Genomic DNA, 56,492 nt, shown 5'->3' on the forward strand with positions numbered 1-56,492 from the left:
TTTCGAACCCCTTTTCTGGGATCTGTCCGCGACCCGTTTCGGGGTCTGCTCGGGGCTCTCTTCGGGGCCCTTTCCGGAGCTTTCCTAACACTGTTTCGGGGCCTGCTCGGTGTCCTTTCCGGAGCCTTCCCAGCGGCCTCCGCCCCGGTGTGATCTCGCGCTTGGATTTCTCGGCCTGCAGAGTTTTATGTGACACGGGGTCCGCGTTGCACCAGCCTTTACGGCCCTGTCCGGAACCCGCCCGGAACGTCAGTAGGCTGGAGACGTGGACTATCGAGCGGTTGAACAAGCGATCATGCAGCGTGGCGTCGAGTGGAACTTCGAGCCCAGCCTCGACAGGATCGCCGCGCTCGTGGATCTGCTCGGCTCTCCGCAGCACTCCTATCCCGTGGTGCACGTGGCCGGTACGAACGGCAAGTCGAGTACGACCCGGATGATCGAAGCGCTCCTGCGTGAGCGCAACCTGCGGGTCGGCCGCTTCACCAGCCCTCACCTCGTTTCCATGCGCGAGCGCATCAGCGTGGACGGCGCCCCGCTCAGCGAGGAGCGCTTCGTCGAGGTGTACGAGGACATCGCGCCCTACCTGGAGATGGTGGACGCCCAGGGGCGGCGGCTCTCCTTCTTCGAGACTCTCACCGCGATGGCGTTCGCCGCCTTCGCCGACGCTCCGGTGGACGTCGCGGTCATCGAGACGGGAATGGGGGGCATCACCGACGCCACCAACGTCGCCGACGGTGCCGTGGCGGTCATCACGCCCATCTCCCTCGACCACGTCGACTACCTCGGGCCCGACGTCGAGACGATCGCCGGGGAGAAGGCCGGCATCATCAAACCCGGTGCGACCGCGGTGCTCGCGCAGCAGGAGCTCCCAGCGGCCTCGGTGCTGATGAGGCAGGCGGCCGAGACCGGTGCCACCGTGGCACGTGAGGGACTGGAGTTCGGCGTGCTGAGCAGGGAGCTCGCCATCGGCGGGCAACTGCTCCGGCTCAAGGGGCTCAAGGGAACGTACGAGGACATCCTGCTTCCCCTGTACGGTGCCCACCAGGCGAGCAACGCCGCCTGCGCGCTGGCCGCGGTGGAGGCGCTGACCGGCGGGGACGAGCCTCTGGACGCGGAGCTGGTGCGGCAGGCGTTCCTGCAGGTGCGTTCGCCCGGCAGGCTCGAGGTGGTTCGCCGGGGGCCCACGGTGGTCGTCGACGCCGCGCACAACCCGGCGGGGATGCGGGCCAGCCTGGACGCCGTGCAGGAATCCTTCGACTTCGCGAAGCTCATCGGCGTGGTGGCGGTGTTCGAGGACAAGGACGTCCAGGGCATCCTGGAGCTGCTGGAACCGATGATGGACGAGATCGTGGTGACCAGGAACTCCTCGCCGAGGTCCATGGACGTGGACGATCTCGCCGCGCTGGCCGAGGAGATCTTCGGTCTTGACCGGGTGTACCAGGTCGAGCGGCTGGACAGCGCGATCGACCGGGCGATCGGCCTGGTCGACGCCATGGGCGAGTTCAGCGGGGCGGGGGTGCTGATCACCGGGTCGGTGGTGACCGCCGGTGACGCACGGCTCCTGCTCAAGGCGGACGAAGCGCAGTGAGCGGCCGGGGCAGGATGAGCGACGAGACGCGGTACCCGGGCAGAACGCGCCGAGTGGACACGACGCGGTGAAAGAACGAAACGCAGTGGGGCGGCACAGCAGGACGAGCCGGTCGGGTACGGCGGGTGGGACATGGCCGAGGCGACTCTGGAGGAGCGGAAAATGATCACGGTCACTCCGGGGATGAGGCGTCTCTGCGCCAGCGTGCTCGGTATGGAGGCGATAGTCGTTGGCCTGTTCACGCCGGTCGCCATCAACACGCAGGGGATCGAACCGGCCGTCGCGGCCACCGTCGGCCTTGGCCTGGCGCTCCTTTGCGTGGTGGTGATAGGCCTGCTCAAGCGGCCTTTCGCCTATGTCGCGGGAAGCGTGATCCAGGTGCTCGCCATCGCGTCCGGCCTCATGGTCCCGACCATGTTCTTCCTCGGAGCGATCTTCGCCGCGCTGTGGATCACAGCGATATTCGTCGCTCGCCGTGTCGAGGGCGTGACTTCTCGCTAAAGTCGGCCAACATGGCCGTCCCTCCCATCCAACCGACTCGGGCGGTGTCCAGCGGGCCCACGGGCCTGGTTCGGGCACTCCGTGTCTCCCTGGTGCTCGACGTCGTCCTCGGACTGCTCGTCGCGGTAGTGCTGCCGCTGGCGATCGTCGCCATTCCCAACACCATCTCGGTGGTCGCCGCCCTCCTGCCGCCGGACATCTCGCAGATAGCGATGATCAGGGCGCACGGGCTGGCGCTTCCCGCGATGGTCCTGACCGTGCCGGTGGCGGCGGTGGCCGTGCACCGGATGAGGGCGGCCCCGATGATGGTCGCGGGGCTGACCCTGCTCGCCTTCGCCGACGCGGCCGGCGGGTACGCCGGGTCCACGGCGCTGGTGGGGGTCCTGCGGGTCCTGCACGGGGTCGGTGCGGGCCTGCTGGTCCCGGCCACCTTGATGGCCGTGTGGGGGCGTTCGGTGCTCCTGAGGGCCGTGTGGGCGGCCGCGTTGACGGCGAGCCTCCTGGCCGCCCAGGCGCTCGCCCTGTGGCCCCTCGACCAGGTCGACTCCTGGCGGGTCACCCTCCAGCCGTACCCGATGCTCACCGGGGTCGCGCTCGTGCTCGCCGCGCTCTACCTGGTGCTGTGGCTGAAGGAGGGCGAGAGTGCCGGTCCCGTCCGGGTCGTCGCGGAACGCGGGCGCACGCTGTGGGTGGTGGTGCCCGCCGCGGGCGTCGCGGCCCTCGCCCTGGGCAGCACGTTCGACTGGTCGCCGAGCCTGGTGATCCGCGCGGCGCTGGTATCCGTCGTCGTCCTGCTGGCCCTGGCCTCCTCCGGCGCCTCGAAGGGCGCCGTCGGCCGGGCGCCGGCCTACGTGATGGTCGCGGTCGGCGTCGTCGCCCTGCCGACCGCCGCCCAGATCACCTACGTCGAACTCGGCGGGCTGGGAGGTCCGGGCCTGTCCGGTCTGTGGCCGGCTTTCGCGATCGCCGCGCTGGTGGGCCTCCTGTCCGCCGCGCTGGCGAACCGGTTGGGTCACCTGGCCATGCCCATGGTCACCGCGGGCGGGCTCGTGGTGATGGTCGCGGGCCTGTGCGCCGTGAGGCTGTTCCTTCCCGCGCCGGGCGGGCTCCCGCTGATCCTCCCGTTCGCGCTGCTCGCGGGTGGTGCCTCGGCGGCGCTCACCGGCGCGCTGCGCTCCTGCGGCGAGGGGGCCGCACTCCTGGCGCTGTCGTTGTTCTTCCCCGCGGTGCTCGTGGGCTTCCTGCTGGGCAGCGGTGTCCAGGTCACCCGCCTGGAGGAGGCCACGACCCCACAGGCGCTGGTCGACGGTTTCGTGGACGCCCTGCATCTGTGGGCGCTGATCGGGGGCGGCCTGGTGCTCGTGGTGATCGTGCTCGGCGCCGTCCTGGCCCGCCTCCTGCCCGGCACCCCGGTGAGCACCTGGGATACGAGGGACGGGAGGGACGGGAGAGATACGCGAGACACCCTGGCCGGTGCGGCCGGCGCCTCCTCCGGCGCGGGTTCCGCCTCCGGGCTGGTGCCCTCCCCGGCGGGGGAGGTCGATCTCGCCGGCGGCGCGTGGCCGGCCGCGACGGCGTCAGGACCTCCCAAGCAGGCTGGACCCGCCAAGCAGGCCGGGCAGACCGGCCAGTCCAAGCAGACCGGGCAGAGCAGGCAGCCGGAACGGGACGGGCAGGCCGGGCAGGTGAGACACGCGGTGGTGCGGCCGCGGTCCGAGGCCGCGGCCGGCCCGCAGCCGCAGGTCCGCCCGGATCCCGAGGCCGGGCCCATGGCGGCGACCGAATCCATGAGCGGGTCCATGGCCGTCAGCGGGGGCGGGCACGGGGCGGGCAAGGGCGGCAGGCCCAGGCCCCGGCACGAGCCCGACCGCGTCCCCGAGCGCGACCCCGAGCCGGAGACGGAGACCGAGCAGGAGAAGGTCGTCGCGCCGCCCGTGGTGGTGCCACCGCCCGCGCCCTCGCCCGAGGACGGCCCGGGGAACGGGCCCGTCCTCCAGTGACCTCGCCGACCACGGGGAATCGCGCGAAGGACGGTAAACTTCGCGCGATTACCGCAGTCCGCGACCCATACATGTTCAAAGGAGAACTTCAGTGTCCGAGCGCACCCTTGTCCTGATCAAGCCCGACGGTGTGGCACGTGGTCTCATCGGCGATGTGATCGCCCGCGTCGAGCGCAAGGGTCTGAAGGTCGTGGCGCTGGAGCTGCGCACCCTGGACGTCGACACCGCCAAGGCGCACTACGCCGAGCACTCCGAGCGGCCGTTCTTCGGCGAGCTGGTGGAGTTCATCACCTCCGGCCCGCTGGTCGCGCTGGTGCTCGAGGGGCCGCGCGCCATCGAGGCCTTCCGCGGTCTCGCCGGCCTCACCGACCCCGTCAAGTCCGCGCCCGGCACCATCCGCGGCGACCACGCCCTGGAGATCGGCGAGAACGTCGTCCACGGTTCCGACTCTCCCGAGTCCGCCGCAAGGGAGATCAAGATCTTCTTCCCGGATCGCTTCTAAACGCACGCTTTCGCCGCGTTTGCCGGGCCCCGCCGTCCTTGTGGACGGCGGGGCCCGGTGTATTCGGCCAACCCAAGATTTTGCTGCGGCAGGCCGCCTCATTGCGCTCAATGGTGGGTACGTCACGTTACGATTCGAGTGCGTTCCGTAGTTTTCGCCGACGACCTGACGGAAGGAGGCCGGCCTTCCTCATGGGCAGCAATCTTGCTTTTCTGGGCCGTGACATGGCGGTCGACCTCGGCACCGCGAACACCCTCGTGTACGTGCGAGGTCGCGGGATCGTGCTCAACGAGCCGTCCGTCGTAGCGATCAACACCGCGACGGGGAAGATCGTGGCTGTTGGTATCGAGGCCAAGCGGATGATAGGCCGCACTCCCGGCAACATCGTGGCCATCCGCCCGCTCAAGGACGGCGTCATCGCCGACTTCGACGTCACCGAGCGCATGCTGCGCTATTTCATCCAGCGGGTGCACAAGCGCCGCCACTTCGCCAAGCCGCGCATCATCATCGCCGTGCCGAGCGGGATCACCGGGGTAGAGCAGCGAGCGGTCAAGGAGGCCGGTTACCAGGCGGGCGCGCGCAGGGTCTACATCGTCGAGGAGCCCATGGCCGCCGCGATCGGCGCCGGGCTCCCGGTGCACGAGCCCACCGGCAACATGGTGATCGACATAGGCGGTGGCACCACCGAGGTGGCGATCATCTCGATGGGTGGCGTGGTCACCAGCCAGTCGATCAGGGTGGGCGGCGACGAGATGGACCAGGCGATCATCGCCTTCGCCAAGAAGGAGCACTCGCTCATGCTCGGCGAGCGCACCGCCGAGGAGATCAAGATGGCCATCGGCTCCGCGTGCATGCTCCCCGAGGAGAGTCACGCCGAGATCCGGGGCCGCGACCTGGTCAGCGGCCTGCCCAAGACGATCGTGGTGTCGGCCGCGGAGATCCGCAAGGCCATCGAGGAGCCGTTGAACGTGATCGTCGACGCGGTCAAGACGACGCTCGACAAGTGCCCGCCCGAGCTTTCCGGAGACCTGATGGACCGCGGGATCGCCCTCACCGGGGGCGGGGCGCTCCTCAAGGGCATGGACGAGCGGCTGAAGGCCGAGACCGGCATGCCGATCCACCTCGTCGACAACGCCCTCGACTCCGTCGCGCTCGGCTCGGGCAAGTGCGTCGAGGACTTCGACGCCTTGCAGCAGGTCCTGGTTCCCGAGCCGCGGCACTGATGAAGGACACCCGCCGGGCACGGGTCAACCTGGGGTTGCTGCTGGCCGCCGCACTCGTGCTCGTGACCATCGACCATCGTTCGGTCACGGAGTCGCCGTTCGGTCCGCTCAGGACGGCCGGCACGACGCTGTTCGGCGCCGCGGAGAGCGCGGGGGCGGGGCTCGTGCGGCCGGTCGGCGAGTTTTTCGAGACGATGGCCGGGGCTCCCTCGGCGCGCGCTCGTATCGAGCGGCTGCGCGCGGAGAACCAGCGGCTCAGGCACGACCTGGCGGCACAGAGTCTCGATCGGGGGCGATCCCGGGAGCTTCGCAGGCTGCTCGGTGTCGCGGGGACCGGCGGATACCGGATCCTGCCCACCCAGGTGATCGCCCGGCGCGGCGCCCCCGGGTTCGAGGATGCCGTCGAACTCGACGTGGGACGCGCCGACGGGGTGCGCCCGGAGATGACCGTGCTGAACGCCGACGGCCTGGTCGGCAGGGTGGTCCAGGTGGGCCCGTCCACCTCGACGGTGGTCCTGCTCAGCGACCCCGCCTCGGCGGCCGGGGCCCGGCTGGAGGGCAGCAACGAGATCGGGGTGGTGCACGGCGTGGGGGAGCACGGCCGCCTGGTCCGCTTCCGGTTGCTCGACTCGACCGCGCCGATCACCCCGGGCCACCGCATCGTGAGTTTCGGCTCCCAGCGTGGCGCGCCGTACGTGGCGGGGGTGCCGATCGGGGTGGTGGAGCGGGTGGAGGCCACGCCGGGTGAGCTGACCCGCATCGCGTACGCGCGGCCGTCCGCCGATCTCACCGCGCTGGACGTGGTCGGCGTGGTGGTACGGGCGCCGCACCGCGACCCGCGTGACGCGGTGCTCCCGCCCGGTCCGCGCGAGACGAAGGCCTCGACGCCGGAGCGGTCCACGCCACGCTCACCCGACTCCGGCCCGCGTGAGGCGGAGGCTCCTCGCGGCCGGCGAGAGGGGGCCTGACGGGATGGGCCGCAACGCGGCCTTCGTGCTGCTGCTCCTGGGGATCATGATCGTCCAGGTGACCGTCGTCAACAGGCTGCCGCTGCCCGGGCATGCCGCACCGGATCTGGTGCTGCTCGCCGTGGTGGGGTACGCGCTGGCGCGCGGGGCCGCCGCGGGGGCGGTCATGGGTTTCGCCGCCGGGCTCGTCAGCGACCTGCTGCCGCCGGCGGCGCACCTGCTCGGGCACAACGCGCTCGTGTTCTGCCTCATGGGTTTCATGGCGGGACGCGCGGTGGAGAGCCAGCCGGGCGCGGGGCCGCTCGCGGCGATGGCCTGCGCGGTCGCCGGTCCCGTGGTCGCCCTGGTGACCGGCGCGCTGGTGGGGGATCCGCGGACCGGGGTCTCCATGCTGACGACGGTGTTGCCGCAGGCGATGGCCTACAACCTGCTCGCCGCGCCACCCGTGGTGTGGATGGTGCGAAGGCTCGTCCGAGGGCCGGAGTCGCGCCCCATCCAGGTGTCCCGGCACGTCATGCGGAGTCGCCTATGAGGCCACGTACGCGGCCTCGTACGCCGTGGGGTCGCGGCGGGTCTCGCCGCGAGGGGAGCGGGAGGCCGGGCGGGTCGGGGGCCGGGGGTTTCGGCCGGATGCGCGGGGAGGATGGGGCATGGGCCTGATGCGGGGGCGGCTGGTCGTGGTGCAGGTGCTGGTGGTGTCGATGCTGGCGCTGCTCGCCGTAAGGCTCTGGCAGGTGCAGGTGGTGCGCGGTACGGAGTACGTGAAGGCCGCGACCGAGACGCGCACGCGTGACGTCGTCGTTCCCGCGGTGCGTGGGCAGATCCTCGACGCGACGGGCCGTCCGCTGGTGCGCAACCGGACCACGCTGGTGGTCTCGGTCGACCGTACGCGCCTGAACCGGATGGCGGGCAACGGTCAGGAGGTGCTCCAGAGGCTGGCCGGCGTGCTCGGACGCCGTCCCACCGAGCTGCGGGAGCGGATCAGGGCGTGCGGCCCCGGGATCGCCCGCCCCTGCTGGCCGGGGTCCCCGTACCAGCCGATTCCCATCGACGTCGACGTCACCACGCGCGAGGCCCTGCAGATCCTGGAGCGGCAGGAGGAGTTCCCCGGGGTCACGGCCGAGGTGCAGGCGGTGCGGGAGTACCCGCGCAAGGGCGCGGGCGCACAGGCGCTCGGCTACCTGCAGCCGATCACGCAGGAGGAGCTGGACAGGCGCGACGGGCTCAGGGCGGCGTTCTCCGGGGTCGACCTGGTGGGCAGGGACGGCCTGGAGTCGGTCTACGACGTGCCGCTGCGGGGAACGCCGGGGATGCGGCGGGTGCAGGTCGACCGGCTCGGCAAGGTCATCGGGGTGGAGCGGCACGTGTCGCCGATCCCGGGCGACACGCTCATCACCAGCATCGACGCCAAGGTGCAGACCCTGGCGGAGAAGGCGCTGGCCGAGGCGATGAAGGGCGCGCCCAAGGCCGACGGGGCGGCGGCGGTGGTGCTGGACGCGAGGACCAGCCGGGTGATCGCGCTGGCCAGCGCGCCGACGTACGATCCGGCGGTCTGGAGCGGGGGCATCTCCGAGACGGAGTACCAGCGCCTGCTGTCCGGCAAGACCGGCAAGCCGCTGGTGTCGAGGGCGATCAAGGGCGAGTTCGCGCCCGGTTCGACGTTCAAGGTGTCGTCGGTGTCGGCGATGCTCAGGGACGGCTACCCGCTGCACGGCAAGTACGACTGCCCGGGGTCCTTCATGGTCGGCGACCGGCCGTTCAACAACTTCCGCGGCATCGGGCTGGGCGTCCTCAACCTGCACATGGCGCTGGTGAAGTCGTGCGACACGATCTTCTACCGGGCGGCGTACGAGCAGTGGCTGCGCGACGGCGGACTCAATCCCAAGGGGAGGCCCAAGGAGCCGATGGCGAACATGGCGCGCGCCTACGGGTTCGGCCGTCCCACGGGCATCGACCTGCCGGGCGAGTCGCCGGGCAGGATCCCCGACCGGGCGTGGAAGAAGGCGCTCTGGGCGGTGACCAAGGAGGACAACTGCAGGCGGTCCAAGACCGGCTATCCGGAGGTGGCCAAGAGCAGTCCCAGCAGGGCCGCGTTCCTCAAGCGGCTGGCGTACGAGAACTGCCTGGAGGGATTCCAGTGGCGACCGGGTGACGCCGCCAACTTCTCCATCGGGCAGGGCGACGTGCTGGTGACGCCGCTGCAGCTGGCGGCGGCCTACGCGGCGCTGGTCGGGGACGGCAAGCTGCGCAGCCCCAGGGTGGGCTGGGCGCTGGTGCGTCCCGACGGAACCAAGGTCAAGGAGATCAAGGTGCCGGTGGTGGGCAAACTGCCGATCACGCGGGAGGAGCGGGCCTACATCAAGGGCGCGCTGAGCGAGGTCGCCTCCGACGGCACCGCGGCCGGGGCCTTCTCGGGGTTCCCCATGGACAAGGTCAAGATCGGTGGGAAGACCGGCACCGCCGAGGTCTACGGCAAGGCTGACACGTCCTGGTTCGCCTCGTTCGCCCCGACGGACAAGCCGCGGTTCGTGATCGTCGCCATGGTGTCCCAGGGCGGGATGGGCGGTCAGACCGCGGCTCCGGCGGTACGGAAGATCTACGAGGGCATCTACGGCTTCAAGCCTGACGGGAAGCCGTCCTCCTCGGTCCTGCCGGGCGGGCGCCCGGCGAGGGCGCTCCCGGTGATCGCCAAGGACGGGACGGTGGCGCGATGACGATCTCGATGACGCCGGCGCCTGTGCCTGTGCCTGTGTGGGAGGGAGCATTCGCGCGGGCGTCCACAAGCGTGCCCGCCATGGTCTCCGCCGCGATGTCCGCGGTGGGGCTCGCGGGGGCGCCGGTGGTGACGTCCGCCGGGGGGGCGGCGTGAACCGGTCGGCCGCGCCGCCGAGGGCGTCCCTGGCCGGCCGGACGGTGGCGGCCGCCTCCACGGTGGGCCGGATGGACGGGCTGATGCTGGTCGCCGTCGCCGCGCTGGCGGTGATCGGCACGATGCTGGTCTGGTCGTCGACCAGGACGTGGGCGGCCGGCTCCACGGGGCTGGTCAAGAAGCACATCCTCAACCTCGTCATCGGTGCCGTGCTGGCCGGTACGGCCGCGATGGTGGACCATCGGGCGCTGCGGGTCTTCGCGCCGCTGATCTACGGCGCGACGCTGGTCGGGCTGATCCTGGTGATCACGCCGCTCGGCAGCACCGTGAACGGCGCCCACTCGTGGATCATGCTGGGCGGCGGTTTCGCGTTCCAGCCGTCGGAGTTCGCCAAGCTCGGCCTGGTGCTGATGCTCGCCATGCTGCTGACCCAGCCCGTCAGGGGCACCGACCGACCACGCGGGTTCGACGTCGTGATCGCGCTGGTGGTGTCCATGTTCACCATGGGCCTGGTGATGCTCCAGCCCGACCTGGGCACCACGATGGTCATCGGGGTGATCACCGCCGGCACGATCGTCGTGGCGGGGGTCCGCAAACGCTGGATCGCCGGGCTCACCCTCAGCGTGGTCGGCGCGGGGGTGGCCGTGTGGTTCCTCGACGTCCTGGAGCCGTACCAGATCGCCCGGTTCACCGCGTTCCTCAACCCGGCCAGCGATCCTCGCGGCGTCGGCTACAACAGCACCCAGTCGCTGATCGCGATCGGGTCGGGGGAGGTGTTCGGCAAGGGGTTGTTCGGGGGTGGCCAGACCACCGGCCGTTTCGTGCCCGAGCAGCACACCGACTTCATCTTCACGGTGGCGGGGGAGGAGTTCGGTTTCCTCGGCTCGGTCACCGTGGTGGCGCTGCTCGGGGTGATCCTGGTGCGCGGGGTGCGGATCGCACGCGAGTGTGACGACCGGTTCGGCGCGCTGGTGGCCGGTTCGATCGTGTGCTGGCTGGCCTTCCAGTCGTTCGTCAACATCGGGATGACCATCGGGATCATGCCGATCACCGGCCTTCCCCTGCCGTTCGTCTCCTACGGCGGCACCGCCACCTTCGCCAATATGATCGCCTTCGGCCTGCTCCAGGCGATCCACATGCGCAGGCAGCCGCTCCGGTGACCGTTTCCGCACCCGTGCCGCGTGCCGCGTGCGGCGTTCGCACCGCCCGTGAGGAGCCGCGTCACCGGCCAGGCTCGCCGTGAGCGGGCGACGACCGCCTGTGGCACCCTCTCCAGGCGGATATTCTTGAAGGCATGTCTGTCGAGTCGCTGTTTCCCCGCCTGGAAGCGCTCCTGCCCAGGGTGCAGAAGCCGATCCAGTATGTCGGAGGTGAGCTCAACTCGACCGTCAAGGACTGGGACGAGGCCACGGTCCGCTGGGCGCTGATGTATCCGGACGCCTACGAGGTCGGGCTGCCCAACCAGGGCGTCCAGATTCTCTACGAGATCCTCAACGAGCTGCCGGAGACGCTTGCCGAGCGGACCTACGCGGTCTGGCCCGACCTCGAGGCGCTCATGCGCTCCGAGGGCGTGCCCCAGTTCACGGTCGACGCGCACCGGCCCGTACGGGCGTTCGACGTGCTCGGGCTCTCCTTCTCGACCGAGCTCGGCTACACCAACATGCTGACCGCGCTGGATCTGGCGGGCATCCCGCTGGAGGCGGCCGACCGGGGCGAGGACGACCCGATCGTGCTGGCCGGCGGTCACGCGGCGTTCAACCCCGAACCGATCGCCGACTTCCTCGACGCCGCCGTGCTGGGCGACGGGGAGCAGATCGCCATCGCGATCACCGAGGTCATCCGCGAGTGGAAGGCCGAGGGCAGGCCCGGCGGGCGCGACGGGCTGCTGATGCGGCTGGCCGAGTCCGGCGGGGTCTACGTGCCGAAGTTCTACGACGTCGACTACCACGCCGACGGCCGGATCCAGCGCGTCGCGCCCAACAGGTCGGGCGTGCCGTGGCGGATCCACAAGCACACCGTGATGGACCTGGACGAGTGGCCCTACCCCAAGAAGCCGCTGGTCCCGCTGGCCGAGACCGTGCACGAGCGGTTCAGCGTGGAGATCTTCCGCGGCTGCACCCGGGGGTGCCGGTTCTGCCAGGCAGGCATGATCACCCGTCCGGTGCGGGAGCGCTCGATCACCACGATCGGCGACATGGTCGAGGCGGGCGTCAAGGCGTCCGGCTTCAACGAGGTCGGCCTGCTGTCGCTCTCCTCGGCCGACCACTCCGAGATCGGCGAGGTCGCCAAGGGGCTGGCCGACCGCTACGAGGGCACCAACACCTCCCTGTCGCTGCCCTCGACCCGGGTCGACGCCTTCAACATCGACCTGGCCAACGAGTTCTCGCGCAACGGCCGCCGCTCGGGCCTGACGTTCGCTCCCGAGGGCGGTTCCGAGCGGATGCGCAAGGTGATCAACAAGATGGTCACCGAGGAGGACCTGATCAGGACGGTCACCACCGCGTACACCCAGGGCTGGCGGCAGGTGAAGCTCTACTTCATGTGCGGCCTGCCCACCGAGGAGGACGCCGACGTCCAGGGCATCGCCGACCTGGCCAAGAAGGTCATCAAGGCGGGCCGCGAGGCCACCGGGTCGCGCGACGTCCGCTGCACGGTCTCCATCGGCGGTTTCGTTCCCAAGCCGCACACCCCGTTCCAGTGGGCCGGCCAGGCCGACCACGAGACGGTCGACCGCAGGCTCAAGGCCTTGAAGGACGCCCTGCGCGGCGACCGGGACTACGGACGTGCCATCGGCCTTCGCTACCACGACGGCAAGCCCTCGATCGTGGAGGGCCTGCTCTCCCGGGGAGACCGCCGGGTCGGGAAGGTCATCCGCGAGGTGTGGGCGGGGGGCGGCCGGTTCGACGGCTGGAGCGAGCACTTCTCCTACCAGCGCTGGATGGACGCCGCCGCCGAGGTCGGCGTCGACGTCGACTGGTACACCACGCGCGAGCGCGAGGAGAACGAGGTCCTGCCCTGGGACCACCTCGACGCCGGTCTCGACCGCGAGTGGCTCTGGCAGGACTGGCAGGACGCGGTCAACGACGTCGAGGTCGAGGACTGCCGCTGGACCCCGTGTTACGACTGCGGCGTCTGCCCCACGATGGGGACCGAGATCCAGATCGGGCCCACCGGGAAGAAGCTGCTGCCACTGACGGTTGTCTGAGGTGGGCGGTGCGTGAGCACCGCCCCCGAAACGACGACCACGACTTGGGAAGGACGACACCACCCTGAAACCCGCTCCCGACGGGCCGCCGCCCGCGCCCGTGGTGCAGCGCCTGCGCGTGCGCTACGCCAAGCGCGGCCGCCTGCGCTTCACCAGTCACCGCGACATCACCAGGGCCCTCGAACGGGCGGTCCGGAGAGCCGACGTCCCGGTGGCGTTCAGCGCGGGCTTCTCGCCCCACCCGAAGATCTCCTACGTGGGAGCGGCCGCCCCCACCGGGGTCGCCAGCGAGGCCGAATACTTCGAGATCAGCGTGACGCGCGAGTGTGACCCCGAGCGGCTGCGAGCCGCTCTGGACGCCTCGCTGCCGCCCGGTCTCGACGTGCTCGACGTCGTCGAGGCGGGCTCCGCGAGCCTGGCCGACCAGATGGAGTGCTCGGCGTGGGAGCTGCGGCTGCCAGGAGCCGATCTCGCCCTCGCCGGGGCCGCGGCCGAGAAATTCGTCGCCACGGACCACATCGAGGTCGAACGCCTTACGAAGAAGGGGATGCGACGCTTCGACGCACGTGAAGCGGTGCTGAGCCTCGGGGTATTTGAGAGAACTGAGACAACAGCAGGTCAGGCGTCCAGTCAGCCATGTGTCATACTTCGCATGGTTGTACGGCACGAAACTCCTGCCGTTCGACCCGACGACGTTCTCACTGGACTGCGTCTTGTGGCTGACTTCGCGCCGCCGGTGCCCCCCGAGGTGACCAGGCTGGCGCAGGGCCCGCTGGACGTTCACACCGGTGAGCCCGCCGATCCGTTCGGCCTGGACCGCGACATCACGCGCGGCGGCGAAGCGGAACCGGTGGGCAGGCACGTCGGCGGCGACATATAGGACTTGGCGCCGGGCCCCAGGCCTGGCGGACAGTGAGAGACGAGAGCTCCCGCGCGGCGCGGAGACGCGCCCGGGAGCTGAACGGGAGAGCGCCCGCATGCTCGACAACGAGCCCATCGCCGGGGTGAACACCCCTGGCGGGGATACGACAACAGAAGACACCCGGCCACCGGCGACCCGCCGCAGGGCGGCGAGCCGGCCCGCCGGACCTCCGCCGGAGGAGCCGGAGCCGGCACCCGCGGTCACGGCCCCACCCGCGCCGGTCGCGCAGACCGCGCCTTCCGCGCCGCCCGCGGCCCCCGCACCCGCGGCGGAGCCACCGGCCGAGGCGCCGGAGCCCGCGGTGGCGGCCCCCAAGCGTGCCAGCAGGCGCAAGACGGCCGTGGCGGACGGTACGACCACCACCACACGGCGTAGCCGTGCGAAGAAGCCGCCGGCCGAGCCGGTCGCCGAGCCCGTCGAGCCCGCCGAGGCGGGGCCCGCGCCGGTCGCGGAGACGACGGCGCCCGCGGCGCCCGCGGTGACGCCGCCCGCCGTGCCGGACCCCTTCGCCGTCCCCCAGCCTTTCGCCGAGGCCGAGGCCGAGACCGGAGCCGAGCCCGCGCCCCAGGAGGCGCCCGCCGCTCCCGCCAAGCGCACCCGTACGCGCAAGAAGGCCGCCCCGCGCGAGGCGCCGCAGGCCGAGCGGAGCGTCCCCGACGTGTCCCCGGCCGACGCGGAGGAGGTCGAGGCGGAGCTGCTGCTCGACCTGCCCGCCGACGAGCCGCTCGACGACGAGCCCGCGGGCGAGGACATCGTCGAGGAGCGGTCCGTCCTGTTCGCCGACCCCTTCGGGCTGGCCGGCCAGGAACGTTCCGAGGTTCCCTCGGTGACCTTCCAGGCGCCCGCCGCGGTGTTCCAGCCGCTGTTCCAGGCCCCCGACCCGCAGCGGGCCGCTCAGCCCGCCACGCGGCCCGCGCCGGTCCAGCCCGCCGAGCCGGAGCCCGAGCCCGCCGAGACGAAGGCCGAGAAGGTCGACAGGGCCGAGAAGGCCGAGCTCGTCGAGGAGATCGAGGACGACGACTCCGACGGCGACGACGACGGCAGCGGCCGCCGGCGGCGGCGCCGCAGGGGCGGCCGGGGCCGCGGCAAGGCGCGCGACCTCGACGAGTCCGAGGAGACCGAGGCCGAGCAGGACGACGAGGAGCGGCCGGAGGCCGAGCAGGACGACGACTCGGAGAGCGGCAGCTCGCGCCGGCGTCGCCGCAGGAGGCGCAGGGGCACCGACGAGCCCGGCGACGTCCCGGACGACCCGCCGAACACGGTGGTGCGCATCCGCGCGCCCCGCGCCGGGCGCAGCACCTCGGTGGACGAGGTGCAGAGCGTGCGCGGCTCGACCCGCCTGGAGGCCAAGAAGCAGCGCCGCCGCGAGGGCCGCGAGCTCGGCCGCAGGCGTCCGCCGATCATCACCGAGTCGGAGTTCCTGGCCCGCAGGGAGTCCGTCGAGCGCATGATGGTGGTCCGCCGCACCGGCGGGCGCACCCAGATCGCGGTGCTGGAGGACGGTGTCCTCGTCGAGCACTACGTCAACCGCGAGGCGAGCCAGTCGTACGTGGGCAACGTCTACCTCGGCAAGGTGCAGAACGTCCTGCCGAGCATGGAGGCGGCGTTCGTCGACATCGGCAAGGGCCGCAACGCGGTCCTGTACGCCGGCGAGGTGAACTTCGACACCGCCGGGCTGGAAGGACAGCCCAAGCGGATCGAGGTGGCGCTGAAGTCGGGCCAGTCGGTGCTGGTGCAGGTCACCAAGGACCCGATGGGCCACAAGGGCGCCCGCCTGACGAGCCAGATCAGCCTGCCGGGACGTTACCTGGTATACGTGCCCGACGGCTCGATGACCGGCATCAGCCGCAAGCTCCCCGACAAGGAGCGCACCCGCCTCAAGAGCATCCTGAAGAAGGTCATGCCGGAGAACGCGGGGGTCATCGTCCGTACGGCCGCCGAGGGCGCGTCGGAGGACGAGCTGGCCCGCGACGTGGCCCGGCTGTCGGCGCAGTGGGAGAACATCCAGCGCAAGGCCAAGTCGGCGAGCGCGCCCGAGTTGCTCTCCTCCGAGCCCGACCTCACCGTCCGGGTGGTCCGCGACGTCTTCAACGAGGACTTCGCCTCGCTGGTCGTCGCGGGTGACGTGTGGGAGACGGTCGACGAGTACGTCCGCTACGTCGCCCCGCACCTGGCCGACCGCCTCAGCAGGTGGGAGGAGGGCGGCGACGTCTTCGCCGCGTACCGGATCGACGAGCAGATCGCCAAGGCGATGGAGCGCAAGGTCTGGCTGCCCAGTGGTGGCTCGCTGGTGATCGACAGGACCGAGGCCATGACCGTGGTCGACGTCAACACCGGCAAGTTCACCGGCCAGGGCGGCAACCTCGAGGAGACCGTCACCCGCAACAACCTGGAGGCGGCCGAGGAGATCGTCCGCCAGCTCAGGTTGCGCGACATCGGCGGCATCATCGTCATCGACTTCATCGACATGGTGCTGGAGAACAACCGGGACCTGGTGCTGCGGCGGCTGCTGGAGTGCCTGGCCCGCGACCGTACCAAGCACCAGGTGGCCGAGGTGACCTCCCTGGGCCTGGTCCAGATGACGCGCAAGCGGGTCGGCCAGGGCCTCCTGGAGGCCTTCTCGACCGTCTGTGAGTGCTGCAACGGCCGTGGCCTGCACGTCTCGTCCGAACCGGTCGAGGGCAAGCCCGAGCCGCGCGGCACCCAGGGCAAGATGGCCGTGGAGAAGGCCGTAGCGGAGAAGCTCGGCAAGGACGGTAACCACGCGGTGGCGGCCGGTGACCCCTCGGGCCGTGATACGGTGACCGATGCGCTTGACGGAGTCCAGCACGAGGACGGTCAGGCAGCACAGGCTTCTGGCCGGGGGCGGAGACGCTCCCGCAAGGCCAGGCCGGCCGATTAGACCCCGTCCCGCACAGGGACGGGGCCGAAGACCGGCACCCCCGACGTTCCGCCCGGTTCGACCAGGACACCGTCAATCCGGTACCCTGGTGAACCGGTGCGCTCATGGCGCGCCCTGTTCGCGCGCCTACCCGGTACGTCATCAATGACCACAGCCGGATGCGGGGCGCAGCATCCAGCGAGCAAGCAGTCAGAAGAAGGGTTCCGCGGTGTACGCGATCGTTCGTTGCGGCGGCAGGCAGCAGAAGGTCTCCGTCGGTGACGTCCTTGAAGTGGACAAGGTCGCCGGCGAGGTCGGTTCCACGGTTTCGCTGCCGACGGTCCTCGTCGTCAACGACGGCGACGTGACCACCGAGGCGGGCAAGTTCACGGTTGCCGCCGAGATTCTCGGTGAGACCAAGGGTCCGAAGATCCGGATTCTGAAGTACAAGAACAAGTCGGGGTACAAGAAGCGCCAGGGTCACCGCCAGCGGTACACCCAGGTGAAGATCACCGGCATCGACCAGGCCTGAGTTTCGGGAGTTTTGCGAGATGGCACACAAGAAGGGCGCGTCGTCCACTCGGAACGGCCGCGACTCCAACGCCCAGCGGCTCGGTGTGAAGCGCTTCGGCGGTCAGCTGGTCAACGCCGGCGAGATCATCGTTCGTCAGCGCGGCACCCACTTCCACCCCGGCGACAACGTCGGCCGTGGAAGTGACGACACGCTGTTCGCGCTGGCTGCGGGCCACGTTCTGTTCGGTGTCAAGCGCGGGCGCCGCGCGGTGAGCATCGTCCCGGTCGCGGAGTAGATTCGCGCCGACAGACGTTACGGCAGGGGTGGATCGCATTCATGCGGTCCACCCCTGTTCGTGTTTTCAGCAGAAGTTCCCGTAGATAGAGGTAGGAAAGTAGACATGCCGGACTTTGTGGACCAGGTGGTCCTGCACATCAAGGCCGGTGACGGGGGAAACGGCTGCGCCTCTGTCCATCGGGAGAAGTTCAAGCCGCTGGGGGGCCCCGACGGGGGAAACGGCGGCCGGGGCGGTGACGTGATCCTGGAGGTCGACGCCAACACGGCGACCCTCCTGGAGTATCACCGCCGCCCGCACCGCAAGGCCGACAACGGCAAGCAGGGGCAGGGCGCCAACCGCGACGGCGCCAACGGCGCCGACATCATCATCCCGGTGCCCGACGGCACCGTGGTCAAGAACGCCGACACCGGCGAGGTCCTGATCGACCTGATCGGCGCGGGCACCCGCTACGTGATCGCCGAGGGCGGGCACGGCGGGCTCGGCAACGCCGCCCTGGCCTCCGCCAAGCGCAAGGCCCCCGGTTTCGCGCTGCTCGGCGAGCCCGGCGACGAGGTCGACGTCATGCTGGAGATGAAGAGCGTCGCCGACGTGGCGCTCGTCGGCTTCCCCAGCGCGGGCAAGTCCTCCCTGATCGCCGCGCTCTCCGCCGCCCGCCCGAAGATCGCCGACTACCCGTTCACCACCCTGGTCCCCAACCTCGGGGTGGTCACCGCGGGCGAGACCATCTTCACCGTCGCCGACGTGCCCGGCCTGATCCCCGGCGCCTCGCAGGGCAAGGGTCTGGGGCACGAGTTCCTGCGTCACGTCGAGCGCTGCAACACGCTCGTGCACGTGATCGACTGCGCCACGATGGAGCCGGGCCGCGACCCGATCAGCGACTACGAGGCCATCGAGGCCGAGCTGGCGGCGTACGGAAAGCTGGAGGACCGGCCGCGCCTGGCGGTGCTCAACAAGTCCGACGTGCCCGACGCCCGCGAGCTGTCCGACATCGTGAGGCCGATGCTCGAGGAGCGGGGCCTGCGGGTCTTCACGATCTCCGCGGCCACCCACGACGGGCTCAAGGAGCTGACCTACGCCATGGGCGAGATGGTCGCCGCCGCCAGGGCCGCGGCTCCCGTCCTGGAGCCGACCCGCCTGGTCATCAGGCCGAAGCAGCACGGCGACGCGGGATTCGCCGTCCGCAGGGTCGACGAGCGCACCTTCCAGGTCACCGGCGTCAAGCCGGAGCGGTGGATCCGCCAGACCGACTTCACCAACGACGAGGCCGTGGGCTACCTGGCGGACCGGCTGGAGCGGCTCGGTGTCGAGGAGGAGCTCACCAAGGCCGGTGCGAAGGCCGGGGCCGAGGTGATCATCGGTTCCATGGAGAGCGGCTACATCTTCGACTGGCAGCCGACGCTCAACGCGGAGGCCGTGCGCCAGGGGCCGCGCGGCTCCGACAACCGGCTCGGTTAGCGGGATCGTCCCGGCGGTGCCGCTCCCGGCCCCGCCTGTCCGGGCGGTTCGGATAGCCTGATCTTCCAAGTGATCATCTTCGAGAGGTGCGTGTCGTGGACTCTGCGCGCGAACGGATCCGTACGGCTTCACGCCTCGTCGTGAAGGTGGGTTCGTCCTCGCTCACCACCCCGCAGGGAATGATCGACGTCGACCGGGTGGACGCCCTGGTCGACGTGCTGGGCGCCCGGCGGAAGGCGGGCACCCAGATCGTGCTGGTCTCCTCCGGGGCGATCGCGGCGGGGCTCGGCCCGCTGGGCCTGCCCGCCAGGCCGCGCGACCTCGCCACCCAGCAGGCCGCCGCCTCGGTCGGCCAGGGTGTGCTGGTGGCCCGCTACACCTCCTCCTTCGCCCGGTACGGCCTGCGGGTCGGCCAGGTGCTGCTCACCGCCGACGACATGATGCGCCGTTCGCACCACGTCAACGCCGAGCGCACGCTGGCCCGGCTGCTGGAGCTGGGCATCGTGCCGGTGGTCAACGAGAACGACACCGTGGCCACCGACGAGATCCGCTTCGGCGACAACGACCGGCTCGCCGCGCTGGTCGCCCACCTGACCCGGGCCGACGCGCTGGTGCTGCTGTCGGACGTGGACGCCCTCTACGACGGCGATCCCCGCCGTCCCGGTGCCCGCAGGCTCGCCGAGATACGCGGGCCGGAGGACCTCGTCGGGGTCGAACTCGGCAAGGGCGGCGCGGTCGGCACCGGAGGCATGATCACCAAGGTCCAGGCCGCCAAGATCGCCACAGGGGCTGGCGTGCCCGTGGTGCTGACCGCCGCCGCGCACGCCGCCCAGGCCCTCGCGGGAACCGACGTCGGCACCTACTTCCACCCCGGCGGGCGCCACCCGGGCACCCGCCTGCTCTGGCTGGCCCACGCCACCACCGGCCGCGGCCGTCTCCACCTGGACTCCGGCGCCGTCGAGGCGGTGGTGAGCCGCCGCAAGTCGCTGCTTCCGGCCGGGGTCACCTCCGTCGAGGGCGAGTTCGCGGCGGGCGATCCGGTGGACCTGTGCGGGCCGCTCGGCCGGGTGGTCGCGCGCGGCCTGGTCAACTTCGACGCGGGGGAGATCCCCGGGCTGCTCGGACGTTCCACCCGGGAGCTGGCCGCCAGCCTGGGGCCCGAGTACGAGCGAGAGCTGATCCACCGCGACGACATCGTCATACTGGAATCCCACAACTAGTTCTTTTGGAGCGCGAGATGTCCGAGGACTTCCTGAAGGTTGCCCTGGCGGCGAAAGAGGCCGCCGCCGAGCTGGCCCCGCTGCCGAGGGCGCCGAAGGACGCCGCACTCCGGGCGATGGCCGACGCGCTCGTGGCCGCCTCCGCCGAGATCGTCGCGGCCAACGCGCTCGACGTGGAGCGGGCCGGGGAGAGCGGGATCTCCGAGTACATGATCGACCGCCTCCGCCTCGACGAGGCGAGGATCGGGGCGATCGCCGAGGCGGTCCGTCAGGTCGCCGACCTTCCCGACCCCGTCGGTGAGGTGATCCGGGGCAACACGCTGCCCAACGGGCTGGAGCTGCGCCAGCTCCGGGTCCCGCTCGGCGTGATCGGCATCATCTACGAGGGCCGCCCCAACGTGACCGTGGACGCCGCGGCGCTCTGCCTCAAGAGCGGCAACGCCACCCTGCTGCGCGGCTCGTCCAGCGCGTACGAGTCCAACACCGTCCTCGTCAGGATCATGCAGGAGGCGCTGGCGGGCACCCAGGTGCCCGCGGGGGCCGTCCAGCTGGTCCCCGGGCAGAGCCGCGACTCGGTCAAGGAGCTCATGCGGGCCCGCGGCCTGGTCGACGTGCTGATCCCGCGCGGCGGCGCCTCGCTGATCAACTCGGTGGTGGAGGAGTCCACCGTCCCGGTGATCGAGACCGGCGTGGGCAACTGCCACGTCTACGTCGACGCCGACGCCGACCAGGACCTCGCGATCCAGATCCTGCTCAACTCCAAGGTCCAGCGGCCCTCGGTGTGCAACTCCGCCGAGACGCTCCTGGTGCACGCGGCCGTGGCCGACGCCTTCGTGCCGCGCGCGCTGGCGGCGCTGGCGGCGGAGGGCGTCACGGTGCACGGCGACGCGCGCGTCGCGGCGTACGGCGACGTGGTGCCCGCCGAGGAGGAGGACTTCCGGATGGAGTACCTCTCGCTGGACATCGCCGCCGCCGTGGTCGACTCGCTGGAGGACGCGGTGGCGCACATCAGGAAGTACGGGTCGGCCCACACCGACGCGATCGTCACGCGCTCGGTCAGCGCCTCCCGCAGGTTCGTCGCGCTGGTCGACTCCGCGGCCGTGGCGGTCAACGCCTCGACCCGGTTCACCGACGGCGGGGAGTTCGGCTTCGGCGCGGAGATCGGCATCTCCACCCAGAAGCTGCACGCGCGCGGTCCCATGGGCCTGCCGGAGCTGACCTCGACCAAGTGGGTCTACACCGGCGAGGGCCACCTGCGCACGGCCGAGGGTACGGTCCTCGCCTCGCCCGAGGCCGCCTCCCGATAAGTTCCTCGCGGTCTTGGCCTTCCGGGTGCCGCGGCACGGCGGCACCCGGGGTGCCCGTGTGCCCCGGGCACCGGTCTCGCCGGAGTTCCGGTGATGCCGGCCGCCGATGCCCCGGTTCGGCACGCGGGGATCCTGCCCGGGCCCTATGGTGTAGCCGGTACTCCAGAGGTTCGTCGGGGATCTCGTTCGCACCTCTTTCCGGTTGCCGAGAGTTATGGCGTGTCGCTCCGTGTAATCGCGGTAGCCAGTGGTTTGACTGGATTCTATGGAAATCGTCGTTGTGTTCCTTTTCATAGGTCTCGTCCTCTTTGGTGCTGACCGGCTGCTGTTGCTGCTGGAGAGCCGCGGGCACGTCAACTGGCGCCGTACCGGACGCCGGGACCTGTCGGCGGAACCCACCGCGAGACTCGACAGCCTGCTGGAAGACCCGGACCGCAGGCCGGTGCGCCGGCCCTGAGACGTCCGGCCCGTGGCGTGATCCGAGCCCGGCGGGCCCCGTGCCCGCGGAGCGTCCCGCTTTCCCGGATCTTTCCGGGAGTCCGGCGTGCCATCGGGAAAACGTCACACTCGCCCGCTATGGTGTGGTCTCCTATGGCTGGAGAGCAGGGAAGCGAGCGGGAGTGAGCGACCCGATAGGCGCAGCGGTCCCTGACCCATGTGGCCGACGCAGGAGGTCACGTGGGTCGTCTCGGGCGGGTCGGTCCCTACACGTTGCTGGAACGTCTCGGCCGTGGGGGAATGGGCGAGGTCTACCTCGCCTCCAGCCGCCGGGGTGACAACGTCGCGCTCAAGGTGCTCCACGACGTCCACGACGCCGGCTCCGAGGCCCGGGTGCGCCTGGAGCGAGAGGTCCGCGCCCTCCGCAGGGTGGAGAGCCCCTACGTCGCCCGCGTCGTCGACGCCGACCTCGACGGTGACCGGCCCTACCTGGTCATGGAGCACATCGAGGGGGACACCCTCCTGGAGCGGGTGCGCCGCGACGGCCCCCTGCGAGACGGTGCCCTGCTCAGCGTGGCGCAGGGGCTGGCCGTCGCCCTGTCGATCATCCACGCGGCCGGGGTCGTGCACCGCGATCTCAAACCGGCCAACGTGGTGGTCGACGGAGACGACGAGCCCGTCCTCATCGACTTCGGCATCGCCCACGTCCTGGACGCCACCCGGCTCACCCTGACCGGCACCTTCCTGGGCACCCCCGGCTACGCCGCCCCCGAGCTGTTCGCCGACGAGCACGTGGGCGAGCCCGCCGACGTGCACGCCTGGGCGGCCACCGTGGCCTTCGCCGCTACCGGCCGCCCCACCTTCGGCGGGGGCACCGTCGAGGCGCAGATGTACGCGATCCTCAACGGCCAGGCCGACCTCGAGGGCGTCCCGGCCGCCCTGCTGCCGCTGATCCGCGCCGCCCTCCACCGCGAGCCGGCCAAGCGCCCCACCGCGGCGCTCCTCACCGGGCGCCTGGGTCGCCTGGCCCGCGTGATCCCTTCAGAGGTGGGGGCGGTCCGGAAGTCGCCGGCTCCGGCGGGGGAGAGAACCGGCCCGGCCAGGAAGCAGGAGAGCCGCTCCAAGCCCGCCGCCAAGGGTGAGGATCCCGCCAGGGGTGGCAGGGCGGCCAGGGCGGAGACGGGCAGGGGACGGCCGCCCGCCCCGGCGGACGGCGCGGGGCGGGCGCCCCGGCCCCCGGCCGGTGCGGACGGCACGCCACGCGGCGGGCGGGCGGTGCCCGCCGGTGAGGCGGCCCGTGCGGCGCGGGCGCTCCCGGTGGCGGGTGAGACGTCCCGTGGCGGGCGTCCGGCCGCCGCGGTCGGTGAGGCGTCCCGTGGCGGACGTCCGGCCGCCGCGGTCGGTGAGACGTCCAGGACCGGCCGGGTCCCCGTGGCCGCCGAGGCGTCCCGTGGCGGGCGCCCGGCCGCCGCGTCCAGGACCGTCCGGCGCCAGGCGGGTAAGGGGAGGCGCGGTGCGGCCGGAGAGCTCCGGGGCGAGGGCAGGGCGGGGCCGTTGCCCGCGGGCAACGCGGCGCTGCTCCTGCTGGCCGTCCTGGCCGTCCCGTGCGTCGTGGCCACGGCCATCTGGCCGCCGGCCACCTTCGCCGTCACCGGGTTGTTCGCCACGCTGGCCCGTACGCTGTGGGTCGGTCACTGGCTGGTCAGGAAGCGCAAGTCGGTCAGGACCCGGGCGATCCTGCGGGTGCTGGGGTTCCCGCTGACCTTCGCCGCCTCGCTGCTGGCCGCCCTCGTGTGGCCGGGGCTGCCCGCGGCGGCCCTCGCCGGGTGCGCGCTCTGGCTGACCCTCGGCGGCTCGCTGCCGCCTGACTGGTGGGCCCACCCCGCCCCGGTCGCCGTCGCCGGCGTCGTGTTCGGCGTCGTCTGCGGGGGCATCCTCGGCAGGGAGATCGAGCGGATCGGCGCCGAGCTCGTCGAGCTCCGCAAGGAGGGTCTGCGCGCGCTGGCAGTGCTGGGCGGGTTCGTCGCCCTGTGCTCCGCGGCCGTACGCGCGATCGCCCTCCTCGTGTAGGGGGTCCGGTCCGGGGGCGGCGCGGGGAGGGACTTCCCCGCGGCGGGGCCGGCGGAGGCCGGGCGATCCCGGCCGATCCCGGCCGATGTGGCGATCCGGGTGCCTCGGGAGGGCGGGGCGCCGGTGCGGTCATCCGGCTTCGTCATTCTCGTGACGCGGTAACGGGACAATCCGGCTTATTGATGGCTCGCATGGAAAAGGGCCCGGGAACAGCTGCCCGGACCCTTTCGGTGGAACTCTCCGTTAATTTCCATCGCGGCGGGAGAAGCGATTGAAGATGCGCTCTCCGGCGTTGACGGCGCCTTCGGCCACGTCGCGCAGGACGCCGATGAACGGGTCCTGGGACTGCGACCAGGAGTCGCGGTAGGAGCGGGCGGCGGCCCTGATCTCCTCGGAGATCTTCGCGTTGGCGTCGTCGGTGCGGCGAGGGTACTCCCCGGCGATGATCGTGTCGTACTCGCCGCCGCGGCGCCACTTGTCGAGCTCGGCGACGCGGGAGACGGCGAACGGGTGGGTGGTGCCCAGCAGGTTGAGGACCTTGAGCAGGCCGTCACGGACGTCGCCCGCGGTGTCGTACTCCCGCGCCTGGTCGAGGAAGGCCTCGATGTTCATCTCGTGCAGGCGCGAGCCGCCGGCGAGCTTCATCAGGGCGCGCAGCGCCGCGTCGGAGTCCTGGCCGCAGAGCAGGCCGCCACGGTCGGCGGACAGCTCGGACTTGCGGTGCCACTCCTCCAGGCCGGCCACGATCGCGCGCAGGCCGATGTAGCCGAGCGGAATCCAGGCCACGCGGGTGGCCAGCCGGGTCAGGATGTCGAGCATGGTGCGGTAGACCGCGTGGCCCGACAGGATGTGGGCGGTCTCGTGGCCGATGACGAAGCGCTGCTCCTCCTCGTCCATCAGGTCGAGGAGGCCGGTCGTGACGACGATGAACGGGTCGTCGAAGCCGATCGCCTTCGCCTGCACCAGCGGGCTCTGCTGCACGTAGACCTCGGGAATGCGGTGGAGGTCGAGCGTGTAGGCCGCGTCGCGGCCCATGTCGTGCAGGGCTCGGAACTGGGTGTCGCTGGTCCGCACGGCCGAGGCGAGGTAGATCAGGCGCAGGCGGCGCTCGCTGACCAGGCCGGACATCTGCTTGAGCACCGTGTCGAACCCGCTGAGCGACCGGAGGGCGACCAGCGCGGACCGATCGGCGGGATGTTCGTAGGCGCGCGAGCTGATGCCGGGAAGCTGCACGCGGTGGCGATCCGGGGTGGTGGTCATGTCCGGCATGCTACGTCGGGTCCGCCTGCCACGCGCGGGGGGTGGTTAAAAGCTGTGTACGGCTTGCACGTATGGTCCGTTTCATGATGAACGCGCCTACCGGCAAGGGGAAGCGACGTCTGGGCGTCATGGGCGGGACCTTCGACCCGATCCACCACGGCCACCTGGTCGCGGCCAGTGAGGTCGCCCACCACTTCGATCTCGACGAGGTGGTCTTCGTGCCGACGGGACAGCCGTGGCAGAAGGCGGACAAGATCGTCTCAGCCGCCGAGGACCGCTATCTCATGACGGTCATCGCGACCGCCTCCAACCCCCGGTTCTCGGTGAGCCGCGTCGACATCGACCGCCCGGGGCCCACCTTCACCATCGACACGCTCCGGGAGATCTCCGCCGCCTGGGGACCCGACGTGGATCTCTACTTCATCACCGGCGCCGACGCCCTCGCCCAGATCCTGAGCTGGCGCGACGTCGACGAGCTGTTCACCATCGCGCACTTCGTGGGGGCCACCAGGCCCGGCCACGTCCTGCACGACCCCGGCCTGCCGGAGGGCAAGGTCAGCCTGGTGGAGATCCCGGCGCTGGCCATCTCGTCGTCGGAGTGCCGCCAGCGGGTGGCCTCGGGGGAGCCCATCTGGTATCTCGTCCCCGACGGCATCGTCCAGTACATCAACAAGCGGCATCTCTACGGCGGTACGTCCTCGTGACCTCGTGACCTCCAGGCCTCTGGCGAGCGGGCCTGAGCGGGCCCGCGCGGGCCTGATCGGTGTTCTCGCCGGGCGGGCCGGCAGGGCCGGAGGGGGCCGGGGCCGGCGCGGAGAGTGGCCGGAGTGGCGGATGGTGAAAAATCCGGTAAATCACGGTGATCTGGTGAAATGCCGCAGGTGAGAACGTGTTCCGATGAAATTCGCTATGATTCGGGAAGTTTGCGTGGGACGAGTATCCGCAGCTCACCCGGCATGACCGTCGAACGGCCCGGCCGGTGCCCGTCCCACCCGAGATCGACAAGCGCGGTCCCGACCGCGGAGGACGCCCCTGATCAGGCCGCCAATTCGTTTGCGGCGCGGAATCGGGTGGCACACGATAGGCGTTGTTCAAAAGGTGGCTCTTCAACGAGCGCCGAATCGGGCACCCTGATAGGTGACAGCGCCGACTAGCAGGAGGACTGACCCACACCGTGACAGCAACCGACAGATCCGTCCAGCTCGTCAGGCTCGCCGCCGAGGCGGCGGCCGACAAACTGGCCGACGACATCCTTGCCTACGACGTGAGCGACCAGCTCGTCATCACCGACGCGTTCGTGCTCTGCTCCGCCACCAACGACCGTCAGGTCCGCGCCATCGTCGACGAGATCGAGGACCGGCTGCGGATCGAGGCCGACGCCAAGCCCGTCCGCCGCGAGGGCGAGCGCGAGGGCCGCTGGGTCCTGCTGGACTACATCGACATCGTCGTGCACGTCCAGCACGAGGAGGACCGCACCTTCTACGCGCTGGAGCGCCTGTGGAAGGACTGCCCCTCCATCGCGCTGCCGGACAGCGTGACCCAGGTCGCCGCCCAGCGCGCCCGCGGGGCGGTAGCTGAGTGAGTCGTCGCGTCGTCTGCCTCAGGCATGGCCAGACGCTGTGGAACGTCGAGCACCGCTTCCAGGGTCACAGCGACATCCCCCTTGACGAGACCGGGGTCGCGCAGGCCGCCCGCGCGGCCTCGCTGCTCGCCGCGCTCCGCCCCACCATGATCGTCTCCTCCGATCTCCAGCGGGCCTTCGACACCGCCTCGGCGCTGGGCCGCGTCACCGGCCTGGACATCACCGTCGACAAGGACCTGCGCGAGCGGGGCGGAGGCCAGTGGGAGGGGCTCACCCGGGAGGAGATCTCCGAGAGGTGGCCCCGGGAGTTCACCAACTGGGAGGCGCCGGGCGGTGAGGCGGTCGGCGACGTCGCCGACCGGGTCTCCTCGGCCGTGCGCCGCTGGGCTGCGGAGGTCGACTCCGACGGCCTGCTGGTCGTCGTCTCGCACGGGGCGGCGATCCGGCTCGGCATCGCCAGGCTCATGAACCTGCCGCAGGAGCTCTGGCCCGCCCTGGGCGGCCTCGGAAACTGCTCGTGGTCGGTGCTGGAGGAGGCGCGCAAGGGCTGGCGCCTGCTGGAGCACAACGCCGGGACCCTGCCCGAGCCGGTCAGCAGCGACGACAACCCCGAGGTCACCCAGGAGTGACCTTCGAGCGGCGCGGCTTGCGCCCCGGTGGCGGGCGCGGGCCGTGTGGTCGTCGATTAGGTGAACACGCGGGTGTCCTTATATGCTTCCCGAGCGCCGCGACGAGAGCACTCGAAGCGGTGACCAGGGGCTATGGCGCAGCTGGTAGCGCGCCTCCATGGCATGGAGGAGGTCTGGGGTTCGAATCCCCATAGCTCCACGTCGGGCCGTTCTCCGGACGGGCCGCGAAGACGTCGCCGAGATCCCGCCCGATCACCTCGATCGGGCGGGATCTCGGCGTTTCCGGCCCCGGGAACGGCGGCCGTCTTCCGGGGCCTGGGAACGGCGCCGGTCGTTTTGAGGCCTGGGAACGGCCATGGTCACCCGGTCCCGGGCCGGCCGTAGATCCCGGCCACCGCCCGCGCGGTCTCCGCGACGAGGTCGCGCAGCTCCGCCGGGGCGACGACCTCCAGATCCGCGCCGAAGCGCAGGAACTCCGCCAGCGCGTGCCGCGGGGACTCGACCGGGACCGTGAGCCGCGTCCAGCCCTCGTGGTCCGGGGCTTCCGCGGTGGCCTCGGCGGCTCGCAGCACGGCCGGGCGGACCATGTCCGGCAGCCGCTCCATGCCGGACGGCGAGAGCCGGATGACGGCCTCGCCCCGCAGGAGCCGCGCCTCGAACTCCTCCAGGGCGCCGTTCCAGTGCGCGGCGAGGTCGAAACCGGCGGGCCGCTCGAACGACTCCGGGAGCGCGCGCAGTTCCATGATCTGCGAGACCCGGTAGGTGCGCACGTGCTCGCCGCCGCGCGCGACGAGATACCAGCGTCCCGCCTTGAGGACCAGCCCGTACGGCTCCAGCGTGCGGGCCACGTCCTGGGGGGCCTTCCAGCGGTGGTAGCGGATCTCCAGGCGGCGCTCGTTCCAGACGGCGTCGGCCACCGCGGCCAGGTGCGGGGTCTCGTCGGCGCCGTGGTACCAGCCGGGCGCGTCGAGGTGGAAGCGCTCGCGGATCCGCCCGGCCCTGTCCCTGAGCTCGACCGGGAGCGCCGCCATCAGCTTGAGCCCCGCGGCCGTCACCACCGAGCCCAGGCCGAGCTCCGCGGCGGGACCCGGCATCCCCGCCAGGAACAGCGACTCCGCCTCGCCCGCGGTCAGCCCGGTGAGCCGGGTGCGGTAACCGTCGAGCAGCCGGTAACCGCCGGAGGGTCCCGCGTCGCCGTACAGCGGCACGCCGGCGGAGTGGAGCGATTCCACGTCGCGGTAGACGGTCCGGACCGAGACCTCGAGTTCGGCCGCCAGTTCCCGGGCGGTCATCCTGCCGCGGGTCTGCAGGAGCATCAGCAGGGAGATGAGACGGCTCGCGCGCATGTCACGAATTATCCGGCGAGGGCGTGGAAACGGATTCCCGGCTCGCCCTTGCCGCGCCGGCCGCGCCTCCTCCGTCTGGACGCGAGGCCGGCACGGTAGGGCGAGCCGGGAGCCGTGGACGCGGGTGACGTCCGCGCTCCTCTCCATGATCGGCCAGCCGGAGCGGTGAAACAGCGTTTTTTAGCCTTACTTAAGGTGGGTTTACGGGTGACCTAACCAACCTTCCCTGCGGCACCCCGTAGCGGCGTACGGCGCGCTTCCCGGCGGCCCGGGACAGGTGTCTCAGCGCGTCGCGTTCCTGCGCGGCCAGCGGTCGCCGACCAGGCGCCGGGCGGTACGCGGGGGCCGGTCGTGCCGGTCGGTGCGGAACCAGAGCTGGACCCTGGCGCCGCCGAGGGAGGAGGCGTCGATCCGCAGCGTGCCGCCCGAGGACTCCGCGAGCCTGCGGGCGATGTCCAGGCCGAGCCCGGTGGATCCCGCCCCGCTGGCCCCGCGCCGCAGCGCCGCCTCGGGGTCGGGGATGCCGGGACCGGCGTCGGCGATCAGCATGCCCACGGTGCCCGCGCCCTGGTGCAGGGTCACCGTGAACGCCGTGCCCTCGGGGGTGTGCCGGAAGACGTTGCCGAGCAGGGCGTCCAGCACGGCGCTGAGCTCGGTGGCCGCGACCGGGACCCGCGCGGGGGCCGAGGCGCCGATCAGCTCCCACGGGCGCCGCTGGTCCTCGGCGAGAGCGGACCAGAAGGTCAGCCGTTCGCGCAGCACCTCGGCGGCGTCGCAGTGGACGAGTTCCGGCGCGCGGGAGGGCTGCCTGGCCGCCGCGATGATCTGGTCCACCTCGGCCTCCAGGCGGCCCAGCGCGCTCCTGCTCTGCTCGGCCTCGGGTCCCAGGTGGTCCAGGCTGAGCCGGAGCGCGGTGAGGGGGGTGCGCAGGCGGTGCGACAGGTCGGCGGCCATCTCCCGCTCGGCGGCCAGCAGCTGGGTCACGCGGTCGGCCATGCTGTTGAACGCCTCGCCGGCCGCGACCAGCTCGGGCGGGCCCTCGGGCTCGATGCGGACGCTGAGATCCCCGGCGCCCAGGGCGCTCGCCGCCCGGCCCAGCCGCCGGGCCGAGCGCACCACGCGCACGCCCAGCCGGTCGCCGACCAGCAGCGATCCGGCGACGAGCACCGCCGCCACCCCGCTCAGCACCGCCCACGACGAGGCGACGCCCCGGGTGAGGTCCGCCGACGGGATGAAGATCTCGATGACCACGGTCCTGCCGCCGTCCAGGGCGACGGGGCGCAGCAGGAGGTAGCCGGTGTCCATCTCCGCGGTGATGGCCCGGGTGAGCCGGGAGGCCGCGGCCACGGTCTCGGCGGGGGCCCTGACGGTGCCGGCCGAGCCGCCGCCGGGCAGGTGGACCGCGATCCGGTCCCGTGCGCCGGTGCTGAGCAGCGCGTGGGTCAGCCGGTCCGGATCGACGGTGATGGCCAGCACCGGGACCAGCGCCGACGCCTGCCGCTCCGCCTCTGCCATGGCTCGGCCGTGGGCGATCTCCCTGACGATGAGCCCGAGCGGTATCAGGAAGGCCAGGGCGACCATCGAGGTTCCCGCGACGGTGAGCAGGGCCAGGGTCCGCCTCACGGCGGTGTGATCAGCATGACCCCCACGCCGCGTACGGTGTGCAGGTAGCGGGGGGAGGAGGCGCTCTCGCCGAGTTTGCGCCGCAGCCAGGACAGATGGACGTCGATCGTCTGGTCGTCCCCGTAGGACTGCTGCCACACCTCGGTGAGCAGTTCCTTGCGGGAGACCACCCGGTCGGCGCGGGCGGCGAGGTAGGCGAGAAGGTCGAACTCGCGCCTGGTGAGGGTGAGCGCGGCTCCGTCCAGCCCGGCCTCGCGCCGGTTGAGGTCCACCGACAGCGCGCCGACGCACAGTACCGCGGGCGGGGTCGCGCTCCGCGCCCGGCGCAGCACGGCGTCCAGACGGGCGTTCAGATGGTCGCCGGAGAACGGTTTGACCAGGTAGTCGTCGGCTCCCGCCTGGAGCAGGCGGACGATCTCCGCCTCGTTGTCCCTGGCCGTGGCCACGATGACCGGCACGCTGGAGACGCTGCGGACCATCTTGAGCGCCTCCGCCCCGTCCAGGTCGGGCAGCCCGAGGTCGAGGACCACCGCGTCCGGAGGGTTCTGGGTGATCTCCCTCAGCGCGTCGAGGGCGCGCCCCGCGCTGCGCACGGCATGCTGGCGCCTGCTGAGTTCCTGAATGATCGCGGATCGTACGTACTCGTCGTCTTCGACCACTAGAACCGTCGCCATGCCATGTAACGGTAGTGAACAGTGAGACATATGGCGTAATAATTCACGACATGCGGCAGACGCTGGGATTCATAGCGGTGTGGTGCGGGGCCACCGTCCTGGCGATCTCGGTCGCCTGGTTCGGCGTCCGTGACGTGCTCCGCAGTGAGGTCTTCGACGACGCGAGCATCGAACCGCTGAACGCCGCCATCGGCCGTACGGGGGACTCGACGCTCCCGCCGGGAGCGCCCACGGGGCCGCAGGCCGTCGGCACGCCGACCGCCTCCTCCGCCGCGCCCGGCCGGACCTCCGCGCCCCGTACCACCCCGTCCGGGCGGGAGACCGCCGGGCCGCGCCCGGGCCGTTCCCCGTCGAGGACCGCCGCGACGCCGGTACGCGCGCGGGAGACCGGGCTCTCCCGTCCCGGGCCGTCGGCGTCCCCGTCCAGGCCCGCCGCGACCCAGGCCGCCCCCGCCCCCTCGTCGGCCGCTCCCAAGGCGACGGCGACCAGGACGCAGTCGATCTCCACCGAGAACCTGCGCGTGGTGAACGTCAAGGGCGGTTCGGTCTCGTTCGCCATCGAGGACGGCGTGTGCCGCCTGATCGCCGCCGCCCCCAACGCGGGCTACGAGGCCAAGGTCGCCTCGGCCACCGGCTGGATCCGGGTCGACCTCGTCCAGGGACAGCACGGCTCGGCGGTCTTCTGCATCGGAGGGGAGAACCGCACCGACCTGTGGGAGTACTAACCCGACTACGGCCGTTCCCTCGGCTACGACCTGGGCGAATTCAGGGCGCCCGGCAACCCGGCCGGCACGCAGAAGGCCACGATCGTCTTCGACATCGACACCAAGCGCTTCCGGGACCTCTGCGTGGACATCATGCGCAACCAGTGAGATTTGGGTACGGGGGTACTCAGGCACCGGACCAGCCCACGACGGACGATGCTCTTCTGGCGGCACTCCAGGGGAGGACATCATGGGCTTGAGAACGAAGGCTGGTCTGTCATTCGCGGCGATGCTGGCGCTGTTCCTGGCCTCCATACCGCTCATCGCCACTCCTGCGGCGGCGGCGCCCCCCGGCATCAAGATCATCTTTGAGATCGAGTACCTCTTCCAGGTCGAGGACCCGGACAGCGGAGGGGTGGGCGACGGAGACTACTTCCCCAGGGTGAAGATCGCCGATGGCCCGCTGGTGACGGGCCCCCGCATCGAGGACGACGAGTTCGAGCCCCGCGGCCTGCCCGAGGCGCCCGACGGCTGGACCTTCACCTACGAGAACTGGCCCGGCGACAAGCCCACCGTGGACATCACGGTCGCGATGTGGGACTACGACAGCGATTTCAACGCCAACTCCGACCGGATGGACATCAGCCCCAACAACGAGGACTGGGAGCTGAACCTCACCTACGACCTGCGCTCGGGCACACTCTCGGGCGACCAGCTCGTCTTCGGCACCCCGTGCGTCCGGTCCGACGGCCGGACGGCCAAGGGCCAGTCCTGCATCCAGGGCGACGGCGACCATGGCATCCCCCGCAACAACGACGGCCGGATCACCAAGATCGGTATCACCGCAGGCGCCGAGATGCCGGACACCGACCTGGACGGCATCCCGGACCTCATCGAGCTGTCCGGCATCAGGAACGCGGCCGGTGACGTGCTCGTCGATCTGCCCGCGCTCGGCGCCGACCCGTGCCGCAAGACGGTCATCCTGCAGCTCGACCACATGGAGGACACCGCCCCCGCCACCAGGCACTCGCACGAACCCAAGGCGGGCGCGATCACCCTGGTCAAGAACGCTCTGGAGGACGCGCCCATCGCGGCCACGAGTCCCTGCCCCTACCCGGGGACGCGTCAGGACGGCGTCGACTTCATCTACCGGGAAGGCGCGCAACTGGCCGAACAGGCCCAGCTGGGCCTGAACACCGATGACTTCCGCAACGCGCGCACCGCCAACTTCCCGGCCGAGCTCGCCCCCTACGCGCACTACGGGATCTTCGCGCACCGCCTGCTGAACGCCGTCGGAACCTCCGGCCAGTGCTGCGAACCCGTCCGTGACAACAACAAGGACTTCATCGTCACTCTCGGCGACTGGCGGACCATGTGCGTGGCCGACTTCACCACCGACTACGGCGGCGACGGCATGCTGCAGACGACCGCGGCCGGAGACGACGTCACCACCGGAACCCAGATCCACGTCGGCAACAACCGCAGGTGCGACACCACCAGCGCCCACACGACGGACGTGCAGGTGCTCACCCGGGGCACGGGCGATGTCGACGCCAATGTCGGCACCGACCAGGACCAGGCCGGCACCATCCTGCACGAGCTCTTCCACGCCATGGCCCTGCGGCACGGCGGCGACGAGAACGTCAACAACAAGCCCAACTACCTCAGCGTCATGAACTACTTCTTCCAGACGGGCATCCCCAACAGCGCGCCGCCGCTGCTGGTCGACGAGTTCCGCGACTGGAGGGTGGGCGCAGTGCGGCTGGACCTGTCCGACGGCGGGCTGCCCCAGCTGGTCGAAGGCGGGCTGAACGAGACAGCGGGCATCGGCGACGGCACGGACTGGACGTTCTGGTGGGCCCCCAACGTCGCCAACCCGGGCGGCGACCCCGTGATCCGAGCCGGCGCCGGCAACGGGCCGCTCAACTGGAACGACAACCGCACGGCCGGCACCAACGTCCCGATCATCGACACGACGAACCAGCCGGTGAACATCAACGACGCGGGCGGCCTGACCACGCTCACGGACCACAACGACTGGCCCGCGATCAGGTTCAGGGCACAGTCCCCCGACCGCCTCGGCTGGGCCTGCAGCGCCTGGCCCGCGGGCGCGCCCACCTGCGGAGGCGCCGGGGGCGAGGTGGAGCCGGAACTGACCTTCGACACCGCGATCCGGCAGGAGATGTCCTTCTTCAACCTCTACAACCCCGACCTGGCCATCGAGAAGACCGTCGACAAGGCCGACGCCGAGCCCGGCGACACCCTCACCTATCACGTCAAGCTGGACAACATCGGCACAGGCGCAGCGACCCAGACAAGCGTGAAGGACACCCCGCCGACCGGCGACGTCCAGACGCGTCAGGTCAGGCAGCTCGGCGCAGGCGGCACGAAGACCGAGGCATTCACCTATGAGATCCCCTGCGACACCGAGGACGCGAAGGTCCTGACCAACAAGGCCGAGGTGACCGCGAAGGACCTCGCCGGTGGAGCCGAGGCCAACACGGCGAACAACTCCGCGACCGCCTCGACCAAGGTCCACGCGCCCAAGCTCACCCTGGACAAGCGCGCGACCGCCACGGTCAACGCGGGCGAGGCGATCACGGTCGACCTGAAGGTCGCCAACGTCGGCAGTGGCAAGGCCACCGGCGTCGTCCTGACCGACACGCTCCCCAAGGAGGTCTACTATAGCCAGGCCCTCGACCAGGGCACGGGCCCCAAGCCGACCGGGGTCACCCGCAACGCCGACGGGACGACGACGCTGACGTGGTCGCTGGGCGAGCTGGCCGCGAGCGGTGACCAGTCGGTGCGGTTCACGGCCAGGCCCAGCCTGCTGTTCGTCGCCGGGGACAAGCTGACCGACCACGCCTCCGTGACGTACGGCAACGCCAACGGCTGCACCTACGAGCCGGTGGCCGCGTCGGCCACCACGACGATCACCAAGGTCACGCCGACCCGTGACCCGCGCTCGCACGGCTACTGGAAGACCCACCCCGAGGCCCGCACAGCCGAGTTGCTGGCCCGGGTCCAGGCCACCTACCAGCAGTTCGACAGCTCCGCGAACGGGGCGCTCGACAACACCGAGGCCGACGCGGTGCTCTCGGCCGGCGGTTCACAGCCTGGTCCCGCCAGGTTCCAGCTGCTGGCGACTCTGTTCGACCTGGCCGCGCGGCAGATCAACGCCTCGACGAAGATCGACAGCAAGCTCACCCGCGCGCTCGGGACGACCACGGTCGGACAGGCCGTCCGGTACGGCTTCGCCACGCTGCACCTGCCGGTCAACAGCTCGACGGCCCGGCGCTACGCCGACACCACCGCCCTGCTCGACGAGATCGTCAACAACAGGAGCGAGGTCTACTAGGCCTGTTTCAGAAGTGGATCATATGAATGATCCACTTCTGAAATGATCTGTAAGAGCGACTACCGGGAGCGTCATGCCGTGGAATGCGGCATCAACCGGCTCAAACGCCACCGAGCCGTCGCGACCAGGTACGACAAGCTCGCCGTCCGGTACGAGGCTGCCGTGACCATCGCCGCCGTCAACGAGTGGCTGTGATCAACTTATGAGACAGGCCCCAGGACCGGTCCTCGGGAGCGCCGGGATCGCGGGGGTGCTCTTCGGAAGGGCCGGGGTGCCGGTCGCCGAGGTCGTGGTGTTCCTCACGCGGGTTCGGGGGGCCGGTCGCCGAGATCGCGCAGGCGTGCGGCGGCCTCGGCGACGCGGTCCTCGCCGAAGACCGCGACGCCGTGCCGTTCCAGCAGGGCGGTGGTGACCCCGTGGCCGGGCACCCGCCGGCCGCCGAAGGCGCCGTCGTGAACGGTCAGGCTGCCGCAGGAGGGGCTGCCCTCCTTCAGGATCGCCACCCTCACACCGTGGGCCCGCGCGGCGGCGAGCGCCGCCCGCGCGCCGGACAGGAAGGCCTCCGTGACGTCGGCGCCCCCGGCGGTCAGCACCCGGGCCGTCCCGGCCAGCACCGCCTCGCCCCCGGCTCCGCCCTCGATCTCCGCGGCCGGACGCGGGACGGGCAGGCCGCCCTCCACCTCGGGGCAGAACGGGACGAGCCGTCCCTCCCGCCGCCACGCGGCCAACAGCGCGTCGCCGCTCGTCTTGGCGGCCCCGTCGTAACGGACCCTCCGCCCCATCAGGCAGGCACTGACCAGGATCCTCTCCACGGCCCCAGAGTACGTGGCGCGGCGCGGGGGGCGAGGGGGCCGGGCAGTACCCTTCTGCCCATGCTTCTCCATGTCCCGGGGTCTCGATGATCGGCCCGCTCGCGACCGGCCTGATCCTGTTCTCGCTGGTGATCGGGATCTTCAGCCTCGTCACCACGATGAGGAACAGGGCGATGGGAAAGACACTCCTCGTCGCGCTCGGGGTACTGGAACTCGGCCTGCTCGTCCAGGCCGGGTTCGTGATCGCCGCGCTGGTGAGGGGTGAGGGGCCCGCGGAGACGGCCACGCTCATCGGCTATCTGGCGGGCAGCCTGGTGATCCCGCCGGCGGCGGCGTTCTGGGGGGTCGGCGAGCGCTCGCGCTGGGGTCCCGCGGTGATCGCGGTGGCGGGCTTCGCGATTCCCGGCATGGTCGGGCGGATGCTCCAGGTCTGGCAGGGACTGCCGTGAGCGAGCCGGCGATCGGTACCGGGCCCGGACGCGCGCTGGTGGCGCTCTACGGGGTGTTCGCCCTCGCCGCGGGAGCCCGCGCCGCCGTGCAGATCGCCACCCGGTTCCACGAGGCCCCGCTGGCCTACTCGCTGTCGGCGTTCGCCGCCGCCGTCTACGTCGTGCTCACCGTGGCGCTGGCCAGGGGGAACAGGGCCCTGGCACTGGTCGCCTGCGGTGTCGAGCTGGCCGGGGTGCTCGTCGTGGGCACGCTCAGCATGGCCGACCCCGAGGCCTTCCCGCGCGCCACAGTTTGGTCGGGTTATGGAAGCGGATACCTATTCATCCCATTTGTTCTTCCTGTCCTGGGGCTTTACTGGCTTTTGCGGCGCCGCTAGTTAGGCCCGGATCTCATCGGGCATGTGTGCCTGCCGAACCGCACCACAAGGGAGGCACGGTCATGAGCACGATTGAACAGTCCGTTGACGTCAACGTCCCGATTCGGACCGCGTACAACCAGTGGACCCAGTTCGAGAGCTTTCCCGAGTTCATGGAAGGCGTCGAGTCGGTCAAGCAGTTGAGCGACACGCGTACGGCATGGGTCGTCGAGATCGCGGGGGTCCGCCGGGAGTTCGAGGCGGAGATCACCGAGCAGCACCCCGACGAGCGGGTGGCCTGGAAGTCGGTCGAGCGGCCGCACCAGGCGGGCGTGGTGACCTTCCATCACCTCGGCCCCGACACCACCCGGGTCACGTTGCAGATGGAGTACGACCCCGAGGGGTTCGTCGAGACCGTCGGTGACTGGCTGCAGATCGTCCGCCTGCGCGTCCGCGGCGACATGGAGCGTTTCAAGACCTTCATCGAGTCGCGCGGCGGCGAGACCGGCGCGTGGCGCGGCGACGTGCCCGGCCCGCACGAGCGCGGTGACGATGCCGGTGCCGGGAGGCTGGGCCGTCTGGACCCGGATGCGCCCCGCGCCGGGGCGGGAGGCGGCTACGGACTCGACGACGCGGTGCCCTCGCCGCCCCCGCGTACGGCGGGCCAGTCCTACCCGTCGGACCCGGGGCTTCCCCCGCCCGGTGGCACGCCGCTGCCCCCGGCCGGTCGCGGGCTCGGCGAGGAGCCGCCGCCCTCTCCGGGGCCGCGCATCTGACGCCCGCCCGCCGGGGCCGCCCACCTGAAGCCCTGCCGCCCTGACCGGGCGGTAGTTCCTCGTTCGAGACGCGCGTCCGGCGGCCGGTTCCGGGCCGCGCGCCCGGCGCAGGCGCGCCCGGTGGTGTCGCCCCGGCGTCCGGTGCCCGAACCGTCCGGGATTCTGGGCATCCGGGAGCCGGGGTGCCGTACCGGTGCGTAAGGGAGCCGGGTCACGTTCTGTAAACAGGGACGTGGCCCGGCTTTCATGTTGTCAGCGATTCGCGCCCGTTCGGGTCCGGTGCATGCGGTCAGGAACAAATCAAGGTTTCGCTCCTGTTACAGTCGGGGTCAGCCAATCATCCTACGATTGGATGAAACCACTGAGGAGGACTGTAACCAGCATGAGCGTGCTCACCCATCAGACCAGGGGCCGCACCGGTGGAACGACAGGCTCTCTCGCCTGGTTGCTCGTGCTGGGAATCGTTCTCGCGGCGCTGAACCTGCGTACCGCCGTCACGAGCGTCGGGCCGGTTCTCGACCAGATCACCTCTGGTCTCGGCATGACCGCCGTCGGAGCCGGGCTGCTCACAACGCTCCCCGTGCTCATCTTCGCCTCGGTCGGCGCGGTGACCCCTGCGCTGGCCAGGAAGGTCGGAGAGCACCGCCTGCTGCTCTTCGCCCTCATCGTCCTCGGCGCGGGCCTGCTCGTCCGATCGATGGTGGGCTCGGCCGAGGTCTTCCTCTACAGCAGCGCCCTCGCGCTGTCGGGCGGCGCGGTGGGCAACGTGCTCATCCCCAGCCTGATCAAGCGTCACTTCCCCGGCCGGGCCGGGACCATGACCACCGTCTACACCACCGCCCTGGCGGTGGGCACGATGCTCGCGGCCGCCGCGACCGTGCCCATCCAGCGGGCCACCGACGGCAACTGGCACGTTGCCCTGGGGGTGTGGGGGGCGTTCGCCGCCGTCGCCGCCATTCCGTGGCTTGCGCTCTCGCGCAGTGAGCCGGAGCGGCACGGCGCGAGCGCGGGAACGGGTGCCCGCGTCCTGCTCCGCAGCAGGCTGGCCTGGGCGGTCGCCGCCTACTTCGGCACCCAGAGCATGGTCGCCTACATCATGTTCGGCTTCCTGCCGAAGATGCTCACCGACGGCGGCTACACCACCGCGCAGGCGGGTCTGGTGCTGGGCGTCTTCACCGCGATCGGCATCCCGGTCTCGCTCGTCGTGCCCTCGATCGCGTCGAGGTTCTCCGACCAGAGGCCCGCGGTGGCCGCCTTCGTCGTCTTCTACGCCGCCGGTTTCCTCGGCCTCTGGCTCGGTCCCTCCGCTCTGGCCTGGGCCTTCGCCAGCCTGGTCGGCATCGGCATGGGATCGTTCCCGCTCGCGCTGACCATGCTCGCCATGCGCACCCGCACCTCCGAGGCGACGGCCGCGCTGTCGGCCTTCGGGCAGAGCACCGGGTACCTCATCGCGGGTGCCGGGCCCCTGGTCGTCGGCGTCATGCACGAGTCGACCGGTGGCTGGACGCTGCCGTTCCTGCTGCTGTTCGCGGTGGTCGCCGCCCAGTTCGTGGCCGGCTGGTACGCGGGCCGTCCGGGCTACCTGGAGGACGAGCCGGCCCTCGCGCGCTGATCCACCGTGGACCGGTACGGCTTGCGCCCCTGCGGGGGCGGCGCAAGCCGTACCGGCATAATGGGGCGATGCCCATCACGGACTCGACGCGGGTCACCTACCCGGGCGGAGAGGTCAGGGGGCGTTCGGCCGTCGTCGCCACCGTGCCGGTCGGGGACGGGTACGGGACCATCGTGGCCGAGACCCCTTTCCACCCGCTGGACCACACCTGGCCCGACCAGCCGGCCGACGCGGGCACCATCGGCGGGCTCGCGGTGACCGACTGCGTCACCGGAGCCGTGGCCGAGGGTGAGGAGACCGTCCATCTGGGCGCGGACATCCCGGTGCGCCGCGGTACCCCCGGCTGGCACTGGCTGGTCGTCCACGTCACCGCCGAACCCGTCGCGGACGGCGAGCTCACCGGCGACGGTTTCACGGCCCCCGGCTCCGGCGGCCCCGGGCCCGGCGGTGAGGTCGAGCTGGTGGTCGACGCCGCGGGCCGCCGCGCGCTCTCGGCGGGGCACACCGCCTGCCACCTCGCCGCGCTCGCGCTCAACGCGGCGCTGGCCGGACGGTGGCGCAAGGAGGTGCCCGCCGACGGGCTGGGCCACCCCGACTTCGACCAGGCGGCCATCGCCTCCTCGCGGATCCTTCCCGGTGGCAGCCACGACGTCTACCGGCTGGGCAGGTCGTTGCGCCGCAAGGGTTTCGGCACCGAGGGGCTGGTCGAGGAGCTCCCGGAGATCGCCCGCCTGGTCGGCGACCGGCTCACGGCGTGGATCGCGGCCGACGCCGCCGTCAGGATCGACACCCCGGGCCCGGAACTGACCGCCCGGCGCACCTGGCACTGCGCCCTGCCCGAGGCCGAGGTCTCCATCCCGTGCGGGGGGACGCACCTGTCGAGCACCGCTGAGCTCGGCACGATCACCGTGGCCCTGGACCTGTCCGCCGACGGCTCCGAGCTGACCATGCGCACCACCACCGGTCCGTACGCCGGCGGTTCGTAGTCCGTGGTTCGTGGTTCTCAGGACGCGGGGCATCGGGCGGACGCTCTCACCGCTCCCGGTGACCGGCCGGTCGGCCACGCGGCCACGCGGCCACACGGCCACACGGCCACGCGGCCAGGCGGTCACGCGGTCAGGCGCGGCTTCGAGCGGCCCGCCCCGGAGACGGCCCGCAGGGCGGCCTCCGCCGCGATCAGGGCGCTGTGCGAGGAGACCTCGCTGAGCAGGCCGGGAGCCGCCACCGCGTCACCGATCAGCCAGACGCCGTCCCCCCGGTCGATCGCGGGCCGATCCCGCCAGGTGGCCCCCGGCAGGTCCAGGGCGCCGGTGCGGCCGTTGCACGTGGCCTCCCGCCGCCAGGTCGTCCGCTCCCGCCAGCCGGGAAGCCCGAGATCGGCCACCCGCTCCGCCCTGGAGAGCGCCTCCGCCTTCGTCTCGCCCGGCCTGACCGGCATCTGAAGCTGGCAGAGGCTGTGCCCGTCCGGGGCGAGCGAGGGGTCCGGCAGGCTGTACCGCTCCATGAAGCCTCCCTCGTCCAGGTCGGAGACGAGGAAGAGGTCGCCGGCGCTCGCGCGGACGCCGAGGTCGAGCAGGACGGCCTTACCGCTCTCCCAGCGCAGCGACTCGTCGCCGAGCAGCGTCCTGGCGGCGTCCAGCGAGGTCGCCACGATCACCGGGTCGCCCTCGGGCAGGCGGTCCACCCGTGAGCCGGTCTCGATCCGCACGCCCAGGCCGCGCGCGTGGACGGCCATCCGATCGATCACCTGCCCCCAGCCGCCGGTGACGTAGCGCGGGGCCGGATACCTCGGCGCGGTCGCCCGCAGCACCCGCTCCCAGACGAACGCCGCCGACAGCCGCCCCGGGTCCGCGCCATAGGTGATCACCCCGACCAGCCCGGCGGCGGCCCGCATGCCCTCCTCGCCGAGACGGCGGGTGGCCCAGGTTCCGAAGTCCTCGTCCACCGGTGCCCGCAGCCGCCGCCTGGCGAGCGCCTTCGCCAGCGACCAGGGCGGCATGCCCGACAGCCGGCCGCCGTGGCGGAACCTGCTCCTGGCGAGCATGCCCGGCGTGAGCCTGGTGTACGGCCGGACCAGCCCCCTGGCCGCCAGCCAGCGCCACGGCTCGCCGTCGGAGTAGAAGACGTGGGTGCCCTCGTTGGCGACGTACGGCGCGGCGGTGCTGCGGGCCCGGCCGCCCAGCTCCCGGTGCGCCTCGTGGAGGGTGACCCGTGCGCCGCCCTCGGCGCACGCGATGGCCGCGGTGAGGCCGGCGAGCCCGCCGCCGACGATGCTGATCTGTCGCGTCTCTCGTGTCATGCCCGTACGACGGATCGAAGGACGCCGTTCGTGACATCCCCGCCCGGTCTTCCCCGAGGGGAACGTCAGAGATGGGAGAGTTTCTCCGGGTTCGCCACCAGGAAGATGGTCCTGATCAGGCCGTCCTCGACGACCAGGGAGAACACCGTGACCGGCCGGCCGTCCGCGGTCACCACCACGGCCGGTCCGCCGTTCACCTCCGTGACCTCCACGCCGAAGCCGGAGACCGGTTCGGCGCCGATGCTCTCCATGAAGGCCCGCGAGCGGTCCCCGGACGTGATCGAGGACAGGAAACGCGCGACCCTGCCCGCGCCGGTGATGGTCCGCAGCGGAGCCTTCGCCCTGCCGCCGCCGTCGCTGACCAGCGACGCGTCCTCGGCGAGCATCGCGGTCAGCGCCCCCAGGTCACCGCCCACGGCCGCCTCGGCGAACCGCTCGGCGAGCCTGCGCCGCAGCCCCCGGTCCACCTCGAACCTCGGTCTGCCCTCCTGGACGTGCTCCCTGCCGCGCCGGGCGAGCTGCCGGGTCGCCGCCTCGCTGCGCTCGATCATCTCGCCGATCTCCGCGTACGGCATGCCGAACGCCTCCCGCAGCACGAACACCGCGCGCTCCAGCGGGGACAGGGTCTCCAGCACCACGAGGAGCGCCAGCTCCACCGAGTCGGCCAGCTCGGCGTGCTCGGCCACGTCCGGGGTGACGATCAGCTCCGGCAGCCACGACCCGACGTAGGCCTCACGCCGGGCCCTCACCCGCCGCAGCCGGTCGATGGAGAGTCGCGTCACGACCTTGACCAGGTACGCCCGGTCGTCCTCCACCTGGGAGACGTCCACCGCCGACCAGCGCAGCCACGCCTCCTGGACGACGTCCTCGGCGTCGGTCACGCTGCCCAGGATCCGGTAGGCGACCCCGGTGAGCAGGTCGCGGTGCTCTTCGAAACGCTCAACGGCCATAGGGAGACAGACGTATCACGGCCCCCCGATGTGACACGACCCGGTAAACGGTTGTTTACAGCGACCCTCTACCATGCGAGGGCGGAAGTCGACAGCGGAGGAGCGGGCAGTGACGGGAACGACCCTTGCCGAACCGGGCACCACGCGGCAGGGCAGACACCTCTGGCTGACCCTGGTGGCGCTCTCCATGGCCGGGATGGTCGTGTCCGTCCAGCAGACCGTGGTCATCCCGTTGCTGCCCCGGCTGATGGTCACCTTCGGCGCGTCGGTGGCCGAGGTCACCTGGGTCTTCACCGCCTCGCTGCTCGCCGCCGCGGTGGCCACGCCACTGCTGTCACGCCTCGGCGACATGTACGGCAAGAAGCGGATGATCCTGTTCACCGTCGGCCTGCTCATCCTGGGCTCGGTGGTCTGCGCGCTGTCCGACACCCTCCCCGTACTGATCGCCGGGCGAGCCCTGCAGGGGGCGTCGGCCGCGCTGATCCCGCTGGCCATCGGCATGATCAAGGACGGTTTCCCGCCCGCCAGGGTGATGACGGCCATCGGGGTGGTCAGCGCCACCATGGGCGTCGGCGGCAGCCTCGGCATGATCGTCACCGGCCTGATCGCCGACCGCACCCCCAGCCACCACCCGGTCTTCTGGATCACCGCGGGACTCGCGGCGGCCGCGGTCGTCCTCATCGCGCTCAGCGCCCGCGACGGCGGGGCCGGAGCCGGCGGCCGCCCCGACCTCGTCGGCGCGGCGCTGCTGTCGGCCTGGCTCGTCTGCCTGCTGCTGGCGATCTCCAAGGGCAACGACTGGGGCTGGGGCTCGGGAACCGTCGTCGGGCTGTTCGCGGGCGCGGTCCTGTTCTGCGCCGCGTGGGTCTTCAGCCAGATGCGGCTCCGGGCGCCGATGATCCGGCTGCACCTGCTCGTCGGCCGCCGGTCCCTGCCGGCCAACCTGGCCTCGATGTTCCTGGGCTTCGCCATGTTCGGCTCCTTCACCCTGGTCTCCAGCTTCATCCAGACGCCCCCGTCCGCCGGGTACGGCTTCGGCGGGTCGGTCCTCGACGTCGGCGTCTACGCCCTGCCCAGCACCGTGACCATGCTGCTCGCCTCCTTCATGGCGGGCCGCCTCTCCACCCGGCTCGGCCCCGCCTACTCCCTCGCCCTCGGCGCGGGGCTGTGCGCGGCCGGATTCGGCTGGTTCACCTTCTTCAACGACTCGGTGCTCCACCTGATCGGCTCCAACGCCGTGCAGGGACTGGGATTCGGCATCGGCTACGCCGCGCTGGGGGCGCTCGCCGTGCAGCACGTGCCCATGGACCAGAGCGGCATCGCCAGCGGCATCAACTCCCTGGTCCGCTCCATCGGCGGCAGCGTCTCCGGGGCCGCGACCTCGGCCCTCCTCACCTCCGTCACCATCGCCGGGACCTCCGTCCCCTCCCGCGACGCGTACGTGATCTCCTTCGGCATCATCACCGCGAGCGCCGTGGGCTCCGCCGCCGTCGCGCTCGTGACCGGAATGAAGGCGCGAGGACTGTCCCGAGTCGGTTAGGATTTCATCTGCATCGCAAGGGGCTATGGCGCAGCTGGTAGCGCGCCTCCATGGCATGGAGGAGGTCTGGGGTTCGAATCCCCATAGCTCCACTTCGGTGACTGGGGTCCGCTGTTCGCAGGCATAGCCTGCTTCCCGCGGGCCCCTTCGTCGTTCACACGGGGGGCGACCCCCCGGGCCCCCCGTGGTGAGGGCTTCGCCCCCACGCCCCCCGCTTCGCTTCGCTCAGAGGGCTGCCTCGTCGGCTGGGCGGTTCCGGAACCTTGCGATTCCTGGCCCGTGAGCCCGGCATGGTCTCTTCGACCGTGAATCCAGCGCATTGGCCGTGCGTATCTCACGGGTGACAGAACCGCCAGCAGGCGCCTCCTCCGTCTGGAGCGATCCGGCCGGACGGTGATCCTGCCGGTACAGGGCGGAGCGGTGGGCAGGATCCACCGCCCTGGGGCCGGGTCAGTCGTCGGAGGCGACGATGACGGTCAGGGAGTCCTCGTTCCGGTCGATCATGACGAGTTCGTGGAACTCGCCGAGAATCCATCCCAGGTCGTCGTCGCGGGCCGTCTCGTCGAGGTCGCGGAGGCGGTAGCGAGAGGTGGCCGCGCGGATCAGCGGGTAGACCTCGGCCTCCAGGTCGTGGGCGATCGTCTCGGGGAGGTCGGCGTACCTGCCTGCCCAGGTGCGGATCGTGGCGCAGGCGGACTCCTGGTCGATCTCCTCGAACGAGGCGGCGGAGAGCGCGTCGAGGCGGTAGGGGCCGTGCACCGGCCCGCCGTCCTTCCAGGAGTCGGAGCCCAGGTAGTCGTCCCGGTACAGCTGGTGGGAGAGCAGCGCGGTGAGCAGCGGTTCGTCGTCCTGCGGGGTGGCGAGGCGGAAGTGCTTCACATCCACCCAGCGGTAGGTCCCGTCCTTGAAGTTGACCAGGGTGGTCGAGGCGAACGCCAGTTGCTCCATAGGTGTGACGATAGTGACTCCTGGGATCTGTTCCTCACCGATTGGCCGAACTGGGGGAGCGCTCGGCGAACGGAGGAAACGGGGCGCGAACTGGGCGTGCGCGGTGCGGGCACCCGTTCCCGGAGCGAGGGGGCGACGTTTGCCGCCCCGGGGTGAGGGCAGCCGTCGAGGTATCCGACGCGGTGCTGTTCGACGTATCCGACGTGGTGTTACAGGAGGTCAGATGCTGCCCCGGAATCAGAAGGTCGGCACGGTCGCGGTGATCGCCCACCAGAAGAAGACGTTCGGCGGAGGGCTGGACGAGCTGCGCAGGCTCCTCGCCGACGAGGGGGTCGGCAAGCTGCTCTGGTACGAGGTGCCCAAGAGCAAAAAGGCGCCGAAGAAGGCGAAGAAGGCGCTGGAGGAGGGGGCGGACCTGGTTCTGGTATGGGGTGGCGACGGCATGGTGCAGCGCTGCGTGGACACGCTCGCGGGCTCCGGTGTCACGGTCGGCATCCTTCCTGCGGGGACGGCGAACCTCTTCGCGCAGAATCTGGGCATTCCCGAGGATCTGCCCAAGGCCGTGCACATCGCCTTCCATGGCGAGAGCCGGAAGCTGGACCTCGGCAAGGTCAACGGGGAGCACTTCGCCGTCATGGCCGGGGTCGGATTCGACGCGGCGATGATCGAGGACGCCGACCGCGGGCTGAAGGACCGCCTGGGGCGCGTGGCGTACGTCTGGACGGGGCTGCGCCACGTCCGGGGGGAGCTCGTGCAGATGGAGGTCAAGATCGACGGTGTGACGTGGTTCGAGGGCGAGGCGAGCTGCCTGCTGCTGGGCAACGTCGGCACCATCACCGGCGGCATCGAGGCGTTCGACGACGCGCGCCCCGACGACGGATGGCTGGAGATCGGCGTGACCACCGCCGAGGGGCCGATCCAGTGGGCACGCGTGCTCGGCCGGATGAGCGTGGGGCGGTCCGACGAGTCGCCGTTCGTCCGGATGTCCCGGGCGCGCAAGGTGAGCGCCACGTTCGCCACCCCCATGACCTACGAACTGGACGGCGGCGCCAAGGGCACCGTCACCGAACTCAAGGCCAAGGTCGTGCCCGGCGGCATCACCATCCGCGTTCCCGACTCCACCGACTCCGACCAGGCGTGATCCCGGCCCGCCGGCTCTGACCGGCCGTGATCGCGGGTCACCGCGCACGGCCGGTACGCCGGGTGCGGGCACGGCCGCCGGGCCGACCCCGAAAACCCCTTTTAGTTAACATTCATGACAAATGTGGATTGGATATGGTTTGTCGACTAATTTCGCTTGATGGGAAAGAACAGGTCGATGGCCGGTGACCGCTGGACCGAGGCCGACGTTCCCGGCCGGTCGCGGCGGGTCGTGTCCGCCCTCGGTGCCGGCACCGGTCCCGGTCCGGAGACCGCCCAGGTGCCCGCCGTCCAGGCCCGCCCGCGGGCGGCGTCCGAGCGGCTGACAGGGATCGTGTACGGCCTGTGATCGAGTTGAGGGCGTCGATCGACATAGACCGTCCCGCGGCCGAGATATGGCGGATCGTCGCCGACTTCGGCCAGGATCCCCGGTGGCGTGCGGGTGTGACCACGATGGCGCCCGACCCGCCGGGTCTCGTCGTCCCGGGGACCACCACCGACGAGACCATGCGTTTCGCCGGACGCGGCTTCTACATCAGCGGCCTGGTGACCTCGGTGGTGCCCGGCAGGGAGTTCTTCTGGCTGGGGACCTCGGGGATAGACGTCGAGGGCGGCAGGTCGGTCGTGCCCCTGAGTGACGACCGGTGCCGGGTGACCGTGTGGTTCCGGCTCAAGCTCCCCGGTCTGCTGCGCCTGCGCGCTCCCATGCTCGAACGCATGCTCAGGCGCAGGCTCCAGCAGAACGTCCGCCGCCTCGGCGACCTGGTCACCACGGACGCGTGACGTCGTCACGTCGTCCGCGGGTGGCGGCCGCCCCCGCGTTCGTCGTCCGTGGTCGCCGCGGCGAGAGCGTTCGTTGTCCCTGGTCGCCGCGGCGACCGCGTTCGTGTGGACGCGGCCCGTGGCGTCGCCGCCCGCCTGGCCGTCACGCCCGCGTGACCGTCATCTGCAGTTCGGTCACCCAGTTGTCGTGGTCGCCCTCGGGACAGTCGATGGAGACCTCCCTGGCCAGCCCGACACCGCGGTAGCCGTGCTCGTCGATCCAGTGGGCCAGCGTCTGGAACGTCGGCCCCACCTGCTCCATCGGGCCGCGGTGGATGATCGTGGCGGCCTGCTCGACCTCCGGCAGGTCCACGACCGCGAAGTCGTACTCGTCGCTCGTCTCCGCGGCGACCTCCAGCCCGGCGTGCACGGTCACCCGGCCGTCGGCCTCGGCCTCGTAGCGGGCGATGCCGTATCCGGTGACCTTCACCCCGGCGGCGTCGACGCGCCGGCACAGGTCGGCGAAGAGCGGCTGGATGACGGGGCCGATGTCCTCGCCGTCGTAGCTGGCCGCGACGGCGGTGAGCTCCGCCACGCGCGTCGAGGGGATCGACTTGAGAAGAACCTCTTCGGGGTGCATGTGACCTTCCTTGGTGATCGTCGTGAGCCGTACTTCCACCCGGACGAGCCGGGCCGTGTCCGCCGCGATCCGTTCCTCCAGCTCGGCGCGACGCAGCCGCAGCATCCCGTACAGCTCCGCGGCGTCGACCCGCTCGTCCAGGATCGAACCGATCTGGCGCAGGGTGAGACCGAGGTCCTTCAGGGCGATGACGCGGTTGAGCCGTGACAGCTGGTCGGCCCGGTAGAAGCGGTGTCCGCTGGCCGGGTCGACATGGGCGGGCCGGAGCAGGCCGATCGCGTCGTAGTGGCGCAACATGCGCACCGACACCTGGCCGAGCTGGGAGAACTCTCCGATACTGAACATGGTGCTTTTAGGTATAGGGGCTGACACCGTGTCAGCCGCAACCGTTGCTTGTGAGTGTGCTGTGGTGAGCGCGCTCTCAGGCAGCTTCCGGCTTGCGCCGGAGCGTTCCCCGTTTCCGGGGTTCCCGTTTCGCCGGTGCGCGCCCGGCACGGGTGCCGGGTCCTACCGCTCCTCCACGGGCGTTTCGCGTCTCCCCGCGACTCTGGGCGACGTCGGCCGCGAGCGCGGCCAGATGTAGTCGTTGACGGCTACTTGCGGGTAGGAATAGGTTTTCAGATACCAACTGGTCGGTTCGAAGGGGACATCGGCTTCGTCCGGCGCGAGGCCGGAGACCCCGGCCGCCGGCCGTTCCGTTCACTCCCCGGAGGCGTGATGACCGACGTCCAGCTGGCCCGTCAATCCTGGCGCCGCCTGGAGCCCGTCCACGGAATGATCTACTTCGTGCCCGAGGCCACCGAGCGCTACGCCGCGCTCGGGCTCGACAGCCGGGCGGGTTACTTCGCCTCCCGCGCCGCGGCCTTCGGCACCGCCTCCGCCGAGCTGGTCATCGCGACCTTCTACAACTTCCACCCCGCCCTCGTACGGCGCGCGCTTCCCGCCGCGTGGCAGGTCACGACGCCGGAGAAGCTGCTCGCGGCCCGTCTCGAAGCCGCCGGAGCAGCCCTGCGCCGGGCCGGTGTCCACGAGATCGACACCCTCGCCGAGACGACGGAACTCGCCGTCCGCGCCGCGGAGAGGGCATGCGAGCACCTCCAGGGGCGCCCGCTGTTCGCCGCGCACGCCGCGCTGCCCTGGCCCTCGGAGCCGCTCCTGCGGCTCTGGCACGCTCAGACGCTGCTTCGCGAGTTCCGGGGTGACGGGCACGTCGCGACGCTGCTCACCGAGGGCGTCGGCCCGCTGGACGCGCTGGTCCTGCACGCCGCGACCGGGCACGTCCCCACGGTGTTCCTCAAGTTCAGCCGCGACTGGCCCGAGGAGGAGTGGACCGCGGCCGAGGAGGGGCTGCGCGGGCGCGGCCTGCTGGCCGGTGACGGGCTCACCGAGGAGGGCGCGGCGCTCAGGCAGCGGATCGAGGACCGCACCGACGAGCTGGCGCTGCCCGCGTACGCCGCGCTCTCCGACGACGAGCTGGCTCGCCTGGCCGAGCTCGCGCGCACCTTCGGCCGGGCCGTGGTGGACAACGGCCTGCTCACCCTCTCCGGCTGAGCCCGCCGGAGCCGGGTCTTCGCGGCCTCCGCCGGGCGGCCGGGTCTTCGCGGTCACCTCTCGCCGGGGTTCGGGTTTTCGCGGTCATCTCTCGCCGGGCCGGCTCAGTTTCTCGCGGACGGGTCGCCGACCTGGCCGATGAACAGCGGGGTCAGCGTCGGCCGGTGGACGATCGCGAAGGCGAACGGGTGGTCGGCGCGGACCTCGGCCTCCGGCGGGGGCGGGCCCGACACGGCGAACGCGAGGCCGGTGACGGCGGCGGCCTCGGTACCCCACTCGTCCACGGCGATGTTGGCGCGATGGACCGCCTGGTCGAGGAAGGCCCCGTCGGTGATCCCCGAGTAGTCGGTCCCCCGCAGCCCCAGTTTCGCGAGCGGTTCGGCCAGGTCCAGGCTCGTGGAGAAGTCCCATCGGGGCATGGCGAGCCGCACCGGCCGCTCCGCGAGCCCGGCGGCCACCTCCGCCATCACGGCGGGGGAGAGCAGGTCGGCGGGGGAGCCGCCCGCTCGCGGCACGAGGACCCACATGGCCAGCTCGTCTCCGGCGTAGTGCAGCTCCACGGCCTGCCAGCCGGACCCCGCCGCGTAGGGGAGGAAACCTTCGCGGCGCATCAGGGCCGTGCGTGTCGTCGTACCGTCCGCGCGGGTGAAGGTGGCGCCCTCCTCCGGCGGGTCGGTGAACGGCGTCGTCCAGTCAGCCTTGAGGTAGACGGCGTTGGCGATGACCAGCTTGGTCCTCGCGGGCAGGTCGTCGAACACCTTCCTGATCCGCCCGGCCGTCCGTTCCTCGGCCCAGGCGTTGATGACCTCGGTGGCGTTCCCGGCGAAGTCCACCTGGCGCACGCCCGTGCCGTACTGCGCCGCGAGCGTACGGAGGAACTCGGGCTTGACGCTCAGTCCCTCCTGGGTGAACAACTCGTTGGCGATGCCCACGGTCGGCGGCTCGGGGGTGCGCTCCTGGGCGTCCCGTTCCGCGTCCGGCTCGGTGCGGGGAGGCGGGTCGTCGGTCGTGACGATCTGCCGGGTGAGCGCGTTGAGAGAGGTGTGCGGCCCCTCGGAGGGGAAGCCGAAGACCGCGTCGAGTTCGGTGGCCGTGTCTCCGGCGGCACCCGCCCTCGCCAGACCGAAGGCGTAACCGATGCTCAGGGGCGACAGGACGGCGTTGGCCCCGGGTTTCGCGGTCGCGGCGAACAGGGCGTGCCCGAAGGAGGTCAGACCGCGTACGGTCTCCGCGACCGGGGGGTCCTTCGGAACCTCCCGTTTCACCCCTTTCGCGGTGATCGCGCTGGATTCGGTCATGGCGCACGCCGAGAGGGCGGCGACGGCCAGCAGTGCGGGTAACAGTCGGCGCATGCTCCTGAGACGTACGCCGCCGACGGGCGGTTCACCCGGTTCGCGCGGCGTTCGGTTCGCCCGACGGGCGGCATCAGGTGAGCGCGGCGAAGGCGCCCGCGCCGATGAGGGCGACGGCCCAGGCGAGATCGAGGTTGAACCACGCCTTGCGGAGCACCGCCACGCCCAGCCGCTCGTAGACGACCAGGGCCAGCACGGTGGTCGTCACCAGCATGGCCATCGTGTGCACCCCGGTCGCCAGCAGGCTCTGCGAGGCCAGCGCGGCGGCGTCGTGCCCTTCGTGGCCACCGTGGCCCCCATGTCCGCCGTGCCCGCCGTGCCCGCCGTGCAGGGTGACCGGGAGCACCATCAGCCCGGCCCCGTGGGCGGTGGCCATCAGGAACGACCATCCGGCCAGCTGCCACTTCGTCACCTTCATGCCGACCCAGCGGGGATGGCGTCGCCTCAGCAGCCGCCAGAGGCCGAACCCGCACACCACGGCCGCCACGCCGTACGAGACCGCTTTGGGCGGGGCGGCCAGCCGGGCCACTGACACCAGCCCGAGCGTGGCCAGCACCGAGCCCGCGTGGCCGAGCACGATGGGCGGCAGCGCGCGCAGCACCCCGTCGCGCGAGCGCTCCTGCAGTCCGAGCGCGACCGCGAAGAGCCAGCCCATGGCCGGGTTCAGGCCGTGGAAGGCGCCGAGCCCGGCCAGGATGAGCAGGGGCATCAGATCCATCGGGCACGCCTCGCGGAGAGTGGGAAGGCGGCGGTGGCCGGCGGGCCCTCGGCCGGGGTCACGGGAAGCAGTAGGAGTCGGAGGAGGAGTCGCCGCCCTGCAGGCGGACCTGGTGCGCGCGCCGGCCGTCGGAGGCGAAGTCGACGAAGAAATCTGGATCGAGGGCGATCGAACCGTCGTCGGCGACGTCCACCTTCGCCATCCAGCCCGAGATGCCGTCGGGGTAGAAGACGTCGTCCCAGGAGCGGTAGAGCGAGTTGGTGAAATAGACGCGTCGTCCGTCCCTGCTGGCCTCGACCATCTGCGGCCCCCCGTTCAGCGCCAGGTCCGGAGCTGCCGGGTGAGCGCCGCGCCCGGCGATCCCGCCGATCCGGACCGAGCCGGTCTCGCGCGGCGCGAACGGGTCGGAGACGTCGTACGCCTTGAGCTCGCCGGTGCCCCAGGCGGAGACGAGCAGGATCCGGTCGTCGAGGGTCAGCGAGATGTCGCTGACCAGCGGTGGTACCGCGCCGAACTGCTTGAGAGGCTCGGGCAGCAGGTCGGGGTCGGCGGGCTCGGCCGGGATCGTGATCGTCTTGCGGGCCTTCCAGACGCCGTTCTCCAGGTACCAGGTGAAGATGTTGGCCGACAGGTCCTCGACGTTGATCACGCTGTTGACGAAGCCGTAGGTCTTGGTCGGGTCGTGGGCGGGCCGGAGCTCCAGGGCCATCTGGTGCTGGTCGCCCAGGTCGATCTCCTGAAGGTGCCTGCGCTTGGCCAGGTCCCAGACGTGCAGCCTGTGGCCGTACTGCCGGCCGACCAGAAGCTCCAGCGAGGGCCCCGGCTCGATCTGGTTGGGCGTTCCCCACTCGCTGGTGATCATCGTGTCGTGCCCGAGGTGCCACCAGAAGTCGTAGTGCAGCCGCTGCGAACCCCGGTCGGCCTCCCAGCGGCCCTTGGGCTCGAAGGTGTCGTGGTCGAGCGTGAACACACCGCCGGGCGCGTCGCCGTCCACGTTGCCGAGCGCGCTGACGTAGATGGCGTCGGTGCCGCAGTGGACGGTGTGCGGGCGGCTGTATCCGGTCTTCTCGAAGATCGTCTCTGGCTCGATCGTCTTGACGAGCTTGGGGGACCAGGGATCGTCCTTGACGTCGAAAATGTAGATCCTGCTGGACCTCAGGCCGGGAAGGACCAGGTAGCGCCGCTCCACGTGCGGATGCGGCGCGTACGGGCACAGGGCCGCGCTGCACACGTTCCAGCCGAAGTGGTGGAGCTCGTCGCCGGGGACGGACATGTCGTGCACGTCGGCGATCGACCCGTTCGACAGGTCGATGGTGGCGAGCCCGTCGGGCCGGTCGTCACCGCTCGTGGCGAGCAACGCGACGTAGGCGAGCTCCTCCTTCGGGGCCGCCATGGCCTCGCGGGCCGACGGGTAGAAGGTGGGGTCAGGCTGGATAAGCGCCACGGTGAACTCCTGAACTCGTAGCCGGAACCGGTACCCAACTAATCATGTAGGAAAACTGCCTGTTGTCCAGGGGTCATGTTGCGTGACCGGCGTAGACGGAGGTATGGACGGAGCGGCGCGCGTCCGGCTGTTCGGTTCCACCGTTTCGCGGGCCGGTGAACGCGGGGGGCGGCCCGCGTGGTCGTGAAATCCGTATTAGAAAATTTCGGACAGAGAGCCTCGGACAGAGAGCCTCGGACAGAGAGCCTCGGACAGAGAGCCTCGGACAGGCGAAGAGGTGCGGGGCGTAATGCCCCGCACCTCTCCGTGTTTCAGTTGACGGCCACCTGTACCGCACGGCCGTTCCCGAGTTTTTACTTTCCCGGCCCTATGGACCTTCGGAGTAAACCGCCGGGCCGGGGCACGTCAATCGACCTGTTTCCACGAGGCCCCTGGAAAACCTCAGCAGACCCTCACAGGCGTGCAGATACCCGTGTGAGCGGCCCAGACGAGCGGGGCGCTGACAATCGGCGCCCTGACAATATGGGCGGAGACGACCGGGTAACCGACAACCTGGGTAGCGGTTGTCGTCCCTCCACTAGGACCTTGCGGTCCGATGGGACCCTGCGGTCCGACCGGGCCCTGAGGTCCTGCGGGTCCTTCAGGTCCTGCGGGTCCTGCGGGTCCTGCGGGTCCCTCAGGTCCAGCTGGGCCTTCAGGTCCTGCGGGTCCCTCGGGTCCGGGTGCGCCGTCGGCGCCTGCGGGTCCTGCGGGTCCTGCGGGTCCTTCAGGTCCGGGTGCGCCGTCGGCGCCTGCGGGTCCTGCGGGTCCCTCGGGTCCGGGTGCGCCGTCGATGCCTGCGGGTCCTGCGGGTCCCTCGGGTCCGGGTGCGCCGTCGGCGCCTGCGGGTCCTGCGGGTCCTGCTGGGCCTTCAGGTCCTGCGGGTCCTTCTGGTCCGGGTGCGCCGTCGATGCCTGCGGGTCCTGCGGGTCCCTCGGGTCCGGGTGCGCCGTCGGCGCCTGCGGGTCCTGCGGGTCCTTCAGGTCCTGCGGGCCCTTCGGGTCCTGCTGGGCCTTCAGGTCCTGCGGGTCCTTCTGGTCCGGGTGCGCCGTCGATGCCTGCGGGTCCTGCGGGTCCCTCGGGTCCGGGTGCGCCGTCGGCGCCTGCGGGTCCTGCGGGTCCTTCAGGTCCTGCGGGCCCTTCGGGTCCTGCTGGGCCTTCAGGTCCTGCGGGTCCTTCTGGTCCGGGTGCGCCGTCGATGCCTGCGGGTCCTGCGGGTCCCTCGGGTCCGGGTGCGCCGTCGGCGCCTGCCGGTCCTGCGGGTCCTTCGGGTCCTGCTGGTCCTGCGGGTCCTGCGGGCCCTTCGGGTCCTGCGGGTCCCTCGGGTCCGGGTGCGCCATCGGCCCCGGGTGCGCCGTCGGCGCCTGCCGGTCCTGCGGGTCCTTCAGGTCCTGCGGGCCCTTCGGGTCCTGCTGGGCCCTCAGGTCCTGCGGGTCCCTCGGGTCCGGGTGCGCCATCGGCCCCGGGTGCGCCGTCGGCGCCTGCCGGTCCTGCGGGTCCTTCAGGTCCTGCGGGCCCTTCGGGTCCTGCTGGGCCCTCAGGTCCTGCGGGTCCCTCGGGTCCGGGTGCGCCATCGGCCCCGGGTGCGCCGTCGGCGCCTGCCGGTCCTGCGGGTCCTTCGGGTCCTGCTGGTCCTTCGGGTCCTGCGGGTCCTTCAGGTCCTGCGGGCCCTTCGGGTCCTGCGGGTCCCTCGGGTCCGGGTGCGCCATCGGCCCCGGGTGCGCCGTCGGCGCCTGCCGGTCCTGCTGGTCCTTCAGGTCCTGCGGGTCCCTCGGGTCCGGGTGCGCCGTCAGCGCCGTCTGCGCCTGCGGGACCTCGGGGACCCGTCAGGCCCCTGGGACCTGCGGGACCAGCTGGGCCCTGAATTCCGTCAGGGATCCGGCAAAGGAAGATGGGCAGACCCAGCCACCTGCACAGCGGGATGTAAATCGCATCGCTCGCGGTCGGGCGCACCCCGCCATGGATGATCGTTCCGGTGGTTACGACGTCCCTGCTACGGATCACAGTGGGCAGGGCGATGAAGTTCGTGCAAATGCTGGAGAGCAACACGGGGCAGGGGTCGCCCTGCACGCTTCCAGTGGGTTGGATTCCGTCGGGACGAGCCAGCGCCGATATCTGAAGTTGCGAATCGGCTGAAACTGGGACAGGGGAGTGCAAAAGAAGGACGGCCCCGGCGAGCGCGCCGCCCGCAAGGGTCCGTTTCATGAAAGTAGACACGTGCGTTGTCTCTCCCCTCCTATTGAGAGAAAACGCTGTGCGGCCATTCTTGGAGTGTCCGGGGGGTAGGCGGGAGAAGTGCGGTTCGAATCCAGAATGGAAGCTTGATGGAGGGTGCGCGTTTCTTTGCGTTCCGCAGATTTGGGTCTCTGTATAAAATATTAATGGTGCCCTTATCCTGATTAGTCGGATAAGCGAACTACGGTGAGATAAAGGGTAAATTACGCTAAGGAATTGTTTCGCGCTAAAGTTCCGTGGCCGGATCCGGCGCCCTGGTTCGGTGCCCGGCTCCATGCGGGCTCACCTGGCCGGACGGTGCTGCCGAGGCGCGGAAGGCCCGCCGATAGGCGGAGGGGGAGGTGCGCATCGTCCGGGTGAAATGGTGACGAAAGGTCGCCGCGCTGTCGAAGCCCACCGCGGACGCGATCTCCTCCACCGAGACGGAGGTGGACTCCAACATCGCCAGGCTGGCCGTGACCCGCTGGGAGATCACCCATCGCAGCGGGCTCGTTCCGGTCTGCCGCCCGAAGTGCCTGATGAACGTACGCCGGGACATGTGCGCGGCCTCGGCGAGGGCGGCGATAGTGATGGGTTCGGCGAGGTGCTCCAGCGCCCAGGTCATCGCGGCCGCCATGGCGACACCGTCCTCCACCGGGGTGACCGCGGCCTGGATGAACTGAGCCTGCCCCCCATCCCGGTGCGGGGGGATGACGAGTCTTCGCGCGACCTCGTTGGCCACGCCCGGCCCGTAGTCCTTGCGCACCAGATGGATCAGCAGGTCCAGCCCCGCCGCGCTGCCCGCGCTGGTCAGCACGTCCGCGCCGTCCACGTAGAGCACGTCCGGATCGACTTTGACCCGCGGGAACCTTCGCTGGAGCAGGTCGGCGTACTTCCAGTGGGTCGTCGCCTCCCTGCCGTCCAGCAGTCCCGCGGCGGCCAGCGCGAACGCTCCCGAGCAGATGGACACGATCCGCGACCCCCGGTCGCGGGCCCTCCGCAGTGCCGCGACCACCTCGTGGGACACCTCGCCGCGGACGTCCGCCACCCCGGGCACGATCACCGTGTCCGCGGCCGCCAGCATGTCGAGGCCGTGCTCCACCCGCATCGTGAACCCGCCCGTGACCCGCAGATCGGTGCGGCTCTCGGCACAGACCGACAGGTCGTACCAGGGGACCTCCAACTCGGGGCGGGCGATGCCGAAGATCTCGACCACGCAGCCCAGCTCGAAGGGAGACATGCCGTCGAAGGCGAGCACGGAGACGGTGCGGTGCGTGGCGCGGGGCACCGGCGATGGGACGAACATGGCGAGATATTAGCGATAAGCGGCATTCGTGCCACTGTCGGCACTGGCATCGCGACCGGCACCATTGCCCGTGCCGGGCATCGTGCCGGTCCTGTCGCTCGTGCCGGGCATCCCGACCGGCACCATCGCCCGGCCCGGACATGATGGCGGCACCGTCGCCCCGCCGCAGTCCTCGCCCCCTTACCCGAAAGGTCATGCATGTCTGTCACCGCTCGTTCCTCCTCCGCCGTCACCGCGACACCCGCAGCGGGGAACGCCGACGCGCTGGCGCACTTCGCCGCCAGGCTGGCGTTCGAGACCGACGTGTCCGACGTCGCCGCCGACCTGGCCGCCGAGGTCGGTGACATCGTCGTCGTCGACTCCCGGAGTCAGGAGAGCTGGGACCAGGGCCACGTCCAGGGAGCCGTCCACCTGCCCACCGCGCTGATCGCCGCCCGCGCCCGCTCG

General features: G+C 71.1%; 50 protein-coding genes and 2 tRNA genes (1 of these 52 running past the window's edge). 38 read left to right on the forward strand and 14 right to left on the reverse strand.

The genetic code is table 11. The features are described from left to right. The first annotated feature begins 295 nt into the window (after nucleotides 1-295). The 19 genes from ACTOQ1_RS35645 to ACTOQ1_RS35735 all read left to right on the forward strand — a co-directional run bounded on the left by ACTOQ1_RS35645 (nucleotide 296) and on the right by ACTOQ1_RS35735 (nucleotide 23,961). On the forward strand, nucleotides 296-1,588 hold the full coding sequence (locus ACTOQ1_RS35645) for a bifunctional folylpolyglutamate synthase/dihydrofolate synthase (RefSeq protein WP_440072467.1): 1,293 nt from the start codon (nucleotides 296-298) through the stop codon (nucleotides 1,586-1,588). A gap of 162 nt (nucleotides 1,589-1,750) precedes the next feature. Then, nucleotides 1,751-2,089, forward strand: coding sequence for a DUF4233 domain-containing protein (locus ACTOQ1_RS35650; RefSeq protein WP_362847994.1), 339 nt, complete (start codon nucleotides 1,751-1,753; stop codon nucleotides 2,087-2,089). An 11-nt stretch (nucleotides 2,090-2,100) separates the two neighbouring features. Next, complete coding sequence (locus ACTOQ1_RS35655) at nucleotides 2,101-4,089, forward strand: hypothetical protein (protein WP_440072387.1); 1,989 nt, start codon at nucleotides 2,101-2,103, stop codon at nucleotides 4,087-4,089. A 91-nt stretch (nucleotides 4,090-4,180) separates the two neighbouring features. Next, a complete protein-coding gene (gene ndk / locus ACTOQ1_RS35660; RefSeq protein ID WP_362869443.1) occupies nucleotides 4,181-4,591 on the forward strand; it encodes a nucleoside-diphosphate kinase in 411 nt (136 codons plus the stop codon). Between the two features lie 191 nt (nucleotides 4,592-4,782). Further along, nucleotides 4,783-5,814 (forward strand): rod shape-determining protein, encoded by a 1,032-nt coding sequence (locus tag ACTOQ1_RS35665; RefSeq protein ID WP_436764047.1) that lies wholly within the window; start codon nucleotides 4,783-4,785, stop codon nucleotides 5,812-5,814. After that, nucleotides 5,814-6,782 (forward strand): rod shape-determining protein MreC, encoded by a 969-nt coding sequence (gene mreC, locus ACTOQ1_RS35670; protein ID WP_440072388.1) that lies wholly within the window; start codon nucleotides 5,814-5,816, stop codon nucleotides 6,780-6,782. The genes ACTOQ1_RS35665 and mreC overlap by 1 nt, the downstream gene beginning before the upstream one ends. 4 nt (nucleotides 6,783-6,786) lie before the next feature. Continuing rightward, nucleotides 6,787-7,314 carry a rod shape-determining protein MreD gene (mreD, locus tag ACTOQ1_RS35675; protein ID WP_440072389.1) on the forward strand — a complete coding sequence of 176 codons (528 nt, stop codon included), beginning with the start codon at nucleotides 6,787-6,789 and terminating at the stop codon, nucleotides 7,312-7,314. A 118-nt stretch (nucleotides 7,315-7,432) separates the two neighbouring features. Then, complete coding sequence (gene mrdA, locus ACTOQ1_RS35680) at nucleotides 7,433-9,496, forward strand: penicillin-binding protein 2 (RefSeq protein ID WP_440072390.1); 2,064 nt, start codon at nucleotides 7,433-7,435, stop codon at nucleotides 9,494-9,496. A 151-nt stretch (nucleotides 9,497-9,647) separates the two neighbouring features. After that, complete coding sequence (gene rodA, locus ACTOQ1_RS35685; RefSeq protein WP_440072391.1) at nucleotides 9,648-10,811, forward strand: rod shape-determining protein RodA; 1,164 nt, start codon at nucleotides 9,648-9,650, stop codon at nucleotides 10,809-10,811. Between the two features lie 134 nt (nucleotides 10,812-10,945). After that, on the forward strand, nucleotides 10,946-12,856 hold the full coding sequence (locus ACTOQ1_RS35690; RefSeq protein ID WP_440072392.1) for a TIGR03960 family B12-binding radical SAM protein: 1,911 nt from the start codon (nucleotides 10,946-10,948) through the stop codon (nucleotides 12,854-12,856). A gap of 100 nt (nucleotides 12,857-12,956) precedes the next feature. Continuing rightward, nucleotides 12,957-13,736 (forward strand): TIGR03936 family radical SAM-associated protein, encoded by a 780-nt coding sequence (locus tag ACTOQ1_RS35695; protein ID WP_362847973.1) that lies wholly within the window; start codon nucleotides 12,957-12,959, stop codon nucleotides 13,734-13,736. A gap of 97 nt (nucleotides 13,737-13,833) precedes the next feature. Continuing rightward, complete coding sequence (locus tag ACTOQ1_RS35700; RefSeq protein ID WP_440072393.1) at nucleotides 13,834-16,680, forward strand: Rne/Rng family ribonuclease; 2,847 nt, start codon at nucleotides 13,834-13,836, stop codon at nucleotides 16,678-16,680. 208 nt (nucleotides 16,681-16,888) lie between these two features. Further along, on the forward strand, nucleotides 16,889-17,191 hold the full coding sequence (gene rplU / locus ACTOQ1_RS35705) for a 50S ribosomal protein L21 (RefSeq protein WP_030924785.1): 303 nt from the start codon (nucleotides 16,889-16,891) through the stop codon (nucleotides 17,189-17,191). Nucleotides 17,192-17,210: 19 nt separating this feature from the next. Further along, a complete protein-coding gene (rpmA, locus tag ACTOQ1_RS35710; RefSeq protein WP_030924780.1) occupies nucleotides 17,211-17,468 on the forward strand; it encodes a 50S ribosomal protein L27 in 258 nt (85 codons plus the stop codon). A gap of 105 nt (nucleotides 17,469-17,573) precedes the next feature. Continuing rightward, nucleotides 17,574-18,926, forward strand: a complete 1,353-nt coding sequence (gene obgE, locus ACTOQ1_RS35715) for a GTPase ObgE (RefSeq protein WP_362847968.1) — start codon at nucleotides 17,574-17,576, stop codon at nucleotides 18,924-18,926. Nucleotides 18,927-19,021: 95 nt separating this feature from the next. Beyond that, nucleotides 19,022-20,146 (forward strand): glutamate 5-kinase, encoded by a 1,125-nt coding sequence (gene proB / locus ACTOQ1_RS35720; RefSeq protein ID WP_440072394.1) that lies wholly within the window; start codon nucleotides 19,022-19,024, stop codon nucleotides 20,144-20,146. A 17-nt stretch (nucleotides 20,147-20,163) separates the two neighbouring features. Further along, nucleotides 20,164-21,453, forward strand: a complete 1,290-nt coding sequence (locus tag ACTOQ1_RS35725; RefSeq protein WP_440072395.1) for a glutamate-5-semialdehyde dehydrogenase — start codon at nucleotides 20,164-20,166, stop codon at nucleotides 21,451-21,453. A gap of 280 nt (nucleotides 21,454-21,733) precedes the next feature. Then, entirely contained in the window at nucleotides 21,734-21,910 is a 177-nt protein-coding gene (locus ACTOQ1_RS35730) for a hypothetical protein (RefSeq protein ID WP_440072396.1), read from the forward strand. A gap of 221 nt (nucleotides 21,911-22,131) precedes the next feature. Then, nucleotides 22,132-23,961 (forward strand): protein kinase domain-containing protein, encoded by a 1,830-nt coding sequence (locus ACTOQ1_RS35735; RefSeq protein ID WP_440072397.1) that lies wholly within the window; start codon nucleotides 22,132-22,134, stop codon nucleotides 23,959-23,961. A 243-nt stretch (nucleotides 23,962-24,204) separates the two neighbouring features. On the opposite strand, the gene ACTOQ1_RS35740 is transcribed toward ACTOQ1_RS35735, so the two are convergent. Further along, entirely contained in the window at nucleotides 24,205-25,230 is a 1,026-nt protein-coding gene (locus ACTOQ1_RS35740; protein ID WP_440072398.1) for a M48 family metallopeptidase, read from the reverse strand. A gap of 74 nt (nucleotides 25,231-25,304) precedes the next feature. On the opposite strand from ACTOQ1_RS35740, the gene nadD reads away from it, so the two are divergent. From nadD to ACTOQ1_RS35760, 4 genes are all read left to right on the forward strand, one after another. Continuing rightward, complete coding sequence (nadD, locus tag ACTOQ1_RS35745; protein WP_440072399.1) at nucleotides 25,305-25,925, forward strand: nicotinate-nucleotide adenylyltransferase; 621 nt, start codon at nucleotides 25,305-25,307, stop codon at nucleotides 25,923-25,925. 470 nt (nucleotides 25,926-26,395) lie between these two features. Further along, complete coding sequence (gene rsfS / locus ACTOQ1_RS35750; RefSeq protein WP_350973855.1) at nucleotides 26,396-26,803, forward strand: ribosome silencing factor; 408 nt, start codon at nucleotides 26,396-26,398, stop codon at nucleotides 26,801-26,803. Further along, complete coding sequence (locus ACTOQ1_RS35755) at nucleotides 26,800-27,432, forward strand: histidine phosphatase family protein (RefSeq protein ID WP_440072400.1); 633 nt, start codon at nucleotides 26,800-26,802, stop codon at nucleotides 27,430-27,432. The genes rsfS and ACTOQ1_RS35755 overlap by 4 nt, the downstream gene beginning before the upstream one ends. Before the next feature lie 126 nt (nucleotides 27,433-27,558). Continuing rightward, a tRNA-Ala gene (locus ACTOQ1_RS35760) sits at nucleotides 27,559-27,631 on the forward strand. Between the two features lie 160 nt (nucleotides 27,632-27,791). Here the strand turns inward: ACTOQ1_RS35760 and ACTOQ1_RS35765 are convergent. The 3 genes from ACTOQ1_RS35765 to ACTOQ1_RS35775 form a co-directional block, all read right to left on the reverse strand. Further along, entirely contained in the window at nucleotides 27,792-28,778 is a 987-nt protein-coding gene (locus ACTOQ1_RS35765; protein ID WP_440072401.1) for a helix-turn-helix transcriptional regulator, read from the reverse strand. A gap of 282 nt (nucleotides 28,779-29,060) precedes the next feature. Next, the gene (locus tag ACTOQ1_RS35770; RefSeq protein WP_440072402.1) at nucleotides 29,061-30,401 is read right to left on the reverse strand and encodes a sensor histidine kinase; all 1,341 of its coding nucleotides are present in this window, start codon (nucleotides 30,399-30,401) and stop codon (nucleotides 29,061-29,063) included. Continuing rightward, on the reverse strand, nucleotides 30,398-31,075 hold the full coding sequence (locus tag ACTOQ1_RS35775; RefSeq protein ID WP_440072403.1) for a response regulator transcription factor: 678 nt from the start codon (nucleotides 31,073-31,075) through the stop codon (nucleotides 30,398-30,400). The genes ACTOQ1_RS35770 and ACTOQ1_RS35775 overlap by 4 nt, the downstream gene beginning before the upstream one ends. A gap of 50 nt (nucleotides 31,076-31,125) precedes the next feature. Here ACTOQ1_RS35775 and ACTOQ1_RS35780 point away from each other — a divergent pair, with 50 nt between their 5' ends. The 3 genes from ACTOQ1_RS35780 to ACTOQ1_RS35790 all read left to right on the forward strand — a co-directional run bounded on the left by ACTOQ1_RS35780 (nucleotide 31,126) and on the right by ACTOQ1_RS35790 (nucleotide 35,332). Beyond that, the gene (locus tag ACTOQ1_RS35780; RefSeq protein WP_440072404.1) at nucleotides 31,126-31,800 is read left to right on the forward strand and encodes a hypothetical protein; all 675 of its coding nucleotides are present in this window, start codon (nucleotides 31,126-31,128) and stop codon (nucleotides 31,798-31,800) included. A gap of 229 nt (nucleotides 31,801-32,029) precedes the next feature. Beyond that, entirely contained in the window at nucleotides 32,030-35,137 is a 3,108-nt protein-coding gene (locus tag ACTOQ1_RS35785) for a CARDB domain-containing protein (protein WP_440072405.1), read from the forward strand. A 42-nt stretch (nucleotides 35,138-35,179) separates the two neighbouring features. After that, the gene (locus ACTOQ1_RS35790; RefSeq protein WP_440072406.1) at nucleotides 35,180-35,332 is read left to right on the forward strand and encodes a hypothetical protein; all 153 of its coding nucleotides are present in this window, start codon (nucleotides 35,180-35,182) and stop codon (nucleotides 35,330-35,332) included. Nucleotides 35,333-35,436: 104 nt separating this feature from the next. Here ACTOQ1_RS35790 and ACTOQ1_RS35795 read toward each other — a convergent pair whose 3' ends face one another. Beyond that, entirely contained in the window at nucleotides 35,437-35,949 is a 513-nt protein-coding gene (locus tag ACTOQ1_RS35795; protein ID WP_440072407.1) for a DUF523 domain-containing protein, read from the reverse strand. Nucleotides 35,950-36,035: 86 nt separating this feature from the next. Between ACTOQ1_RS35795 and ACTOQ1_RS35800 the strand changes: the two genes are divergently transcribed. From ACTOQ1_RS35800 to ACTOQ1_RS35820, 5 genes are all read left to right on the forward strand, one after another. Beyond that, nucleotides 36,036-36,398, forward strand: a complete 363-nt coding sequence (locus tag ACTOQ1_RS35800) for a hypothetical protein (RefSeq protein ID WP_440072408.1) — start codon at nucleotides 36,036-36,038, stop codon at nucleotides 36,396-36,398. Beyond that, nucleotides 36,395-36,775, forward strand: a complete 381-nt coding sequence (locus ACTOQ1_RS35805) for a hypothetical protein (RefSeq protein ID WP_440072409.1) — start codon at nucleotides 36,395-36,397, stop codon at nucleotides 36,773-36,775. Before ACTOQ1_RS35800 ends, ACTOQ1_RS35805 begins: the two co-directional genes overlap by 4 nt. Before the next feature lie 62 nt (nucleotides 36,776-36,837). Further along, entirely contained in the window at nucleotides 36,838-37,530 is a 693-nt protein-coding gene (locus ACTOQ1_RS35810) for an SRPBCC family protein (RefSeq protein ID WP_440072410.1), read from the forward strand. 382 nt (nucleotides 37,531-37,912) lie between these two features. Continuing rightward, complete coding sequence (locus ACTOQ1_RS35815) at nucleotides 37,913-39,142, forward strand: CynX/NimT family MFS transporter (RefSeq protein WP_440072411.1); 1,230 nt, start codon at nucleotides 37,913-37,915, stop codon at nucleotides 39,140-39,142. A 68-nt stretch (nucleotides 39,143-39,210) separates the two neighbouring features. Beyond that, nucleotides 39,211-40,128 (forward strand): metal-dependent hydrolase, encoded by a 918-nt coding sequence (locus ACTOQ1_RS35820; RefSeq protein ID WP_440072412.1) that lies wholly within the window; start codon nucleotides 39,211-39,213, stop codon nucleotides 40,126-40,128. A gap of 122 nt (nucleotides 40,129-40,250) precedes the next feature. Here ACTOQ1_RS35820 and ACTOQ1_RS35825 read toward each other — a convergent pair whose 3' ends face one another. Together ACTOQ1_RS35825 and ACTOQ1_RS35830 are read right to left on the reverse strand one after the other, a co-directional pair. Next, nucleotides 40,251-41,441, reverse strand: coding sequence for a phytoene desaturase family protein (locus ACTOQ1_RS35825; protein WP_440072413.1), 1,191 nt, complete (start codon nucleotides 41,439-41,441; stop codon nucleotides 40,251-40,253). A gap of 65 nt (nucleotides 41,442-41,506) precedes the next feature. Further along, on the reverse strand, nucleotides 41,507-42,391 hold the full coding sequence (locus tag ACTOQ1_RS35830; RefSeq protein WP_440072414.1) for an RNA polymerase sigma-70 factor: 885 nt from the start codon (nucleotides 42,389-42,391) through the stop codon (nucleotides 41,507-41,509). Nucleotides 42,392-42,500: 109 nt separating this feature from the next. Here ACTOQ1_RS35830 and ACTOQ1_RS35835 point away from each other — a divergent pair, with 109 nt between their 5' ends. Further along, nucleotides 42,501-43,931 (forward strand): MFS transporter, encoded by a 1,431-nt coding sequence (locus tag ACTOQ1_RS35835; protein ID WP_440072415.1) that lies wholly within the window; start codon nucleotides 42,501-42,503, stop codon nucleotides 43,929-43,931. A gap of 19 nt (nucleotides 43,932-43,950) precedes the next feature. Then, nucleotides 43,951-44,023, forward strand: a tRNA-Ala gene (locus ACTOQ1_RS35840). A 358-nt stretch (nucleotides 44,024-44,381) separates the two neighbouring features. On the opposite strand, the gene ACTOQ1_RS35845 is transcribed toward ACTOQ1_RS35840, so the two are convergent. Further along, entirely contained in the window at nucleotides 44,382-44,879 is a 498-nt protein-coding gene (locus tag ACTOQ1_RS35845) for a hypothetical protein (RefSeq protein WP_440072416.1), read from the reverse strand. A 223-nt stretch (nucleotides 44,880-45,102) separates the two neighbouring features. Between ACTOQ1_RS35845 and ACTOQ1_RS35850 the strand changes: the two genes are divergently transcribed. The 3 genes from ACTOQ1_RS35850 (at nucleotide 45,103) to ACTOQ1_RS35860 (ending at nucleotide 46,802) form a co-directional block, all read left to right on the forward strand. Then, nucleotides 45,103-46,020, forward strand: coding sequence for a diacylglycerol/lipid kinase family protein (locus ACTOQ1_RS35850; protein ID WP_440072417.1), 918 nt, complete (start codon nucleotides 45,103-45,105; stop codon nucleotides 46,018-46,020). A 159-nt stretch (nucleotides 46,021-46,179) separates the two neighbouring features. Further along, on the forward strand, nucleotides 46,180-46,368 hold the full coding sequence (locus ACTOQ1_RS35855) for a hypothetical protein (protein WP_440072418.1): 189 nt from the start codon (nucleotides 46,180-46,182) through the stop codon (nucleotides 46,366-46,368). Further along, nucleotides 46,365-46,802: an SRPBCC family protein gene (locus tag ACTOQ1_RS35860; protein WP_440072419.1), complete on the forward strand. Its 438-nt coding sequence runs from the start codon at nucleotides 46,365-46,367 to the stop codon at nucleotides 46,800-46,802. Before ACTOQ1_RS35855 ends, ACTOQ1_RS35860 begins: the two co-directional genes overlap by 4 nt. Nucleotides 46,803-46,944: 142 nt before the next feature. Here the strand turns inward: ACTOQ1_RS35860 and ACTOQ1_RS35865 are convergent, their stop codons facing one another. Continuing rightward, nucleotides 46,945-47,766 (reverse strand): MerR family transcriptional regulator, encoded by an 822-nt coding sequence (locus ACTOQ1_RS35865; protein ID WP_440072420.1) that lies wholly within the window; start codon nucleotides 47,764-47,766, stop codon nucleotides 46,945-46,947. Between the two features lie 372 nt (nucleotides 47,767-48,138). On the opposite strand from ACTOQ1_RS35865, the gene ACTOQ1_RS35870 reads away from it, so the two are divergent. Continuing rightward, a complete protein-coding gene (locus ACTOQ1_RS35870; RefSeq protein ID WP_440072421.1) occupies nucleotides 48,139-48,972 on the forward strand; it encodes an SCO6745 family protein in 834 nt (277 codons plus the stop codon). A gap of 104 nt (nucleotides 48,973-49,076) precedes the next feature. Here the strand turns inward: ACTOQ1_RS35870 and ACTOQ1_RS35875 are convergent, their stop codons facing one another. From ACTOQ1_RS35875 to ACTOQ1_RS35895, 5 genes are all read right to left on the reverse strand, one after another. Then, nucleotides 49,077-50,324: a serpin family protein gene (locus tag ACTOQ1_RS35875; protein ID WP_440072422.1), complete on the reverse strand. Its 1,248-nt coding sequence runs from the start codon at nucleotides 50,322-50,324 to the stop codon at nucleotides 49,077-49,079. 73 nt (nucleotides 50,325-50,397) lie between these two features. Continuing rightward, the gene (locus ACTOQ1_RS35880) at nucleotides 50,398-51,042 is read right to left on the reverse strand and encodes a hypothetical protein (RefSeq protein ID WP_440072423.1); all 645 of its coding nucleotides are present in this window, start codon (nucleotides 51,040-51,042) and stop codon (nucleotides 50,398-50,400) included. Between the two features lie 58 nt (nucleotides 51,043-51,100). Beyond that, the gene (locus tag ACTOQ1_RS35885; protein WP_440072424.1) at nucleotides 51,101-52,486 is read right to left on the reverse strand and encodes a selenium-binding protein SBP56-related protein; all 1,386 of its coding nucleotides are present in this window, start codon (nucleotides 52,484-52,486) and stop codon (nucleotides 51,101-51,103) included. A gap of 452 nt (nucleotides 52,487-52,938) precedes the next feature. Continuing rightward, the gene (locus ACTOQ1_RS35890; RefSeq protein WP_440072425.1) at nucleotides 52,939-54,234 is read right to left on the reverse strand and encodes a hypothetical protein; all 1,296 of its coding nucleotides are present in this window, start codon (nucleotides 54,232-54,234) and stop codon (nucleotides 52,939-52,941) included. A 752-nt stretch (nucleotides 54,235-54,986) separates the two neighbouring features. Beyond that, nucleotides 54,987-56,045, reverse strand: coding sequence for a helix-turn-helix domain-containing protein (locus tag ACTOQ1_RS35895; protein WP_440072426.1), 1,059 nt, complete (start codon nucleotides 56,043-56,045; stop codon nucleotides 54,987-54,989). Between the two features lie 198 nt (nucleotides 56,046-56,243). On the opposite strand from ACTOQ1_RS35895, the gene ACTOQ1_RS35900 reads away from it, so the two are divergent. Further along, nucleotides 56,244-56,492 carry the 5' portion of a rhodanese-like domain-containing protein gene (locus ACTOQ1_RS35900; protein ID WP_440072427.1) on the forward strand. It continues 231 nt past the right edge of the window, so only the first 249 of its 480 coding nucleotides appear in the window; it begins with the start codon at nucleotides 56,244-56,246; its stop codon lies beyond the right edge, outside the window.

The organism is Streptosporangium sp. OZ121, assembly GCF_051918885.1.
Lineage (GTDB): Bacteria > Actinomycetota > Actinomycetes > Streptosporangiales > Streptosporangiaceae > Streptosporangium.

Coding starts and splice junctions, on each gene's coding strand:
- ACTOQ1_RS35645 (WP_440072467.1), top strand. CDS start 296: ATGCAGCGTGGCGTCGAGTGGAACTTCGAGCCCAGCCTCGACAGGATC.
- ACTOQ1_RS35650 (WP_362847994.1), top strand. CDS start 1,751: ATGATCACGGTCACTCCGGGGATGAGGCGTCTCTGCGCCAGCGTGCTC.
- ACTOQ1_RS35655 (WP_440072387.1), top strand. CDS start 2,101: ATGGCCGTCCCTCCCATCCAACCGACTCGGGCGGTGTCCAGCGGGCCC.
- ACTOQ1_RS35665 (WP_436764047.1), top strand. CDS start 4,783: ATGGGCAGCAATCTTGCTTTTCTGGGCCGTGACATGGCGGTCGACCTC.
- mreC (WP_440072388.1), top strand. CDS start 5,814: ATGAAGGACACCCGCCGGGCACGGGTCAACCTGGGGTTGCTGCTGGCC.
- mreD (WP_440072389.1), top strand. CDS start 6,787: ATGGGCCGCAACGCGGCCTTCGTGCTGCTGCTCCTGGGGATCATGATC.
- mrdA (WP_440072390.1), top strand. CDS start 7,433: ATGGGCCTGATGCGGGGGCGGCTGGTCGTGGTGCAGGTGCTGGTGGTG.
- ACTOQ1_RS35690 (WP_440072392.1), top strand. CDS start 10,946: ATGTCTGTCGAGTCGCTGTTTCCCCGCCTGGAAGCGCTCCTGCCCAGG.
- ACTOQ1_RS35700 (WP_440072393.1), top strand. CDS start 13,834: ATGCTCGACAACGAGCCCATCGCCGGGGTGAACACCCCTGGCGGGGAT.
- rpmA (WP_030924780.1), top strand. CDS start 17,211: ATGGCACACAAGAAGGGCGCGTCGTCCACTCGGAACGGCCGCGACTCC.
- obgE (WP_362847968.1), top strand. CDS start 17,574: ATGCCGGACTTTGTGGACCAGGTGGTCCTGCACATCAAGGCCGGTGAC.
- ACTOQ1_RS35725 (WP_440072395.1), top strand. CDS start 20,164: ATGTCCGAGGACTTCCTGAAGGTTGCCCTGGCGGCGAAAGAGGCCGCC.
- ACTOQ1_RS35740 (WP_440072398.1), bottom strand. CDS start 25,230: ATGCCGGACATGACCACCACCCCGGATCGCCACCGCGTGCAGCTTCCC.
- nadD (WP_440072399.1), top strand. CDS start 25,305: ATGATGAACGCGCCTACCGGCAAGGGGAAGCGACGTCTGGGCGTCATG.
- ACTOQ1_RS35765 (WP_440072401.1), bottom strand. CDS start 28,778: ATGCGCGCGAGCCGTCTCATCTCCCTGCTGATGCTCCTGCAGACCCGC.
- ACTOQ1_RS35775 (WP_440072403.1), bottom strand. CDS start 31,075: ATGGCGACGGTTCTAGTGGTCGAAGACGACGAGTACGTACGATCCGCG.
- ACTOQ1_RS35780 (WP_440072404.1), top strand. CDS start 31,126: ATGCGGCAGACGCTGGGATTCATAGCGGTGTGGTGCGGGGCCACCGTC.
- ACTOQ1_RS35785 (WP_440072405.1), top strand. CDS start 32,030: ATGGGCTTGAGAACGAAGGCTGGTCTGTCATTCGCGGCGATGCTGGCG.
- ACTOQ1_RS35790 (WP_440072406.1), top strand. CDS start 35,180: ATGATCTGTAAGAGCGACTACCGGGAGCGTCATGCCGTGGAATGCGGC.
- ACTOQ1_RS35800 (WP_440072408.1), top strand. CDS start 36,036: ATGATCGGCCCGCTCGCGACCGGCCTGATCCTGTTCTCGCTGGTGATC.
- ACTOQ1_RS35810 (WP_440072410.1), top strand. CDS start 36,838: ATGAGCACGATTGAACAGTCCGTTGACGTCAACGTCCCGATTCGGACC.
- ACTOQ1_RS35815 (WP_440072411.1), top strand. CDS start 37,913: ATGAGCGTGCTCACCCATCAGACCAGGGGCCGCACCGGTGGAACGACA.
- ACTOQ1_RS35820 (WP_440072412.1), top strand. CDS start 39,211: ATGCCCATCACGGACTCGACGCGGGTCACCTACCCGGGCGGAGAGGTC.
- ACTOQ1_RS35825 (WP_440072413.1), bottom strand. CDS start 41,441: ATGACACGAGAGACGCGACAGATCAGCATCGTCGGCGGCGGGCTCGCC.
- ACTOQ1_RS35830 (WP_440072414.1), bottom strand. CDS start 42,391: ATGGCCGTTGAGCGTTTCGAAGAGCACCGCGACCTGCTCACCGGGGTC.
- ACTOQ1_RS35845 (WP_440072416.1), bottom strand. CDS start 44,879: ATGGAGCAACTGGCGTTCGCCTCGACCACCCTGGTCAACTTCAAGGAC.
- ACTOQ1_RS35850 (WP_440072417.1), top strand. CDS start 45,103: ATGCTGCCCCGGAATCAGAAGGTCGGCACGGTCGCGGTGATCGCCCAC.
- ACTOQ1_RS35855 (WP_440072418.1), top strand. CDS start 46,180: ATGGGAAAGAACAGGTCGATGGCCGGTGACCGCTGGACCGAGGCCGAC.
- ACTOQ1_RS35865 (WP_440072420.1), bottom strand. CDS start 47,766: ATGTTCAGTATCGGAGAGTTCTCCCAGCTCGGCCAGGTGTCGGTGCGC.
- ACTOQ1_RS35870 (WP_440072421.1), top strand. CDS start 48,139: ATGACCGACGTCCAGCTGGCCCGTCAATCCTGGCGCCGCCTGGAGCCC.
- ACTOQ1_RS35875 (WP_440072422.1), bottom strand. CDS start 50,324: ATGCGCCGACTGTTACCCGCACTGCTGGCCGTCGCCGCCCTCTCGGCG.
- ACTOQ1_RS35880 (WP_440072423.1), bottom strand. CDS start 51,042: ATGGATCTGATGCCCCTGCTCATCCTGGCCGGGCTCGGCGCCTTCCAC.
- ACTOQ1_RS35890 (WP_440072425.1), bottom strand. CDS start 54,234: ATGGCGCACCCGGACCCGAGGGACCCGCAGGACCCGAAGGGCCCGCAG.
- ACTOQ1_RS35895 (WP_440072426.1), bottom strand. CDS start 56,045: ATGTTCGTCCCATCGCCGGTGCCCCGCGCCACGCACCGCACCGTCTCC.